41 protein-coding genes and 1 tRNA gene are annotated in these 54,763 nt (G+C 64.4%); 27 read left to right on the forward strand and 15 right to left on the reverse strand.

Annotated elements, in window-relative coordinates; all coding sequences use genetic code 11:
• Positions 1–1,508: SUMF1/EgtB/PvdO family nonheme iron enzyme (locus tag A39O_RS36910; protein WP_020506609.1), on the reverse strand; the 1,508-nt coding region annotated here is incomplete at its 3' end.
• A 203-nt stretch (positions 1,509–1,711) separates the two neighbouring features.
• On the reverse strand, positions 1,712–2,416 hold the full coding sequence (locus tag A39O_RS34440) for a DUF3782 domain-containing protein (protein WP_245561948.1): 705 nt from the start codon (positions 2,414–2,416) through the stop codon (positions 1,712–1,714).
• A 165-nt stretch (positions 2,417–2,581) separates the two neighbouring features.
• Between A39O_RS34440 and A39O_RS0120845 the strand changes: the two genes are divergently transcribed.
• The 8 genes from A39O_RS0120845 (at position 2,582) to A39O_RS0120880 (ending at position 17,055) form a co-directional block, all read left to right on the forward strand.
• Complete coding sequence (locus A39O_RS0120845) at positions 2,582–8,224, forward strand: RHS repeat-associated core domain-containing protein (protein ID WP_020506610.1); 5,643 nt, start codon at positions 2,582–2,584, stop codon at positions 8,222–8,224.
• Positions 8,225–8,331: 107 nt separating this feature from the next.
• Complete coding sequence (gene parC, locus A39O_RS0120850) at positions 8,332–10,581, forward strand: DNA topoisomerase IV subunit A (RefSeq protein ID WP_026199594.1); 2,250 nt, start codon at positions 8,332–8,334, stop codon at positions 10,579–10,581.
• Positions 10,582–10,679: 98 nt separating this feature from the next.
• Positions 10,680–11,588 (forward strand): trypsin-like serine peptidase, encoded by a 909-nt coding sequence (locus A39O_RS34445; protein WP_020506612.1) that lies wholly within the window; start codon positions 10,680–10,682, stop codon positions 11,586–11,588.
• 1 nt (position 11,589) lies between these two features.
• Positions 11,590–11,862 (forward strand): carboxypeptidase-like regulatory domain-containing protein, encoded by a 273-nt coding sequence (locus tag A39O_RS41085; protein ID WP_020506613.1) that lies wholly within the window; start codon positions 11,590–11,592, stop codon positions 11,860–11,862.
• A gap of 3 nt (positions 11,863–11,865) precedes the next feature.
• Positions 11,866–12,060, forward strand: a complete 195-nt coding sequence (locus tag A39O_RS0120865) for a hypothetical protein (RefSeq protein ID WP_020506614.1) — start codon at positions 11,866–11,868, stop codon at positions 12,058–12,060.
• 22 nt (positions 12,061–12,082) lie between these two features.
• Complete coding sequence (locus A39O_RS34450) at positions 12,083–13,150, forward strand: trypsin-like peptidase domain-containing protein (RefSeq protein ID WP_083924817.1); 1,068 nt, start codon at positions 12,083–12,085, stop codon at positions 13,148–13,150.
• Positions 13,151–13,168: 18 nt separating this feature from the next.
• On the forward strand, positions 13,169–14,224 hold the full coding sequence (locus A39O_RS0120875; protein WP_020506616.1) for a hypothetical protein: 1,056 nt from the start codon (positions 13,169–13,171) through the stop codon (positions 14,222–14,224).
• The gene (locus A39O_RS0120880; protein WP_020506617.1) at positions 14,221–17,055 is read left to right on the forward strand and encodes an AAA family ATPase; all 2,835 of its coding nucleotides are present in this window, start codon (positions 14,221–14,223) and stop codon (positions 17,053–17,055) included. The genes A39O_RS0120875 and A39O_RS0120880 overlap by 4 nt, the downstream gene beginning before the upstream one ends.
• Before the next feature lie 199 nt (positions 17,056–17,254).
• Here A39O_RS0120880 and A39O_RS0120885 read toward each other — a convergent pair whose 3' ends face one another.
• Both A39O_RS0120885 and A39O_RS36915 read right to left on the reverse strand, forming a co-directional pair.
• The gene (locus A39O_RS0120885) at positions 17,255–19,885 is read right to left on the reverse strand and encodes a DNA phosphorothioation-associated putative methyltransferase (RefSeq protein ID WP_020506618.1); all 2,631 of its coding nucleotides are present in this window, start codon (positions 19,883–19,885) and stop codon (positions 17,255–17,257) included.
• Positions 19,882–20,484, reverse strand: coding sequence for a nuclease-related domain-containing protein (locus A39O_RS36915; RefSeq protein WP_051088862.1), 603 nt, complete (start codon positions 20,482–20,484; stop codon positions 19,882–19,884). Before A39O_RS36915 ends, A39O_RS0120885 begins: the two co-directional genes overlap by 4 nt.
• A gap of 41 nt (positions 20,485–20,525) precedes the next feature.
• Between A39O_RS36915 and A39O_RS0120895 the strand changes: the two genes are divergently transcribed.
• From A39O_RS0120895 to A39O_RS0120930, 8 genes are all read left to right on the forward strand, one after another.
• Positions 20,526–23,954: a protein NO VEIN domain-containing protein gene (locus A39O_RS0120895; protein WP_020506619.1), complete on the forward strand. Its 3,429-nt coding sequence runs from the start codon at positions 20,526–20,528 to the stop codon at positions 23,952–23,954.
• A 15-nt stretch (positions 23,955–23,969) separates the two neighbouring features.
• Entirely contained in the window at positions 23,970–24,158 is a 189-nt protein-coding gene (locus A39O_RS0120900) for a DUF2283 domain-containing protein (protein WP_020506620.1), read from the forward strand.
• A gap of 137 nt (positions 24,159–24,295) precedes the next feature.
• Entirely contained in the window at positions 24,296–25,378 is a 1,083-nt protein-coding gene (locus tag A39O_RS0120905) for an AAA family ATPase (RefSeq protein WP_020506621.1), read from the forward strand.
• Positions 25,375–28,395 (forward strand): DUF1156 domain-containing protein, encoded by a 3,021-nt coding sequence (locus tag A39O_RS0120910; protein ID WP_020506622.1) that lies wholly within the window; start codon positions 25,375–25,377, stop codon positions 28,393–28,395. Before A39O_RS0120905 ends, A39O_RS0120910 begins: the two co-directional genes overlap by 4 nt.
• A gap of 9 nt (positions 28,396–28,404) precedes the next feature.
• A complete protein-coding gene (locus A39O_RS34460; protein WP_020506623.1) occupies positions 28,405–28,734 on the forward strand; it encodes a UPF0175 family protein in 330 nt (109 codons plus the stop codon).
• A gap of 239 nt (positions 28,735–28,973) precedes the next feature.
• On the forward strand, positions 28,974–29,201 hold the full coding sequence (locus tag A39O_RS0120920; protein WP_020506624.1) for a DUF433 domain-containing protein: 228 nt from the start codon (positions 28,974–28,976) through the stop codon (positions 29,199–29,201).
• Between the two features lie 20 nt (positions 29,202–29,221).
• A complete protein-coding gene (locus tag A39O_RS0120925; RefSeq protein ID WP_407635659.1) occupies positions 29,222–29,422 on the forward strand; it encodes a DUF433 domain-containing protein in 201 nt (66 codons plus the stop codon).
• A complete protein-coding gene (locus tag A39O_RS0120930; RefSeq protein WP_020506626.1) occupies positions 29,422–32,352 on the forward strand; it encodes an ATP-binding protein in 2,931 nt (976 codons plus the stop codon). The genes A39O_RS0120925 and A39O_RS0120930 overlap by 1 nt, the downstream gene beginning before the upstream one ends.
• A 19-nt stretch (positions 32,353–32,371) precedes the next feature.
• On the opposite strand, the gene A39O_RS0120935 is transcribed toward A39O_RS0120930, so the two are convergent.
• The gene (locus tag A39O_RS0120935; protein WP_020506627.1) at positions 32,372–33,352 is read right to left on the reverse strand and encodes an MBL fold metallo-hydrolase; all 981 of its coding nucleotides are present in this window, start codon (positions 33,350–33,352) and stop codon (positions 32,372–32,374) included.
• Between the two features lie 330 nt (positions 33,353–33,682).
• Entirely contained in the window at positions 33,683–33,859 is a 177-nt protein-coding gene (locus A39O_RS38960) for a CsbD family protein (RefSeq protein ID WP_083924818.1), read from the reverse strand.
• Positions 33,860–34,168: 309 nt separating this feature from the next.
• Here A39O_RS38960 and A39O_RS0120945 point away from each other — a divergent pair, with 309 nt between their 5' ends.
• Both A39O_RS0120945 and A39O_RS0120950 read left to right on the forward strand, forming a co-directional pair.
• Positions 34,169–35,263: a hypothetical protein gene (locus tag A39O_RS0120945; protein WP_020506629.1), complete on the forward strand. Its 1,095-nt coding sequence runs from the start codon at positions 34,169–34,171 to the stop codon at positions 35,261–35,263.
• Positions 35,241–37,271 carry an Hsp70 family protein gene (locus tag A39O_RS0120950; protein WP_245561949.1) on the forward strand — a complete coding sequence of 677 codons (2,031 nt, stop codon included), beginning with the start codon at positions 35,241–35,243 and terminating at the stop codon, positions 37,269–37,271. The genes A39O_RS0120945 and A39O_RS0120950 overlap by 23 nt, the downstream gene beginning before the upstream one ends.
• A 189-nt stretch (positions 37,272–37,460) precedes the next feature.
• On the opposite strand, the gene soxB is transcribed toward A39O_RS0120950, so the two are convergent.
• The gene (gene soxB / locus A39O_RS0120955) at positions 37,461–39,242 is read right to left on the reverse strand and encodes a thiosulfohydrolase SoxB (protein ID WP_026199596.1); all 1,782 of its coding nucleotides are present in this window, start codon (positions 39,240–39,242) and stop codon (positions 37,461–37,463) included.
• Between the two features lie 276 nt (positions 39,243–39,518).
• On the opposite strand from soxB, the gene soxX reads away from it, so the two are divergent.
• From soxX to waaA, 5 genes are all read left to right on the forward strand, one after another.
• On the forward strand, positions 39,519–39,902 hold the full coding sequence (gene soxX / locus A39O_RS0120960; protein WP_020506632.1) for a sulfur oxidation c-type cytochrome SoxX: 384 nt from the start codon (positions 39,519–39,521) through the stop codon (positions 39,900–39,902).
• A 26-nt stretch (positions 39,903–39,928) separates the two neighbouring features.
• Positions 39,929–40,771: a sulfur oxidation c-type cytochrome SoxA gene (gene soxA, locus A39O_RS0120965; protein WP_020506633.1), complete on the forward strand. Its 843-nt coding sequence runs from the start codon at positions 39,929–39,931 to the stop codon at positions 40,769–40,771.
• Positions 40,772–41,005: 234 nt separating this feature from the next.
• Positions 41,006–41,629 carry a hypothetical protein gene (locus A39O_RS36920; protein ID WP_020506635.1) on the forward strand — a complete coding sequence of 208 codons (624 nt, stop codon included), beginning with the start codon at positions 41,006–41,008 and terminating at the stop codon, positions 41,627–41,629.
• Positions 41,630–41,723: 94 nt separating this feature from the next.
• Entirely contained in the window at positions 41,724–42,392 is a 669-nt protein-coding gene (locus A39O_RS0120980) for a rhodanese-like domain-containing protein (RefSeq protein WP_020506636.1), read from the forward strand.
• Positions 42,393–42,679: 287 nt separating this feature from the next.
• Positions 42,680–43,993, forward strand: coding sequence for a lipid IV(A) 3-deoxy-D-manno-octulosonic acid transferase (gene waaA, locus A39O_RS34475; RefSeq protein ID WP_020506637.1), 1,314 nt, complete (start codon positions 42,680–42,682; stop codon positions 43,991–43,993).
• Positions 43,994–44,062: 69 nt separating this feature from the next.
• On the opposite strand, the gene A39O_RS0120990 is transcribed toward waaA, so the two are convergent.
• Together A39O_RS0120990 and A39O_RS0120995 are read right to left on the reverse strand one after the other, a co-directional pair.
• On the reverse strand, positions 44,063–44,647 hold the full coding sequence (locus A39O_RS0120990; protein WP_020506638.1) for an isochorismatase family protein: 585 nt from the start codon (positions 44,645–44,647) through the stop codon (positions 44,063–44,065).
• Between the two features lie 15 nt (positions 44,648–44,662).
• Positions 44,663–45,328, reverse strand: coding sequence for a protein-L-isoaspartate O-methyltransferase family protein (locus tag A39O_RS0120995; RefSeq protein WP_026199597.1), 666 nt, complete (start codon positions 45,326–45,328; stop codon positions 44,663–44,665).
• Between the two features lie 163 nt (positions 45,329–45,491).
• On the opposite strand from A39O_RS0120995, the gene A39O_RS0121000 reads away from it, so the two are divergent.
• Complete coding sequence (locus A39O_RS0121000; RefSeq protein WP_020506640.1) at positions 45,492–45,887, forward strand: hypothetical protein; 396 nt, start codon at positions 45,492–45,494, stop codon at positions 45,885–45,887.
• Positions 45,888–46,100: 213 nt separating this feature from the next.
• On the forward strand, positions 46,101–46,829 hold the full coding sequence (gene aqpZ / locus A39O_RS0121005) for an aquaporin Z (protein WP_020506641.1): 729 nt from the start codon (positions 46,101–46,103) through the stop codon (positions 46,827–46,829).
• 320 nt (positions 46,830–47,149) lie between these two features.
• On the opposite strand, the gene proB is transcribed toward aqpZ, so the two are convergent.
• The 4 genes from proB to rplU all read right to left on the reverse strand — a co-directional run bounded on the left by proB (position 47,150) and on the right by rplU (position 50,142).
• Positions 47,150–48,274 carry a glutamate 5-kinase gene (proB, locus tag A39O_RS0121010; protein WP_020506642.1) on the reverse strand — a complete coding sequence of 375 codons (1,125 nt, stop codon included), beginning with the start codon at positions 48,272–48,274 and terminating at the stop codon, positions 47,150–47,152.
• Positions 48,275–48,325: 51 nt separating this feature from the next.
• Entirely contained in the window at positions 48,326–49,408 is a 1,083-nt protein-coding gene (cgtA, locus tag A39O_RS0121015; protein WP_020506643.1) for an Obg family GTPase CgtA, read from the reverse strand.
• Positions 49,409–49,550: 142 nt separating this feature from the next.
• Positions 49,551–49,814 (reverse strand): 50S ribosomal protein L27, encoded by a 264-nt coding sequence (gene rpmA / locus A39O_RS0121020; protein ID WP_020506644.1) that lies wholly within the window; start codon positions 49,812–49,814, stop codon positions 49,551–49,553.
• 13 nt (positions 49,815–49,827) lie between these two features.
• Entirely contained in the window at positions 49,828–50,142 is a 315-nt protein-coding gene (gene rplU, locus A39O_RS0121025) for a 50S ribosomal protein L21 (protein WP_020506645.1), read from the reverse strand.
• 224 nt (positions 50,143–50,366) lie between these two features.
• Here rplU and A39O_RS0121030 point away from each other — a divergent pair, with 224 nt between their 5' ends.
• The gene (locus tag A39O_RS0121030) at positions 50,367–51,335 is read left to right on the forward strand and encodes a polyprenyl synthetase family protein (RefSeq protein ID WP_020506646.1); all 969 of its coding nucleotides are present in this window, start codon (positions 50,367–50,369) and stop codon (positions 51,333–51,335) included.
• Positions 51,336–51,412: 77 nt separating this feature from the next.
• A tRNA-Pro gene (locus A39O_RS0121035) sits at positions 51,413–51,489 on the forward strand.
• A 75-nt stretch (positions 51,490–51,564) separates the two neighbouring features.
• On the opposite strand, the gene A39O_RS0121040 is transcribed toward A39O_RS0121035, so the two are convergent.
• Both A39O_RS0121040 and A39O_RS0121045 read right to left on the reverse strand, forming a co-directional pair.
• Entirely contained in the window at positions 51,565–52,656 is a 1,092-nt protein-coding gene (locus tag A39O_RS0121040; RefSeq protein WP_157640308.1) for a tyrosine-type recombinase/integrase, read from the reverse strand.
• A 425-nt stretch (positions 52,657–53,081) separates the two neighbouring features.
• The gene (locus A39O_RS0121045; RefSeq protein WP_026199598.1) at positions 53,082–54,116 is read right to left on the reverse strand and encodes a DUF7146 domain-containing protein; all 1,035 of its coding nucleotides are present in this window, start codon (positions 54,114–54,116) and stop codon (positions 53,082–53,084) included.
• Positions 54,117–54,763 lie beyond the last annotated feature (647 nt).

Below are 54,763 nucleotides of genomic sequence, written 5' to 3' on the forward strand. Positions count from 1 at the left end.
TCCCATTCGGCTTCCGTCGGCAAGCGATAGTGTTCGCCGGTCTCCTTCGACAGCCAGGCCGCATAGGCCACCGCGTCCTCCCAACTGACGTTGATCACCGGCCGCTCGCCCCGTCCCCAGCCGTTGTCGCCCGGCGGCTGTCGCCCGGTCGCCGTGCAGAAGGCGTCGAACTGCGCAAAGGTCACCGCGTACTTGCCGATCGAAAAGGCTCGGACGCGGACCTGGTGTCGTGGCCCTTCGTCCGCGAAGCGCTCCGGCTCGTCTGCCGGCGAGCCCATCCAGAACATGCCAGTGGGCAGGGCAATCATTTCGATCGGGATCAGCGTCAGCCGAAACACCGCGTCGGCCCACTGACTGGTGCGCAAGCGCAGCCGCTGCACTTCGGCTGTGTAGCCCGCGGCCCGCACCGCGACCTCCCGCTCACCGACCGCGATTTCACGCTTAAGGGGCGCGTCGGGCCGGGTCTGACCGATGACCTGACCATCGACCAGCACGTCGGCGGCGACGTTGGTCGTAACCCGCAGATTGGCGAAAAATTGCACCGGCGGCGGGGGCGCTTGCACGTCCGCCGTCGCTCCGGCGTGGGCCAAGCGCCGCTGCTCCGCTTCACGCACTTTGTCCGAACTGGTGAACAGGGGCACGCTGGCCAGCAGCCGCAGCCCAGTGCGGGCACCCGGGTCGCTGGTGAAGGGCGGCAGTGTCCAGCGCCAGGCGGCTCCGAGGTCGGTTGCGGGGCTGGCGGCGTGCCCGCCGACCGCCAGGGCGGCGGGGCGGCCCGGCCCGAGCACCCACTCGGCGGCGTTGCCGTAGAGGTCGTGTAGCCCGAGGGGGCTGGCGGTGCGCCCGCCAATGGGTTGGAAGGTCCCGCGGGCGTTGGCGGCAAACCAGGCATGGGCCGCCAGCCCGTCCGGCATGGGATAGCGCGGGGCGGCAAAGGACTCCGCCGGGACACTCAAGCCGCCGCGGGCGGCGTATTCCCATTCGGCCTCGGTCGGCAGACGCAGGTAGGCGGGGATGCCATCGACCCGCGGCAGACAGGGCCGGGGGCTGCCGTCACAGTCCGGAAGGTTGTCGGCGGCGGCGTTCAGCCACAGGGAGTAGCGGTCGGCCAGTTCCAGCGCCGCCCACCAGTCGCCGGTCTGCGGGGTTTGCCGCGCCGTCTGGGGCCGCGGGCAGGCACCCCCCGCGGCCCCGGCGGTCAGGGCCTGGGCCTGCCACTGGCTGACCTCGTATTTGCCGAGCAGCAGGTAGGGGGTGCCGTCTGCCCGGGTGAAGGGACCGGTGACCGGATAGCCGGCGTCCGGTTGGGGGGTGACCACTGCACGGAACGCCATGGCCGCGCCGCAGGGCAGCGGCAGGATGACATCGTCCGGCTGGGGCCGCGGGTTGTAGGTGGCCGCCGGCCAGGTCGGCGGCGGCGTCTCCGCGGCCGGGGCGAGCCCGGTGAACAGGAGGCTGATCAGTAGGATTGCCCAGGGCCAGCGGGGGATGGAAAGCCGTTGCATCATGTGGTTAGTTTACCACGCTGGGGTCACCCGTTGCGCCGCGGCAGGCAACCGTCGGCCATTCCAAGGGTGAGCAGCATCGCGCCGCCTCTGGTGGATGCGGCGCGCGCGACTGATCTACCGGGTCCCTGACACCGAGTGGCGCGCCTTATCCACCCTACAGCGGAGCCGGTTTCGTCGGGTGGATCAGCGCAGCGCATCCGCAGTCAGCCGCTTGGGATCGGCTGCGACGCGCCGGGGTCAATAGGCCCGCGGCTCAAACCCGGCGGGGACTTCCAGGGTGAAGACCTGATCGTGAATGCGCGCGACAAGAAACCCTCCCGCAGGACCCGCTCGCGCAAGGTGGGAGTCAGGTCCGCCGCGGCCAGGATGCCGTAGAGCCGTTTCTCCCGATGCGCGGGGAAAAAGTCCCGGAACCGATGCAGCAGGTTGTGCAACTGGGTGATCGCCTCTTCGCGCAGGTGGCTCTTGACCTCGACCAGATAGGCGGCGTTGACGGCGCCGTTGGCGTAGGCCAGAACATCGATCTCCAAGTGTTGTCCGTCTTTGACAGCGCGCACGCTGGGACTGATGACCTCCATGCCGAAGCGCTTGCGCAGCAGCCGTTCCATGGAGGGTAAGGCCAGCCCCTCGGTGAAGCTGCCGAATTTCTCGCCCAGGCCGCCGATCTGTTTGCCTAGTTCCCTGATCTGGCGATCGGTCTCGCGCCGCTCGCGGGCAAGCTCCTGAAATTGTAGGTCGGTTTCCTGAAACCGGCGGCCGGTTTCCTGGAACTGGCGATCGGTTTCCTGAAACCGGCGGTCAGTCTCCTGAAACATCCGCTCGGTCTCTCGATGCATCCGCTCGGTCTCTCGTTGCGCTGCAGTCAGTTCGCGCAACAAGGCCCAGACGTCGTCGGGGGTCGTAGCCATGGGTTGCTCCCTCCGGTCGTGGCGATGGCGAGAGTATAGCGCCAACGCCGGGTTTCGCTCGCGCTCTACCCAGCCGACGAAACCGGCTGCCCCGAGATCGCAATGCACCTCGCGCAAAGAGATTGTACTATCACAAAACCCAAGTTCTTGTAAGGAGAACGCAAGATGTTGCCGGCGCTCCGCTGTCGATTCACCTTGGTCATCGCGTTGGTTTGGGCGGCTCAGCCGCTATGGGCGCTGCCCCCGGCCGCCCCCGGCGGCGGAGACTTGAATTGGCAGGTTGGGTACGACGCGCAAGGGCGGACCGCCGCCCTCACCGACCCGGCCGGACGGGTGACCCGGTTCACCTATGAACCGGATGGGCAGCAACAGGTGCGCCGCCTGGTGATGACCGGTCCGGACGGCACGATCGTGACCCGCGACCTGGATGAACGCGGCCGGCTGGTGGAGATGCGTGACGGCGCCGGGAGCCTGGTCTACGGCTACGATGACCTGGGGCGGTTGAACCGGGTGGAGCGGGAGGGCGCACCCGCGCTCCACTACACCCACGATACGGCTGACCGGATTAAGACGCTGCGTATCGGCGACGCCTTCCACATCGGCTACACCTATGACTTCCGCGGCCGCCTGGAGTCCATCGACACCCCCGCCGGCCCCATTCGCTACGCCTATCTCGCCGCCGAGGGTCAGGTGGTCCGGAATCTGCCGAACGGTCTGACGACGGTGTGGCGCTATGCCCCAGATGGGACCCTGGAAACGCTCTCCCATCTCCTGCGAACCGATCCCCAGGGGACGCGGGGCACGGTTCTCTGCGAGTACACCTATAGCTACTGGCCGGACGGGCTGATTGCGGCGGTGGTCGAGCGCACCAGGACCGGCGACATCCGGCGCAGCTACCAATACGATCAGCTTGGCCGACTGGAGCGCGCCCAGGGCCTGCCGCGCCCGCAATATGTCTATGGTTACGACACGGTGGGCAATCGCACCCAGACCCTGTCGACCGTGCAGGCCCGGCGCCGGTTCGGCTATGACTGGGCCGGGCGTCTCACCGCGACCGCGGGGGCGGCAACGGCCCATGATGCGGCGGGCAACCTGACCGCCCTGACCCTCGGCGGCAAGACCTGGACCTACGGCTTCGACAGCGCCAATCGGCTGGTGAGTGTCAGCGGTTCCAAGGCGCGCTACCGCTATGACGGGGACGGCAACCTGATCGAGCGCACGGTCGACGGGCAGCGCCTGACCTTTGTTCCGGACCCCTTGTCGGATGCGTGGCGGCCCTTGGTGACGACGGATGCGGCGGGCGAGCGCACCTTCACCCTTTGGGACGGGGGCACGCCGTTGCTGGTGATGCGCCAGGGGCAACCGGAGTATCTGCTCCATGACCACTTGGGCTCGGTGCGGCTGATCGCCGATCGCCGGGGCCAGGTGATCCGGCGGATCGAGTACGAGCCCTTCGGCGTGATGGAAGACGCCGCGGCGGCCAAGGACTTCGCGCCGCGGTTTGCCGGATTGTTCTGGGACCCGGCCGGCGAGGTCTATCTGACGCGGGCACGGGCTTACGCGCCGGCACTGGGGCGCTTTCTGCAGGTCGATCCGCGGCACCGGGTGCCTACCGGGGCGCAGGAGGACTTGGGTCTGTACGCGTACTGTGGGAGTGATCCGCAGAATTTCGTCGATGCGACCGGCGCCACGCGGACAGCGGCGGAGCAGCGTACCGAGATGCGCGACCGGGCATCGGAGATGACCCGCAAGCAGCGGGAGATGCAGGCGGCAATGCGCTTCCAACAGATGGACATGCGCGAGCGGCAGCGCGCGATGCTCGACCGGATACGAGAGCAGTCACGGGGCGTTGCAATGCGACAGTGGCAGGGAGCGGTGACGTTCAGAGATGACTTGCGCTACGTTCAACCACGCGTCACCCTGGTGATGGCGGCGAATCTGTTCGAGCTGGGCAGCATTCCGTTCGGGGGCGCCCTCCTCTCTTTTATTGGAGGCGCTGTCGGGGCGGGCGCCGACAGGCTAATAGAAGACATCTCTACGCGAACTGGCGATGGCCTGCTGAGAAATGAACTGCAAAAAAAGCGATCGATCATTACGGACGCCTCCAATCGCATCACTCTGGCATTGCTGAGTCATGATATAGGGAAGCTGCTTTGGAATATGCGAAGTGAACAGTATTTGATCGGGCGGGCGGGAGACCGGATCGAGACAAAATTTGATGTTGAGGGGAGTCCGTACACACTCAAACTCCAACGCGATCGGTACCGGGTGCCATGGGATGAGACGGCAGCGATCTTTGGTAGTTGGTCGCGCGATGAAATAAGCAGTCGCGTTGGAGAAAACGCTTTCTCCGCTGGCACAGGGCTTCTTAACGCGACCGGTCGCTTTTTTAGACGCGCCGCTGGTCAGGGTTTGAACTTCGTCGGAGAATCATCCAACTGGATCGGCGAAAACCGAAGCGGCGGGGCGCTCGCCAAAGATTGGCAGAAGGATGCACTCGGCCGATTACCCTTAGGCGAGACGACAGTCGGTGTGACAGGCAAGGCCGGCGTCAACGATCGAAATCTCCGGTGGGACGAAGCCGCCAAGTGGCACGACGTTCAGGATTACGTGAACTGGCACGCCCCTGGCAAAGGCATTGAGGTCAAGGTTCCCTGGGGTAATGGGGAATTCAGGTATTTCGTGTCCAGGGGCCGCGATTCGTCCGCGCATGACCGCGAAGTCGGGCGGCTGGCGCTGGACAAGCGATTGCCGTTTCCAATGACCGAACAGCCAAGCACCGCTCATCCGGTGGATTTGGCCGAGATCAAGGCGCGGTTCCCGGTCGTCGGCACGCCATCGATCCAAGAACCAACAAAGGTTGGCGGGGTTTATCTCGGTGGAAGCGGACAAGCCCTCGACGGTATCGGCCTGCTCGACGGCATCACCCTCGATGCCAACAATAACCTGATTTTGCTGAACCAGGGTGGTCAGCAACTGAGCCTGCCGCCGCTGCGGCTGGACGATGTGGTGACGATTTTCCGCTCGGTCTATCTCCATGGGGAGGCGCCGTCGGTGAGTATCGACCCCAATCCGGATGACCCGAAGGGATCGGCCATGATCATCCGCCATGGTCAGGCCACCGCGCAGACCTATGTGGGTTGGGTGCTGTTTCAGGCGGACCGCCTGATGAAGGGCTATACCCTGGGTGCCGACAACGACACGGGCAAGACGCTCAAGTCCGGCGTACCCGGTTTCGGCAAGGTTCTGGATACGCTCTACTTCGGCGGCGGGATGCCCGGCAAGGGCCAGCAGGAGGGACATTGGGAGCGCTTCTGGATCGTCCCCGCACAGACCAACCGCCTCGGCGGCGAGCGGCAGACGCTGACTCTGTTCGACGTGCCGCTCAAGGTCAAGACCCAGTCCATGAAATGGGAGAACGGCAAGCTGGTGGATGACACCAGCGGCCGGTCGTCGCCCGGCGCGACCGCCTTCACGGATTGGTTCAGCACGCATTACGACGCGATTGCCGCCGAGCGGCTGCTCCTGCCGCCCCCCGAGTCCGGACTGACCAAGCCGGTGCCGGTGTTCGCCGAACTGCGGCGGATTGCGCTGATCACCGCCATCGCGGAACAGCTCCGCGACCAAGGGGTGCCCTTGCCGTTCTGGATGCGCGACTACCAGGTGACCCCGGTGCCCGTCGACCACCTGACTCCCGGACTGGAGTTGACGCGGTCGCGGGGGCGCGTCATGGCGCGGGTGTTTGGCGGGGTGAGTCTCGCGCCCGAGGACAGGTCGGTGCGTGACTTCCGGCCGGGCAGTGATCTGTCCGGATTGAGCGCGCCGCAACAGCGGGCCGCCCGCGCGGGTCTGGCGCGGGCAGCGCGGTTGGAGACCGCCGTTCGCGTCGCGCTCGGATCGGTGGAACCGCTCCAGATCAGTCGGTTGAAAGAAGCCGACGGGAGCGCCCAGGCGGTTGCCCTGCCCGGCGCCCAGACTCTGGCGTTGGCACCGGGCCGGCTGGATGAGGTGGATCTGGCGGTTCCGCTTGGCGGCGGTCTTGCGGTTGAGCTGGTCCGCGGCTATCACTCGTTCTTCAACCCGGACGGCCCTTGGGGTAAGGGTTGGGCGTTCGATTTGCCGCGCCTGCAAGCGCTGCAGGTGCCGGTCGAGCGCAAGGGGAACTCGGTGTCCTTCCAGACCGCCTACGAGACGGTGACACCCCTCAACAGCCAATATGCCCGTTTCTCCCGGATCGAGCCGGTGGCGGCGCTCGAGGGCGTCCAACTGATGGTGCCGGATCGGCCCGTCACCGGGGAGCCGTCGCCGTTTTATGGGTTGACCAAGGCGCACCCCGCGTTCTACTCCGGGCCGACCCATGAACTGATCCGCAAGGACGGCGCGACCTGGCATTTTGATCTGACCGGAAACCTGGTGGCAATCCAGTCCGGTGGGGTGCGGGTGGACTACGAACGGGATGGAGACGGCCGGCTGTCACGGATCGTGGGCCACCGCGGTCAACGACCGCTGGCCACCATCGAACTGACCTATAACCCATCAGGCCAGATTGAAACGGCAACCGGCAGCGCCGCCGGGCAACCGGATCAGGTCGCCCTTGTGACCTACCGGTATGACGCGAATGGTCGACTGTCCCAGGTGGAGTCGCCGGCCGGTAGGCGCGGTTACCGCTATCAAGGGGCCTGGGTGACGGCGGTGACCTTCGCGTCCACTCCCGGCGCGCGGGACGTCGCGGACGACCCGGTGATTCACCACTTCGACTACGATGCGCGCGGCCGACTGCTGCGCGAAATCGCGGCAGACGGGACGGCGACTGACTATCGGGTCACCAGCGACGCGCACGGCAGTCGCCTCGCGGTGACCCCGGCAGGCCAGGCCGACGGCGCCGAGACCGTCCGCTATGATGACGCCTTGCGCCCGATCGCGGCCAGCTATGCGGATGGAATGGGCGCTGCCTGGCACTATCCGGACGCGGGCGGGACGGTCCTGGAAGTGGCGGGAACGGACGGCAGTGCTTTGGCCAAGGTCACGGAGTCCGCCGATCAGCGGCAGCGCACCCTGGCGTTGGCGGGCGGTGTGGAGATCACCAGTGAGCATGATGAAGCAGGGCGTTTGACCGCGCTCGCGGAGAACGGTCAGACCTTGATAGAGCAGTCGTGGACTGTCGACGGGCGGTTGCGGACCGCTGCCACCGACTTCCAGACCGAACACTACGAGTACGATGCGGATGGACTGGTCTCACGTGTGGTCCGTACCCCTCCCGGAGCGCCGGAAAACGCGAACGACTGGGAGGCCACCCGGTTCGACCCCTTCGGCAGACCGCTGGAGATCGCCGACCCGGATGGGCCGCGCCTGGCCCTGAACTACGACGACTCGGGTGAACTGAAGGAGGTCGTGACCCGGCAACGCGGACAGTCCTTTGGTGTTGTGATTGGGCGCGACGCGGCTGGCCGGGTCGAGCGCATCACGTCTCCCGCTGGCAGTCAGACCTACAGTTACGACGCGGATGGCGTGCTCGCGGCCGTGACCGAGGAGAAAACGGGTGCGACCGCCAGTGCCGAATGGAACGCCGGACTGTTGCGCCAGGTGACGCGGTTCGATGGGGGCAAGCTGTCCCTCAGCTATTTTGAGGATGCCGAGCGCGCCGGATTACTGCAATCCGTCACCACACCCAACGGCCTCACCCTGACCTATGACTACGATCCGGAAGACCGGTTGGTCGAGGTGAATGTCGGCAAGCGGTCGCGGCTGCGGTTTGACTACGATGATAGCGGCAGAATCAGCGGTTGGGGCTACCATCCTGCACCTTGAGGGCCGAACGAGACCGTCAGATTTTGAACTGCGCCCCCGCCCCTCTGGTCCTGATCCTGCGCTTGCCGCATCATGCGCGGTTATCTTCCGCGGACTGGATTGGATCGATGACGGACATACGTCTCTACAACGCCGAGGGCCTGGAACACCAGCCGCTCGCGACCTTCACCGAGAAGGCGTACCTGGACTATTCCATGTACGTGATCCTCGATCGCGCTCTGCCCTACGTGGCCGACGGGCTCAAACCGGTGCAGCGGCGCATCCTCTACGCCATGTCGGAGCTGGGGCTCTCGGCGGCGGCCAAATTCAAGAAATCGGCGCGCACCGTGGGCGACGTGCTGGGCAAGTTCCATCCGCACGGGGATACCGCCTGCTACGAGGCCATGGTGCTGATGGCGCAGCCGTTCAGCTACCGCTACCCCTTGATCGACGGTCAGGGCAACTGGGGGTCACCCGACAACCCGAAGTCGTTCGCCGCCATGCGCTACACCGAGTCGCGCCTGACACCCTACGCGGAGCTGCTGCTCGGCGAACTGGATCAGGGCACGGTCGACTGGCAGCCCAACTTCGACGGGACCCTGGAGGAACCCAAGCTGTTGCCGGCGCGCCTGCCCAACCTGCTGCTCAACGGCACCACCGGCATCGCGGTCGGCATGGCGACGGACATTCCCTCGCACAATTTGCGCGAGGTGGCGCGTGCCTGTATTCACTTGCTGGACCACCCGCAGGCCACGGTCGAGGACCTGTTCGTCCACTGTCCGGGACCGGATTTCGCGACCGCGGGCGAGATCATCACGCCCCCCGATGAGCTGCTGAAGATCTATCAGACCGGCAACGGCAGCCTGCGCCAGCGCGCCGTCTATGAGGTTGAGCAGGGCGAGATCATCATCACCGCCCTGCCCTATCAGGTCTCGGGTGAGCGGCTGATGGAACAGATCGCCGCGCAGTTCAACGCCAAGAAGCTGCCGATGATCGAGGACTTCCGCGACGAGTCGGATCACGAATTCCCGACCCGTCTGGTGATCGTCCCGCGCTCCAACCGGGTCGACCTGGACCGACTGATGTCGCATCTCTTCGCCACCACCGACCTGGAGCGCAGTTACCGCGTCAACCTCAACATGATCGCCGGCGACGGCCGCCCGCGGGTCATGAACCTCAAGGAGATTCTTGCCGAGTGGCTGACCTTCCGCACCGCCACGGTGCGGCGGCGCCTCGAACACCGACTGGGCAAGGTGCTGGATCGCCTGCACCTGTTGGACGGCCTGCTGATCGCCTATCTCAACATCGATGAGGTGATCCGCATCATCCGCACCGAGGATGAGCCCAAACCAGTGCTGATCGCGCGCTTTGCCCTCAGCGACGCCCAGGCCGAGTACGTGCTCAACACCCGGTTACGGCAACTGGCGCGGCTGGAGGAGATGAAAATCCGCGGCGAGCAGGCCGAGCTGGCCGCGGAGCGCGACCGGCTTCAGGCGCTCCTGGGCGACGCGGCGCTGCTCACCCGACTGATCCGCGACGAGATCACCGCCGATGCCGAGAAATACGGCGATGCCCGCCGCTCGCCCCTGGTCGCCCGCACCGCGGCGAGCGCACTCGACGAGACCGAAGTGACCCCGAGCGAGCCGGTGACCGTCGTCCTGTCCGAGAAGGGCTGGGTGCGCGCCGCCAAGGGGCACGAGGTCGACCCCGTCGGGTTGAGTTACCGCTCCGGTGACCAGTTTCTCGCGGCGGCCCGCCTGCGCAGCAACCAGACCGCCGTCTTCCTAGACTCCACCGGCCGCAGCTACTCGCTGTCGGCCCATACGCTGCCGTCGGCGCGAGGTCAGGGCGAACCACTCACCGGACGGTTGGACCCGCCCAAGGGAGCCAGCTTCGTCGCTGTGCTGGGCGAGTCCGCCGCGACCCAACTGCTGCTCGCCAGCGATGCCGGTTACGGATTCATCGTGCGTATGGAAGAACTCTACGCCAAGGGCAAGGCCGGCAAGGCGGTGCTGACCCTGCCCGCGGGCGCCCTGGTGCTGCCGCCGCTGCCGCTGCCCGACCTGGCGGGCGTGCGTCTGGCCGCCGTCAGCCAGAGCGGTCACCTGCTGGTCTTCCCGGTGTCTGATCTGCCCGAGATGCCGCGCGGCAAAGGCAACAAAATCATCAGTCTCCCCACCGCCAAGGGCGCCGAGACGCAGGATCGGGTGGCCGCGCTCGCGGTAGTCCGCGCCGGCGGCAGCCTGGTCATCCTCTCCGGCAAGCGCACTTTCACCCTCAAGCCGGCCGATCTGGATGTGTATCAGGGCGAACGCGGCCGCCGCGGCAAGCCGCTGCCGCGGGGGTTCCAGCGGGTGGAGGGGCTGCAGACGGAGTAGCGCAGCTAGAAATCTGCTACGCTATCAGAGGTTCCAAGTATTGTTCCTCGGCCCCACATGGGTTTACATCCGCGTGACGACAGTCCACAGGAGGACTTATGGCGCTGAAGTCTGTCGACAGCCCCGAACCACGGGGGCCGTTTGAAAGCAACAAGGAGGCAGCGGCGCTGGAGCCGCGCGAGGTGATCGGCGGCACCCCGGGGGCGGCCGACGCGACTCCGGCTCGGGCCTCGACGCGCTTCCTGGTGCGCGGCACTCGCGACGCGCCCTTGCGCAACCCTTCGTCGGTCTTGGAGAGCATCCTGACCGACGTCGATCGCAGGAAGCAGATCATCGAGACTGAACTCACGCCGTGGCGAATGATCTGCGCGCTCGAAATCACCAGCCAGAGCGGCTTTACCTACCTCGGCACCGGTTGGTTCGCAGCGCCGCGCACGGTCATCACTGCGGGCCACTGCGTGTTCGATCCTGTCGAACTCGGCGGCTGGGCGAAGTCGATCAAAGTCATTCCCGGCCGCGACGACGACGAGGAACCCTTCGGGTCGGCGACATCGTCGAGGTTCTCAACCACCGACATGTGGCTCGCCTCGCAGGATCCTGACTTCGACTACGCGGCGATCCGCCTCGATACAGACCTCGGATCCGAGGTCGGTACCTTCGGTATCGCCGTGCTGCCCGACGCCGAGATCACCAATCGCCTAGTGAACGTCAGTGGCTACCCCGTCAGTCCGGGAAACGGCCGACAGCAGTATTTCCACGCGAACCGAGTGAAGGCGGTTACCGAGCGCCGCGTGTTCTACGATGTCGACACGATCGGCGGTCAAAGCGGTTCCCCGGTGTGGGCGTACCTCGACGATCACTCGGACGTGCCGACCGTGGTGGCGATCCATGCCTACGGCATCGGCGGCGCGCCGGCCAACCTCCAGGTCGTCGCCAACTCGGGGCCGCGCATCCTGCCCGACGTCCTGGACGTGCTCAAGGGTTGGATCGCGACAGGTAATCCGTAACTTGAGCCGGGCGCTGCGTTGCGGCCGCGTCCTGGACGCCGCGGGCAACGGTGTGACCGGGGCACGTGTGTCAGTCGTTTGGGGCACAGCGCCGACGCCCGAGATCGGTCGGCGCACCGGTGACGACGGGGCGTTTCAGGTTGGGCTGCCGCCGGGGCTGTTCCGCCTGCAGGCGGTCACCGATTCGGGCTCCACCGGCGAAGTGGAAGTCGAAGGCGGCGAGGGACGCGACATCCTGATTCGGATCGAAGCGTCGCCTGGGCGCGGCGGGTGACAGATGAACATGTGGCACTTACGCGGTGTCCTCCCGGTCGCACTGGCGACCGGGACGGCGTGGATGTTCAACGACCCGGACTTCGGGACGACGCTGGACTTGGCGTCGAGCTTCGGCATGACGACGTTCGGTGGCGGTTTCCAGAATCTGACACCGACCTCGGTTGCCACCCAGATGAACGTAAAGGTTCCCAAGTAACCGGACCAAGAGGAGCACTTGCATGCCGACCTGGACACCCAGCGGTCCCTGGAAAATGCGGTTCAGGAAAGCGCTGGACGACGCATTCGATGAGGCGACCTTCACGCTGCTTCTCGCCGACTATTTCGACGTGCAGTTCGCGAAGGTCTCAGCACCTGGCTTTGGCAAGGAGTTCCAGAACCGCCTGCAAGAGGTGATCGATAAAGCGCGCATGGAGGACTGGCTGCTGGACCTCGTCGTGGCGGCCCACGAACGGCGCGCCAAGAACTCTGCGCTCGCCTCCATCGCCCAAGACCTCGGACTCACCATCGCGGGTCCCAGGCTGATCAACACGACGGGCAAGTCGCTTGAAGACATCGTCCGGGACAATGCGAAATTCATTAACCCCGCGGTCTTCACCGAGCGCCTGCCGCAGCTCGAGGGGCAGGTGTGCTGGATCGACATCCCGGGCGGCGGCGGTACCGGATTTCTCGTCGGTGCGGACCTGGTCCTGACCAACAATCACGTCGTTCAGCGCATTCTCAAAGGCGAGGCGCGGGCGCAAGACGTCAGGTGCCGATTCGACTACCGTCAGGCGCTCGACGGGTCGGTGCCGACGAGGACGCCGGCGACGGTCAGCCTGGCGACCGACTGGCTGGTGGACTCAAAGCCGCCGAGCATTTTCGACTGGGACCTGGACCTCGGCGAAGCGGATGAAGAGGAAAGCGACTACGCGCTCATCCGCCTGGAGGAGGCGATCGGCGACCTGCCGATCGGCGGAGACACGGTCGATGTGCAGGCGCAGCCCCGCGGTTTTGTCGACACGGTCGGCGATGTCCCCGCACTGACCACCGGCAACCAGGTGTTTTTGCTGCAGCACCCCAGAGGCGAGCCGCTCCAGCTCACCGTCGGCACCATCGTCGCGTTCAATCACGCGGGCACCCGCGTGCGCTACGACGCGAACAGCAAGGACGGCTCGTCGGGCTCGCCGGTGTTCGACGCGGATCTCAAGCTCGTAGCACTGCACCACGCGCGCGACCCGGCGGAGCCGCCGCAATGGAATCAGGCGATCCCGTTCGCCGTGGTCAAGAAGGTCTGGAAATTTCCCTAGCGCGAGGCTGCTGGAATCATGAACCTCACCAACCCGCAGATCGACGAGCTCGCGGACGAGCTGGACCAGCACTCCGACGATGGTCGGCTCCAACTGATGGCTACTGACCTAGGGGTCAACTGGGCGAACCTGACCAACGGCATCACGCCGTTCCGGGAGCGGGCCGCCACGCTGATCCGATACCTGAACGGACAACTGCCGCCGCGTGACGCGGAGCTGCTGGAGATGGTGCGCACGCGCGGCAATGCCCGCCTGCAGGCCGTCGCGGCGCGGCTGATGGCGCCCACCTACTACTCACCGACCGGTGACGCGCACGATGCGACCGTCCTCGGCCGCACGGCCTTCATCGCGCGCCCCGACCTGCGCGCGCGGATCCACGAGTTCACGACCGGCGCGAACAATTACACGACACGCATGCTGGTCGTGCGGGGCGGCACGCCCGGTGGCAAGTCGTACACATGGGAGTATCTCAAGCACCTCGCGTTCGCGACTGTCGGTGCGCAACCGTTCCGCCACCGCCTCAAGGGTAAGGGAGAGGCGTACCTGCCTCGCCACCTGTTCGAGGACGTGTTCCGTCTGCTCGACCTCGACGCGTCGGCGTTGCCGCCGCTGACCGACGACCCGCAGCTCGCCAGGCTCGACGCGCTGTTGGCCACATTCAAGGGGAAGATCGTCGGGCTTGGACGACGCTCTTGGCTCGTGATCGACGACCTCAACGAGCCGACGGTAACGCCCGCGGTGCGCGAGGCGGCCTTCGCCATGGCGCAGGCCGCAGAGGAACTCAAGCCACAGCGGCTGTGGATCGCTCTGCTCGGCTACAACGACTTGATCGCGGATCCCGACCTCCGCCATATTTTGCAGGACGACGCCGAGTATCCGACCGCGTGGTTCGTGGCGCAGCACCTGCAAGCGCTGTCGAGCGCTGGCCCGAACCCACTCGCGGGGAATCGCGCCACGGAAATCGCCGACCTGCTGTTCCAGAAATACCAGACACTCGACAAGGCCGCTATGATCGAACTGACGGCCCGGGTCGAACAGATGGGCGAGAAGCTGCGTAACGGGCAGCAGCCATGACCCACGCGCAAGCCCCCCAGGCGAAACTCACGCTCGATGACCTTGAGCGTTTCCTTGCAGAGCCCCCCATGGAAGATGCGCTGGTACCCTACTGCGACGCGGCGGCGGTGCTCGCGGCCTTCGATCCGCTTGCGCTCCAGCCCGTCGGCGGCGACGCCAGGATGCCTGCGAACTTGCTGGAGTGGCTGCGACCGCTCTGCGAAGTGGCGACGGGCTCGGTCGAGACAAGCCGTTGGGCACTGTCGTTCTCCGAGCGGCGCAAGGCGCTACGTCGTTTGGGGACGCGCGAGCGGATGAAGGCGGCGCTCGCAGCCAATCGCAGGGACGACGACAGCGCGCTGCAGCGCGCGTTCGAGCGCGTGCTCCAACCGGAGCCCATCGCGCTCGAAACGCTCTCGCGCGATGAACTCGCCTCGCTGCATACAGTGCACGGCTGGCTCGTGGATATCCTCGACGGACTGCCGGACCCGGCGGCGATCGACAAGATGCTCAACCGGAAGGACCTGCTCGCGCCGATGCACCGCCTGACGGCCACGGGCGTCGTCGGGCGCGAACAGGAGCTTGCCCGCCTTGATCGCTTCGTGGCTGGACCACCGCCGGTCGCGCCGCTTTTCGTGCACGGTCCTGGCGGCGTCGGAAAGTCAACCTTGCTGGCCCGGTTCATCCTGGACCAGGTCGAGAAGAAGGATCTGCCGGTCGCTTACCTCGACATCGACCGCCCAACGATCCGGCCCGAGTACCCAGGAACGCTGTTGCTCGATGCGCTGAGTCAATTGCAGCCGCAGCTCGATGCGCCCATGTCGGACGTCGAGAGCGTGGCCAAGGAACTTGAGTACGCACAGCTGCGCCACGACTCGGTGCGCCACTTCGAGTCGTTTTCGGGGGACGAGTGGACCACAGAGATCTTCCCACGCAAGCTCACCCAGTGGGCAAAGGGACGCACCGTCCTGATCGTGGTCGACACCTTCGAAGAGGTGCAGTTCCTTGGGCGCGATGTCACCGAGACGTTCCTTGGGTTATCTTTTGAGCTGCAAAGGCTGGCGCGGGTCGCGCGGGTCGTGCTCTCAGGGCGCGCACTGCCTATCGAGTATGTCGCCCGAGCGTTTCCGCAGGTGTTGCAGCAGGCGCGCGGATCGCTGGACGATCCAATGCCCCTCGAGCTCATCCCCGAGCCGCAGCGCCCCGTCACCCTGGACGTTCTCGACCCAGTATCTGCCCGCCAGCTACTGCGCACCTGCGTCATGGCTGAAGGAATCCCCGCGCTTTCCGAACGGGACCTCGACGATATCATCCGCGTCGTAAGTCGCAACCCGATGTGCCTGAAGCTGGCCGCACGCCTGCTACGCGACGAGGGTGTCGCGGCGCTCAGCAAGGACCGCACGGCGCTGCTGACGAAGCTGCGTGCCGAGAAGATCCAGGCCCTGCTGTACGGGCGCATTCTGCTTCACCTGCACGGGGACGACGTGCGGAAGGTCGCGTATCCAGGGCTGGTGGTGCGCAGGGTGGACCCAGGTGTCGTGGAGAACGTCCTCGCCGAGCCCTGCGGCTTGATGTTCAAGGATGGGCGCACGCCGTTCAGGATCGTGAGCGACCTTGCCCGAGAGGCCGCGCTCGTCGAGGTCGATCCCGCCGATGGCAGCCTGCGTCATCGTCCCGACGTGCGCCGCACCATGCTGGAGGATCTCACCGATTACGTCGATGCGTCGGTGGTCGAGAAGATCAACAGAAGCGCCGTCGCGTACTACGAGACCCAGGACGGGCCGATTGCCCGCGCCGAGGAAATTTACCACCGGCTCCGCCTGCGGCAACCGCCCGCGACCATAGCCCCGCGCTGGACCGACGCGGCTGGCCCACGGCTCAAGGGCGCGCTCGACGAGCTTGCAGCCGAGCAGAGGCTGTGGCTGGCGGAGCGCCTGGGGGTGACGCTCGACAAAAGCGTGCGGCAGTCCGCGGACCAGGCGGCATGGGAGGCGCAGGTCGCGCGGTCGGCCGATCGCTACCTGCAGGGTCAAGCGCCCGAGAAAGCGCTGAAGGTGCTGCACGAGCGGTCCGCTCGTCTGCCGAGGAGCGCGCTTTTCGGCATCGAAGCGGAGGCTTACCGGTTCCTGGGGCAGGCCGACAACGCCCTTGCCGTGGCGCGGCGCGGTGTCGAGTCCGCCACCGCCGCGGGCGCGATCGACATGGCGCTCGAGTTGCTGCTCCGCATGGTGGTGATCGACGAGGGACGCGGGAACCTCCAAGGTGCCGAGCAGACGCTGAAGGAAGCCATGGCAGTGGCGGACCACAGCGGCAATCGCCTGCTGCGGTTCCGCGTGGCAGTTACCAGGCTCCGGCTTCATCGCCAACTGCACCCGGATTCGCGTGCCGATCGTGCGACGCTTCGCCGCGAGGCACTCGCGATGCTCGACGACGAGCTGCTCCGCAAGCTGCGCGATCAACCCGTACTGCTGCGTGAGGCGGCCGCGGAGCTCGCCAAGGACGAGCCGCGCCTCGCCGCCGCGGCGATCGAGACGCTGGGCATCGAGGTCGCGTCCGACTCGCAGGCCGAGTCGTTCGGGCGCGCTCTGGCCGACGCGGCCGGCAACATGAAGGCGCCGCGCGGAAAGAGGCTCGACGGCGTGCTGCAAGAGGTCGTGGAGTCGAACTTCGATGCAGCCGTGGTTCGAAAATTGGCGACAGAGGTTCTCACAGGCCGCGACACACGCCAACTCGGCACCGAGTTGCTAAACACGGAGGCGGGCCATGTGGCGCTACGCGGGTTCCGCGATTACTTCCGTGCCGGCGTCGCCGACTCGCTGTCGAGCACTGCATCGAAGCTGCTCTCGAAGTGATCGGGGGCAAGCGGACGCCCATAGGCTGACGGTATGTCCTCACTCGACTCCGGCGGCGTTGCGGAGAGGGTCGTTTGCGCAATCGGCTTACCGCAAGAGATTTTCTGACTTCGGCGTTGACTCCGAGCACCTCAGCCCCGATGAAGTTCGTCTGAGGTGTTTACCTTGGGCTAACGAACTTACTCAACCGATGGGACGGTCAACCCGCCCCGGTGAGTTCCCCCGCCTTCACCACCCGCGGTACCAACCGCCCATTCGCGGTCGGCACCATCCGCACTACCTGGCGATTGTGATCCGGTCCGAAGCTGACATGGATCGGCTGGTCGGCACCGTAGAAATAGAGGCGGTCGAAGGGGGTGTTTTGGGCCAGCCAGCGGGCGACCTCGGCCATGTCCTCGTACTCCACGAGGAAATCCACCGCGGCGCCCTGACGGGAACAGATGGGTTTTCCCAGGCGGTTGTGCTCTTGGGCGGCGTGCTGATCGAGGCGGGGATCGATGCGGCCGGTGATCTCGCGGGCCAGTTCCGGCGAGCAGAAACCATAGGTCAAGCGGATCATGCCGAACCACTCGATGACCGGGTCGAGCACCTGCTCGGCCAACTCCTGCAAGGCGTCGAAGCTCTCCATCCGGCGCGGGAGATTGGGCAGCCCGGTGCGGCTCTGGGTCTCGCCGCATTCGATCAATTGGCGGAAGGTCAGGAAGCGCCCGCACGGCGCATCCAGGTCCGGCCCGGTGTCCGGTCGGCGCAGGTCGAAACCATCGATCACCCAACGGCGGCGGGACAGGATCTCATCGAACCGCGCGGCATTCGGACCGTATCCCGACAGGTCGCACAGCGCCAGCGCATCCAGTGTCTCCTCGAAGGCTGCCTGCTCCGGATAGCGCGGGAACTCCTCGTTGATATAACGCGACTTGTGATAGAGATAGGGCGCCGGGTAACCGGTGTTGTCGCCATAGAGATAGGAATCGATGTCCTGCTCGCGCAAGCGGATCTTCACCCGCTCGATCAGGCGCGGCAGCGGGGACTCGACAAAGGCGTCATAGCGCAGCAGGCTCAGCTTTCCCGAGCCGATGTGGATCTTGACCAGATCCGCGTCGCGGTAGTCGCCGTAGAGTACGGCGGCGCAGCCGACATAGACCCGCAGCAGCGGCGCCAATTGTTCGACCAGACTGGCATGGAGTTGCAGCGACTCGCCCGGTTCCAGCCAACCCAGGCCGCGCGCGGCGGCTTCCTGACAGGCGTCGGCAATGGCCTGGGTGTCACGGATCATGAACAGCAGTCCGAGCGCCGCCTGCTGCGCGGCGCCATAGTCGCCGAACAGGATCTTGATGTCGCGCTGCAATCCGGGTTCCAGATGCTTGTAGGGACGGCGCCGCTCGAACTGGTTGAGCGCCAGATAGACCAGCAGGTCGGCGCGCCGCGCCGCCTCGGCGCGCGCGAGGATGTCCGGGTCCTGTTGACCGGAGAGGAAGCGCAGCGCCTTGGCGAGCGTACCGAATGCCTCCATGAGCGCGGGCAGATCGGCCCCGACCTCGTCCGGCTCCGGCTGGCGCCCGAGTTCCAGCCATCGGCCCCACAACCGCTCCAACAGCTCCCGATGCGCCGCGTAGCGTTCGGCCGACCGGTCACGGGCCGGTTCGGGCAGGCGCTCGGCGTTGCGCTCCGGCCGGGGTGGGCGAATGCGTGCCGGGATCAATGCCGGCGGACCGCGTCGACTGCGATAGCGTTCCATCAGGAAGCGCTGCTCGGCATCCTTGTCCCGAAACACGAAGAGCACCCCCGGGGCCACCGGGATCGGCTCCTCGTCCAGCGCCTGGGCCAGATAGGCGCGAATCTCCGTCTGGGTGTAATAGCGCTGGAAGGTCCCGCGGCGGGTCAGGACCCCGTCGGCGAAGCCGGTCCCGCGGGGAGCGTTCTGATTGGCCAGCATCACCGCGACCACCAGCAGGGTTTCAGTCAGCAACCAGGCGCGGGTCAAGGCCTCCAGACGCTCCTCGCGATCCTCGATCACATTGATCACGAACCCGAGATTGACCAGCGGCGCCGGGCGCAGCGGTTGTTCCGGGGCGTAAAAAGGGTCCCACCCCGCCGCCTGCAGGCCGTGGGCCGTCAGGGCGCGCACGTCGTCGCCGCGCCCGCAGCCGTAATCGAAGAGGGCCAGACGTCCATCCAGAAAGCCGTGGCGGGCGAGCGCCTGAATCGGTGCCGACAGGCCATAGCGCACCAGTGCGGTCAGTTGGCGGGCTGCCTGCCAACCCCCGCCCTGACCGTCGGGCACCGGGGTCTCATTGACTGGCAGGGCGGCGGCCGGACCCTCGACCGTCGGATCGCCTTCCCCCTCATCATTGCCCACCGGCAGCAGGGCCAGGCCATCGATGCGATAGCCCCGTTCCCGCACCAGTTCCAACCACTGGCGCCGATAGCCGATGCGCGTCGGCTGGTCGAAGAGCCCGATCGACTCACAGGCCAGCGTCAGCGCCGCGCACTCTTCCCGCCGCGGGTGATCGGCCGGCAACAAGAGTTCTTTGCGATGCAGGATCGGCGGATTCTGCGAATCCGCATAGGTCCGGTAACCGACGGTGCCGGCGTCCAGATCCACCAGCCAACTGGTCGCCAGGGCGGGAAAGGCCTCATCGAAAAACGTCGGATAGTTGAGCAGCGCGATCTGTCCCCCGGCCAGATCGCAACGCACGACATTGAAATCCTCCGCCCGGCGGACCCCGGCGCGGCACTCCGCCTCCGCGACCCAGGCGGCCAATTCGGCGCCCGCCGTCTCCAGGCAACTGATGTGCAGATAGGTACGCTGAGCCACTGTTTTGCCGGTCATGGGGTTGTACTCGTAGGCTTGGGCGTCGGCTTGCCGCAGGCCCGGTCGCGCCGGCCGCGGTTCTCCGCGCTATTGTCGACCAGGACTGCCGCGATGGCGCTGTTGCAGACACCATCCGGCTTCCCTTTCGGAAAACGGGCGCTATCGGTGAACACCACCCACCCGAGGACCGGAACACCCGGCACCAGTGCCTTCACTGCCTGGGTATGAAGATAGTTCTGTCGCACCGGATTCTGAAAACGGAAACTCTGACGCCCGAGCCGCTGAGTCCACTGCGCCTCCCGCTCCTGCCCGAAGATCGACCCACGGTAGTTCTTGGTTTCGACGACAACCAGGCCGGCACCCGTCAGAACCACATGATCGACCTGGGTCAAGCCGCCGCGGCCGTCCGGGAAGATGACATCATGCAAACACTCGGTTCCAATGCGCTCCAGCACTGCCCCGACCCGCCGCTCGCCTAAGATCCCGCGCAGCTTCGGCAGCAGCAAAAACCTGAGGGCCACTAGGAGCAGCACGAGCGGGATCATCCATAGCGCCCAATCGGTGACGAGCGTCGTGATGGGCGCGAGGGCGGCGATAAGCGGATCGGGACTGGGCACACGCGTTCCCTTCGGTCTGATGTGAGCGGTATAATACACGAATGGAACTCACAGAACTCAAGCCCGGCGTCATCATCCGCGGCCCCGTCATCCCCGAGCCGATCCAGGTCGTCGCGGTGATCCCCATGGGGGTTTCGACCCAGATTCTGGGCAAGGGCCTGGAGACCGGGCAGTTCCACGACCCGATTCTCAGCCGGGAACAGATCGCGCTCCTGACGGCACCTCCCGAGAAGGCCCCGTTCGACGGCGATGCCAAGCGCTTCCGTCTCGGCATGGAGGCCATGCGCCTGGGGCTCGCCTACGAGTACGACCCCTATTTCAGTCTCTCCATCGCCAGAGTCGATCCGCTCCCGCACCAGTTGGAAGCGGTCTACGACTATTTTCTTCGGGTGCCGCGGATCCGTTTTCTGCTGGCCGACGATCCGGGCGCCGGCAAGACCATCATGGCCGGGCTGCTGATCAAGGAATTGAAGATCCGGGACTTGATCCGCCGCATTCTGATCGTCGCCCCGGCCAACCTGACCTTTCAGTGGCAACGCGAACTGCGCGACAAATTCCGTGAGTCCTTTGAGGTTATCCGCGGCGACACCCTGCGGGCCAACTACGGGATGAACCCCTGGCAGGAGCGTGACCAGGTCGTGACTTCGGTCTCCTGGGTCTCGCGCATCGAAGACGCCCGTGAGAGTCTGTTGCGCAGCGACTGGGACCTCATCATTGTGGACGAAGCCCACAAGATGAGCGCGTACAGCGCGGACAAGAAGACCCTGGCCTATCAGCTCGGGGAGCGTCTCTCCGAGATGACCGATCACTTCCTACTCATGACCGCAACGCCCCACAAAGGCGATCCGGATAACTTCAGGCTCTTCCTGGAATTGCTCGACAAGGACGTGTATGGCGACATCACCAGCCTTGAAGAGGCGATGCGGGAACATGAGGCGCCCTTCTATCTGCGGCGGGTCAAGGAGGCGCTCGTCTCCTTCCCCGACCCGGAAACGGGTGAAGTCCACCAACTCTTCACCCGCCGCAAGGTCCAGACCGCACCGTTCAAGCTCAACCCCGAGGAGATGGATTTCTACGACGAGCTGACGCGCTATGTCGAAGATCAGTCCATCAAGGCGTCGGAGGACGACAGTGCCCGCGGCCGGGCACTCGGCTTCACCATGGCCATGCTCCAGCGCCGCTTCGCCTCCAGCGTCTATGCGGTCCGCCGCAGCCTGGAGCGTATGAGGGCGACCCGCGAGCGCATCCTGGCCGATCCGGACGCCTACCGTCAGGAGCAAATCCTCAAACGCATTCCAGACGACTTCGAAGACCTGCCCGACGACGAGCAGCAGGACCTCATGCTGCGCCTGGAGGAGATCGTACCGAGCGTTGACCCCGCCTCGCTGCGCGACGAGATCGCCCGTTTGACCCGACTCATCACCGACGCGGGCGTGCTCGAAGCACGCGCCATCGAGACCAAGCTCACCAAGCTCCAGGCCGTCATTACCGAACACTGGGTCTTCAGCGACCCCAAGATGAAGCTACTCATCTTCACCGAGCACAAGGAAACGCTCGATTACCTCGTGGGTAAGCTCGTCGCCTGGGGGCTCACCGTCACGCAAATCCACGGCGGCATGAAGATCGGCGACCGGGACACCCCCGGCACCCGCATCCATGCGGAGCGGGCCTTTCGCGAATCGGCCCAGGTCATGGTGGCAACCGAGGCGGCAGGCGAAGGGATCAATCTCCAGTTCTGCTGGTTCATGATCAACTACGACATCCCCTGGAACCCGGTGCGGCTGGAGCAACGCATGGGCCGTATCCATCGCTACGGCCAGGATAAGGACTGTCTCATCATCAACTTCGTGGCGATCAACACGCGGGAAGGCCGCGTCATGGACAAGCTCTTCGAGCGTATACAGAAGATCGAACAGGACCTGGACCCCAAGCAGACCGGTTCAGTCTTCAACGTCCTGGGCGATGTGTTCCCGGTCAACTTCCTGGAGCGCATGGTGCGCGAGATGTATGCCCGTAATCAGACCGAGTACGCCATCAAGGAGCGCATCGTCAAGGAAGTGGACACCGAACGGTTCCGCTCCATCACCCATTCCACCCTGGAGGGTCTCGCCAAGCGCGAACTCAATCTCTCGGCCATCATCGGTCGGTCCGCGGCGGCCAAGGAGCGACGCCTGGTGCCCGAGGTGATCGAGGACTTTTTTCTCCAGGCGAGCCCGATCGCGAGTCTGAGCACGAAGGCGGTGAGCACAAAGGGTGCGCGACCCGAAGCTCACATCTACCAAATCGGCAAAGTCCCGCGCGGTCTCTGGAGCGTCGGAGAACGGCTGGAACCCCGCTTCGGCCGGTTGGGTCGGGACTATGGTCAAATCGTCTTCGACAAGCGCTTCCTGGAACGCGACGCGACCTTGGAATGGGTCACTCCCGGACATCCGCTGTTCGAGGCGGTGCGCGAGGACGTGGCCGGAAAAACCGGCGAAGACTTACAGCGAGGCGCGGTCTTCTATGACATCCACCGTGCCGCACCAGCCCGGCTGGATTGCTTCTCGGGCGCCGTGAAAGACGGTCGCGGAAACGTCGTGCACCGCCGTATTTTTGTGGTCGAATCAGAGGCGGACGGCAGCCTCAACATCCGGCAGCCAACCCTGTTTCTCGACTTGGTTGCAGGGGACGGGGGACACGCCATCCCAGATGAGGCGACCTTTCCGGGCGATGCCCAGATCAAGCAGGTCCTGATCGAGCAGGCCCTCGATCCGCTGCTCCATGAGGTCGCCAATGAGCGCCTCAAAGAGACAGACACCGTCCGCCGACATCTGGAAATCAGCCTCAACGCCCTGATCAACCGGGAAAGCCTGAAGTACGCCGACCTGCATCTGCGTGTCGAGGCGGGCGAGGTCAATCTCAGGCCGGCGCTCAAGCGCAGTGAGGAACGACTCGATGAACTGAACCACCGACGTGAATCCCGCCTGGCTGATCTGGACAAAGAACGGCACTGCACCATTGCCGATATCCAGCATCATGGACGGGCCTGGGTGTTGCCGCATCCGCAGCGCCAATCCCCTGGCATCGCCCCCATGGTGCGGGATGAAGAAATCGAGCGGATCGCGGTCGCAGCGGTCATCGCCCACGAGCATGCCCGCGGTTGGGTGGTGGAGAGCGTGGAGCAGGACAACCGCGGCTTTGACCTGATCTCCCGCCGGCCGCATCCGGAAGACCCCGCCACGGCCGTCGAGGTCCGCTTTATCGAGGTGAAGGGACGCGCCGCGGTCGGGGAAATCGCCCTGACGAGCAACGAATACAAGACTGCGGAGCGCCTGAAGCGGGATTACTGGCTTTACGCCGTCTTCAACTGTGCGACGGCGCCCAAGGTCCATCTGGTGCAGGACCCGGCGCGCTTGGGTTGGGAACCGGTGGTTCAGATCGAGCACTACCATGTCGGCGCGGAGCAAATCATCGCGGGTGAGTGTCTGTGACGAGGTGAAGTCGCTATGAATCTCGAATTCGACTCGGTGGCGGATGCCGCCTATTTTGAGATTTCCCCGGTGGAGGTGATAACGAGCAAGGAAATCGAACCGGGGATCATCGGCGACTACGACGCCGACGGGCATCTGGTCGGAATCGAGATCCTGTCCGTGAGTAAACGCGCCCGACCGCAGTCCTTGGATAAAGCGGCCTAGACTCCGAGCGGGACGGGGTTTGCAACCCCGTCCCGAGCGTTGTATACCCTCTTATGGGCTGTTGCCTTTATGCGGCAGCGTCGAAACCTTCCGGACAGGGCGAATGCCCCGTCCGGCGTTAGAATAGGCAAGCGACCATGACTGACCGCGAACGTCTCGACCGGCTCCAGGTGGCGGGTTTCAAGTCAATCGAGCAACTCGACGTCCGGCTGAAAGACCTGAACATCCTGATCGGTGCCAACGGCGCCGGCAAATCGAACTTCATCGGGGTCTTCAGGTTCGTCCACGAAATCCTGCGCAAGAACCTGCAATTTTACGTTTCCCAACAACTCGGCGCCGATAAGCTGGTGTTCTTCGGCCGGAAACGCACGGATGCGATTCATATCGATGTTGAATTTACGCGGCATGACTATTCGATAGTCTTGGCCCCGGATGCCGCTGGTGGCCTCTTATTGCAGAGCGAGACCCTTCGCTACTCCAAGGACAAGAGTGATCTTCTGCAAGTCACCAGAAGCGACACACTGGGAGCCATCGGCGCACGGGAGTCCGGCCTACCCGATCGACCCAATGCGGTAACGCCTGCTGGTCAAGTCGCCGCCTATCTGAGCGACTGGAAGGTTTACCATTTTCACGACACCAGCGAGTCCGCCAAGGTCAAACAGCCGGGACGCATCGGCGAGACTGACCTCCTGTTTCCCCAAGCCGATAATCTGGCGGCCTTCCTGCGCTCGATTCGCGAGACACTCGCCTACCGGCTGATCGTCCAGACCATCCAGCGAGTCGCGCCCTTTTTTCATGATTTCGTCCTTGAACCCGAGAAAGACAACCTGAGCCTGATCCGACTGCGTTGGCGGCACCGGGGGGCGGACGACACCTTTGATGCCAGTGACTTCTCCGACGGCACCCTGCGTTTCATCTGCCTCGCGACGCTGCTGCTGCAACCCCGGCTCCCGACCATCGTCCTCTTGGACGAGCCCGAACTGGGCCTGCACCCCTACGCCCTGCAGATCCTGGCGGGGATGATGCGTACCGCGGCAAGCAAGACCCAGATCATCGCCTCCACCCAATCGGTGACGCTCGCCAATCAGTTCTCCTGGGAAGACCTCATCGTCGTCGACCGGGTGGCGGACGTCTCCCGCTTTCGCCGACTTGAGGCTAAAGAAATGGAGCAATGGCTCGACGACTATGCGGTCTTGAACAACTTGCGAGATGATTCTTGAACCATCGTTACCCCAAACGCCTGATCGAAGTCGATCTGCCGATCAAGCGAATCTCCGCCCATGCGCGGCGTGAGAAGTCGATCCGGCACGGGCATATCTCGACACTGCATATCTGGTGGGCGCGGCGTCCGCTGGCCGCCTGCCGGGCGGTGATCTGCGCATCGCTGTGGCCGGACCCGGCGGATGACCTGTGTCCGGAGGCATTCACTCAGGTGGCGCGGGTACGGATGCTCGACTGGGCGCGGGAGCACCTGCGGCTGGCGAGTCCCGAGAGTGCGGCGCGGATGGTTGCCACCCAGAAGGACCCCGACCGGCTCGCGGACCCGCTGGTGTTGCGCCGGGCGCTGCTCGACTTCATCGCGGACTTCGCCAACTGGGACAACTCCACCGTCCCCGCCTATCTCGAAACCAGCCGGGCACTGACCCAAGCGGCGCATGAGGCGTTGGGTGGGGTGCCGGGTACCCGCCCGCTGGTGGTCGACCCCTTTGCTGGCGGAGGCTCCATCCCGCTGGAAGCACTGCGCGTGGGGGCGGACACCTTTGCCAGTGACCTCAATCCGGTGGCCGTGCTGCTCAACAAGGTCGTCCTCGAATACATCCCGAAGTATGGGCAGCGGCTTGCGGATGAGGTTCGCAAATGGGGTGAGTGGATCAAGCGGGAGGCCGAGAAGGAGTTAGCCGAATTCTATCCGAAGGACCCGGACGGGGCGACGCCAATTGCCTACCTTTGGGCACGCACGATTCAATGCGAGGGTCCGGGCTGCGGGGCAGAGGTGCCGTTGATTCGTTCATTGTGGCTAGCCAATAAGTCCACTCGCTCGATCGCCTTGCAATTGGTACCAAGGCCCAAGGCCAAGCGGGTGGACTTTCGGATCATCCGCAAAGAGTGTGACGGCTGGGTTGACCAGGACCAACCGAGGGCGAGAATTGAAGACCCAAAATTCGACGGCACGGTCAAACGCGGTTCCGCTACCTGCCCGTGTTGCGGATATACGACGCCGATCGCGCGCATCCGCGACCAGCTCAGGATCAGGCACGGCGGGGCCAACGACGCAATTTTGACTTCTGTCGTAACAACTTCACCCGATGAGCAAGGACGACGTTACCGGCTTCCCGAAGGCAGAGACCTCAGCGCCGTGCGATCCGCTAAGGAGCGTAACATGCACGAGGCCTCGGTTACCGACGGCGGCATCTCTCCACGTCCTGTCGAGCGGGTTAACAAAGACCACCACGATGTTAATCGGCTTCCGATGTATGGGATGGAGACCTGGGCTGATGCGTTTACGAGTCGGCAACTGGTTGCCCTATGCAGGTTTCAAGAGATCCTGAAGAGGGGACTTACGGAAAGAAATTATTCTAATGAAACTGCCCTACTGCTTGCGTTGGCTCTTGACCGCTTGGCGGATTACGGTAGCTCTGTTTGCCGGTGGGTTCCCCGTGGGGAATACATGGGAAACTCGTTTGGTAGGCAGGCTCTTCAGATGGTCTGGGACTTTGCAGAGGTAAACCCGTTCTCCGGCTCGACAGGCGATTTGACGGGAGCGCTCGACTGGATTGCGAAGGTGGTCGAGAGAGAAGCGTCAGCGCTCAACAACACAGGTGTTGTTGCGCAGGGCAATGCAACGTCTCACCCATATCCTAACGATTCGGCCAGCGCTTTCATTACCGACCCGCCCTACTTCGACGCCATTGACTATGGGGTCATTTCTGACTTCTTCTACGTTTGGCTTCGCCGCTCGGCAAGCACTCTTTTCCCTAGCTTATTCACCGCACCTGAGACGCCGAAAGACGAGCAAGTTGTGGTCAACGCGAACACAACCAAAGGAACTGGCACACGCGACGAGCAATTTTTCAGAGCCGCAATGATGTCCGCGATGGGCGAGGGACGAAGGGTAACCGCGCCAGGTGGCATAGGAGTCGTCGTGTTCGCCCACAAAAGTACGGCCGGCTGGGAATCCCAGCTATCAGGAATGCTGGAGGCAGGATGGATCGTCACCGCATCTTGGCCAATAGACACGGAGATGGGTGAACGACTCGTTGCTCGCGGTTCTGCGTCGCTTGCCTCGTCCATTCACCTCGTCTGCCGCCCGCGCGAGCACCCCGACGGCTCAGTCCGCGGCGATGACATCGGCGCCTGGCGCGACGTGCTGGCCGAACTACCGGTGCGTATCCACGATTGGATGCCCCGCCTGGCCGAGGAGGGCGTCGTGGGTGCGGACGCCATCTTCGCCTGTCTTGGCCCGGCTCTGGAGATCTTCTCGCGCTATGCCCGTGTAGAGAAGGCCAACGGCGAGACCGTAACGCTCAAAGAATACCTGGAACAGGTCTGGGCAGCAGTCGCCAAGGAGGCCCTGTCGCTGGTCTTCGCCGGGGCCGACACCGCGCGTTTCGAGCCCGATGCACGACTCACCGCCATGTGGCTGTGGACCCTGAGCGCGGGCGCGAACGCCGACGCGCCGACTGGTCAGAACGATCTGTTCAGCGACGCGGCGGACGACGAGGAACCCGTAGCCAAGGGCAAGCTGAAAGGTGGATTCGCCCTGGAGTACGACGCCGCCCGCAAGATCGCCCAGGGCCTCGGCGCCCACCTGGAAGAACTGCCGCACCTGGTCGAGATCAAAGGCGATCAGGCCCGACTGCTTCCAGTCTCCGAGCGCACCAAACACCTCTTCGGTAAAGACGAGGCGCAGAACCCGACGCGCGGACGCGGCCATAAAAAGCCCGTGCAAGGCGACCTGTTCGCGGATCTCAAGGAAATCGAGGAGGAGGTTGGTTGGGGCGCCACTGGCGCATCCAAGGCCGGCGAGACGGCCCTTGACCGCATCCACCAGGGCATGATCCTGTTCGCCGCCGGTCGCAGCGAAGCACTCAAGCGCTTCCTCGTCGACGACGGCGCCGGCCGCGATCAGCGCTTCTGGGGACTTGCCCAGGCACTTTCAGCCCTCTACCCTGCCCAAACCGAAGAGAAGCGCTGGGTTGATGGGGTCCTGGCGCGCAAGAAATCGCTCGGCTTTTGAGGAACCAAGATGGCGACCAGGATCACCGAACTGGCTGAAGACCTGCTGTCTGCGCTCCGTCTGGCCCCAAACGAGTTCGACCAGGAGCAGCGTATTGAGGCGGCCACACAGTTGTATGCTCAACAGCGCGTCTCCCAGGGAAAAGGGGCGGAAATCGCTGGTCTGTCGCGCGCGGAGTTTATCGACGCATTGGCACGCCGTCGGATTCCGGTGTGTCAGGAGACCTTTGACGAGTTGATGGAGGCGATCCGACGCGAGGACTTAGCGGCATCGATCATCCTGATTTCGGGAATTGCTCACACAAAGACACAAAGAACACAAAGAAAAAAGAATCATTGAAGGCGTTGGGCCGATCACCGCGCGAGTGACCTGCTCGGCCTGCATATCGCATTGATAATCTTTGTGATCTTTGTGTCTCTGTGTGAGAACTGCTCATTTTCTAATCATCGTTCGCACCGCCGGAAGACAGGAGGTCGAGGCTTTAGCCGGCCGGTATCGCTTCTTGCGCGGCGCTGTTCCGGCTAAAGCCTCGACCCCCAGTCGACTGAGCCACGATTCATAAGTGCAGGAATAGTTTCATGAATAACGACGAACTGTTACAGCGCATCACGGTCAACCCGGCGATCTTCGGCGGCAAGCCGATCATTCGTGGTCGTCGGCTGGGGGTGGAGCACGTCTTGGGATTGCTCGCGGCCGGCGACGACATTGACACCCTTCTGGAGGGCTACGCCTGGCTGGAGCGGGAGGACATACTCGCGTGTCTCGCCTACGCCCACAGGATGGTCGAGCACGGGGAAGTAATATGACCCATTTGGAGCGAATGACGATGGACCCTCAAGTCTGTGGTGGCCAGCCGTGCCTGCGCGGAATGCGAATCCGGGTCAAGGATGTACTCGACATGCTCGCAGCCGGCGCTTCGCGTGAAGAGATCCTGGAAGACTATCCCTATCTCGAAGACGATGATATCAGCGCCGCATTGTTCTATGCAGCGCAGCAGGCTGATCACCTCACCTTGCGGGTGGCCTGATGGCCATCAAGCCCTGGTACAAGGTTGCAACGCCGCGCGAGGACCTGCGCGAAGGCCGGCCGCTCGATGCCGCTGAATTCGCGGTCCACCTGGATCATGTGCGGGACGGCCGCGCCGCCGTCGACTACCAGGACCCGGAGCGGTTCTTCGACCGCACCTATCTCACCAAGAGTCTGATCCTGCTGGCCTCTCAGGTGATCCGACGCCTCGCGGGCGAGGTCACCGAAACCTCGGCCGTATTCAACATGGCGACCCAGTTCGGCGGGGGTAAGACCCATGCCGAAACCCTGGTTTACCACCTGGCCAAGCACGGCCCGCAGGCATCCGGATGGACGGGGGTCCAGACGCTGCTCCGGGCCGCGGGGGTCAGTGCGGTACCGGCGGCGGCCACCGCCGTGTTCGTCGGTACCGAATTCGATTCCATCCGGGGACGCGGCGGGGATGACGGCACCCCGAAACGTTTGACGCCCTGGGGCGAGATCGCCTTCCAACTGGGCGGAGCGACGGCCTTCGAGAAGGTGGCGCGCCACGATCAGGAGGGCACCGCCCCGGCGGGCGACGTCATCCGCGATTTCCTGCCCAAGGAGAAGCCCGCACTCATCCTCATGGATGAGTTGATGAACTATGTGAGCCGCAGCCGCAAGAGCGGCCTGTCGGCGCAGCTCTATGACTTTCTGCACAACCTGTCCGAGACGGCGCGGGGTCAGCGCAATTGCGTCCTGGTGGTGTCGATCCCGGCCTCCGAGATGGAGATGACGGCGGAGGACCAGTCGGATTACGACCGTCTCAAGAAGATGCTGGACCGCCTGGGTAAGCCGGTGGTGATGTCGGCGGAGGCGGAGACCTCCGAGATCATCCGCCGCCGGCTCTTCGAGTGGGACCTGCGTGCCGTCGGCCAGGACGGGCGAGTGCTGCTCACCAAAGACGCACTGACCACCTGCAACGACTATGCGGACTGGCTGTTGGAGCATCGGCAGTCGATTCCCGCCGAGTTCCCCATCGACGATGGGCGCCGGCAGTTCGCCGCCACCTACCCTTTCCATCCGGTCGTGCTCTCGGTCTTCGAGCGCAAATGGCAAACGCTCCCCCGCTTTCAGCAGACCCGCGGGGTGTTGCGGCTGCTTGCGCAATGGGTGTCGAACGCCTATCAGGACGGCTTCAAGGGTGCCCATCGGGACGGTCTGATCGGTCTGGGCACGGCGCCGCTCGATGACCCGCTGTTCCGTCGGGCCATGTTCGAGCAACTGGGCGAGGATCGCCTGGAAGGCGCGATCACCACCGACATCATCGGCAAGCCGGATTCGTTCGCAATACGCCTGGACAGCGCCGCGGTGGACACGATCAAAAAGGCACGGCTGCACCGCAAGGTCGCCACCAGCATCTTTTTCGAGTCGAGCGGCGGACAGCAGCACAAGGAGGCGAGTCTGGCGGAGATTCGTCTGGCGGTCGCCGAGCCTGGCCTGGAGATCGGCAACGTCGAGACGGTGCTGGAGGAACTCCAAACCAACTGCTATTTCCTCACCAGCCAGAACAACCGGTACCGGTTCAGCCTGACGCCGAACCTCAATAAGCTCCTGTCCGACCGCCGGGCCAACATCAAGCCGCCCCGCATTGAGGAGCGGGTAAGGGCCGAAGTTCAGAAGGTCTTCGCCAGTCAGGCGGGCGTCGAACGGGTCTATTTTCCTGAGCGCAGCAACCAGGTTCCGGACCGACCCGTGATCGCCATTGTGATCCTGGCGCCGGATCAGGGGTTGGGCGACGCGCAGACCCTACCCTTCATTGAACAGGTCACGCGGGACTACGGGAACTCCGGCCGCACTTATAAGAGCGCCCTGATTTGGTCCATCCCCGATGCGGCCGCCAGCCTCTTAGAGGAGACGCGTAAGCTCCTGGCCTGGCAGGACATCGACGAGGAGGAATCCGACCGTCTGGACGACGCCCAAAGGCATCAACTGGCTCAAAGCCTGAAGAAGTCCGAGCGGGATCTGCGGGAGGCCGTCTGGCGTACCTACAAGACGATCGGCCTTTTGGGGCGCGACAATCAGATCCGCACGATCGACCTTGGTCTGGTGCATTCCAGCGCGGCGGACAGTCTGGCCGGGCTTATTCTCGGCCGCTTGCGTCAGGACGACGAGGCCGTGGACAGCGTGAATGCGAATTTCCTCGTCCGCAATTGGCCGCCAGCCCTTACCGAATGGAGCACCAAAGCAGTCCGCGACGCCTTCTTCGCCTCGCCCCGGTTCCCGCGCCTGCTCGTCATCGACAAGCTTAAAGACACCATCGCCCGCGGGGTGACCAGCGGTGTGATCGCCTATGCGGGCAAGACCCCGGATGGGCGCTACGACCCCTTCTTTTTCGAACAGGACCTTGACTCGGCAGAGATCGAGTTCAGTGACGATCTATTCATCGTGACTGCCGAGGAGGCGAAAAAGCGCATCGAACCGCCAACGCTCAAGTACCTGGAGGTGCACCCCGATCACGCGAGCGTCGAGCCGGGCAAGAGCCTGGCCTTCACCTTCAAAGGGCTGGATCAGCACGGCCAAGAGTATCCGCTCGGGGCCTTGAACTGGTCGGCGACCGGCGGTGAGATGAGCGAGGCCGGCGTGTTCCGCGCGGGCGACGCCGAGGGCGATTACACCGTCTCCGCGGTCTCCGGCATCACCAAGGCGACCGTCCGTATCGGGGTCAAGCGCCAAGCGATCGACCCGGTCGACCCGCGGAAGCCGCACCCTGAGAACCCAGGGATCAAGTGGTCGGGACAGGTCCCGCCGCAGAAGTGGATGAACTTTTACACTAAGGTCCTGGCAAAATTCGTCAACTCGGGTGCCTTGACCGTGCGGGTGAACGTGGATGTCAGTCCGCCGGGAGGGCTGTCGCCACAGCAGATCGAAGAATTCAAGGCGGCGTTGCGAGAGCTTGGGCTCGACTAAACCGCGCCCAGTGCGGTCATTACTCGGCATCCGCGGTGAGATTCAATACGTCGCCATTGCCAAGAAACAGATCCGTCTTGGACCCGTTGCTCGCACTGCCGCGGAGCACCGGTAAACCGGCCTCGACCATCTTGCGCGCGGCAATCACCCCGGTGCAGTGATTACAAGCCAGATGGTCGATGTGGTAAGTCGCGAGTTGCGCGATGATCCGGTCGCGTTCCTCGTCCCAGTCGTCGAACGGGGCGATGTGCAGTCCGCCGTAGACCGCATGGATGCGCTCGGCGCCGACGAAGGCCCGTCGGGCATAGTCGAGGAGATTGAGCACCCCGCCATGGCCGCAGCCGGTGACCATCGCCAAGCCCTTTTTCTGAATGTTGAAATACAGGACGTTCTCGCCCTGGACCTGCAACAATGTGTTCATGGGGAACTGCGCCAGGACACAGCCGGGGAATAATGCCAATGGCTGATTCGGCAGGACCCGGTGCAGTGGTCCGGTGTGACCCATGTGCTGGATCAGCGCCAATCCTTCGGAATGAAAGCCGTCCGGAATGTAGATCGGCAGCGACGGACAGTGTTTCAATGTGGCACCGATGCCCCAGAAGTGATCGAAATGCTCATGACTGATGATCAGGCAATCGATCGCATCCGCCTGCAGTAAGCGGTCCACCCCTTCCTCGGCAAAACGCCGGTCCATCCAGGCCGGGTTCCAGCCGGTATCAAACAGCAGTCGGTGTACCCGACCATCGAACCCTTCCGCCTCGATCAGCGCCGATGAACCGGCTGCATTCTCGGGGTGCAAGTCACCAAACGGCGGCCACGGCAGTTGATATTGGTTTTCACCCATGCCGCCGGCGGCTTTGATGTCGGCCAGCAGAGTTGCGTTCTCAAACCAGCCGGTTTCAGAGATACACAGCACTTTCAGTCGCTTGAGATCACCGATGGGCAGCGGCTGCGCTGGCGCCTGAACCTGGTCGGCAGCGGTCAGTGGACGATCGTGCATGGCGGCCTACCGTAGAGGGGTGGAAGCAACCTGATTAAACCACCGATCCGGAACATCAGCCACCCTGGAAGATGAATGTCCCCCGTGGGAGCGGCGTCCCGCCGCGATGGGTGCTGCGGTGACCTCGAATGGTAGGGCTTCACGCCCGGCCCCATCGCGGCGGGACGCCGCTCCCACGGGGTCGCTACGCGACTTTAACTGTAAACGAATCGGTACGACTGAAGTCGCACCTAAATCCGAGCCGATAGCGGGTGGTATCCGGTGTTCCGGAAGTCACCTGAGTCCGTGACCGGGCTGGAGCCAGCCCGGCTTCAGTTGACGGCAGGAGGATCAGGTGGCGTCCTTGATATCTTCCTTGAGATCACCCAGACCGGCCTGGACCTTGCCCGCGTTCTTCTGAACGTTGCCTTTTATCTCCAGTTCTTCATTACCGACGACCTTACCGGCAGCTTCCTTGACCGCGCCCTTTGCTTCTTCGTAACGGCCTTTGACTTGCTCTTTGTTCATGATGATCTCGTGATGATGCGTGTGATCATGACAGTCGCCATGACCTGAGCGTCGAATGCAGATTCCTCACGCTCTGCCGACAGACTACCGGTGTAACCACGCAAGCTCGGTGCGGCAACGCACATAGGTGGAGTCTTTCTGCTGGGGGCCCGCGCTATAACCAACCGTCTCGGTGCGGCAGCGAACGGACTTGGAATTGATGATGGAATTATGGTGATATACTTTTTCCGGTGTTCCGCGCGGATGCCGATCGCCGCAAGGCGTTCAACGGTGACGTCGGGGCCGAAGTCTTGTCGTTCAGGAGTCATCATGGCAGTCATTCTCGAAGAAGCGATGCGTGGGTGGATGGCGGATCACCAGGGGCTGCGCGAGCAGATTGCCGAGCGCGGCGTCGACCGGTTTTTCTCTGCGCTGGTCCCCGCGCAGCCGCCGACTCCGGCGCAGTTGGAACGGGCCCTTGCCGGCGCCCGCGATGAGGTGTTCGCGGCTTTGAGCGCGGACGCGGTGCTGGACGGTTTGCCCAACCCGCCGACCGGCGGGGGCGACCGCGAAGCCCTGCGCAGCAGTTGGCTCAGCCTCAATCTCGCCTGGGGTCTTCCGGCCCCGCCCCTTGGCCGGGGCCTGTCGGTACCGCGACTGGCAGTCGCCGCCGCGGTGGGGAGCCTGCTGGGCATGATGCTGCTCGGTGGACTATTGAACCTCACGCTGGGGCTGCGTGGCGTGGGGATGCTCATCGGTGCCCCCGGCGGTGCGGCAGCGGCGATGTACGCGGTGGGCAAGCTGGCCGAGAGCAAAGCCCTGCGGTTCGCACTCAAGTCACTGATGGGCGTGGCCTGGACAGCGGACTTGCTGGGTGCCACCGCGCTCGGCTTCGGCGCTATCTGGGGTCGGCTGGCGGGCGTCGGTTTGTTGCGGCGTATTCTGGTGTACGCGGGTGTGGTGTCCTTGCTGGCATTCACCCGCGGCAGTACTCAATACGATGACCGCGCCTACCGTAAGACGGTCCGTGACCTGATCCGGCCGGCAGTCGATTGCTCGGCCCTGCTGCTCTGCAGTCTGTCGGCCGGGCGAGTCGAAACGCCCCCAACCGCCGCACTGGACGCGGGTTTGGCGCGGGCGATCCAGGAATTGCATCGGTGCGACGCGGCGGGTCTGCCGACCGCCGCCGAGTCGGTGCTGCTGGAGGCACGACGGATGGGGCTGGACGGGGTGTCGGTCCCGCCGCGCTTCGTACAGGCCAGCCAAGCGGTGCGCCCACGGCTGCGCTGGAGTCCGGAGTTGGCGCAGCATTACCGGCCGTTCGGCCTGATCGAGGAGGGCGACACCGTCATCGTCGAAGACGAGCCGGTGATCGTCAACGGCAACGTGCTGGAGAAGGGTCTTGTCCGGAAACAACGTTCGTAACGCTTTGCAGGTGGTGTCGGAGCAGCCCAAACCGGTGCTCGCGCTGGACTTCGGCACCTCCAATACCTACGTCACCAAGTGTCCGGGAGACAAGGAAGACCCGGTTGGCGTGGATTTCGGCGACGGCCGCGACGGCATCGCCACCGCCATTCTCTACCGGGACGGCAAGGACCCGCTGATCGGCGATGTGGCGCTGGAAGAGTTCGGCGACGCGGGCCCCGCGCGGGTCGGCTACAGCATCCACGCGCAGTTCAAACCGGACCTGGCGGCCAGCGCCGAGACCCGCCGCTATGCCCGTGATTTCCTGGTCGGCCTGCTGGAGGTCGCCCGGCGGCAGAACAAGGACATCGCGCCCTTGCAGCGGCAGGTGCTGTTCGGGGTGCCGAGCGAGTCATCCGAGGGGTATCGGGACGCGCTGCGCGCGATCTGCCGGGACGCGGGCTTCGGCGACGTCAAGACGGTGGACGAGCCCAAGGGTGCCATCTATTTTCATATCCAGCGCAAAGACATTACGCCAATCGAGGCACTCACCGGCGCACTGGTGGTCGATTTCGGCGGCGGGACCTGCGATTTCGCGCTCATGGCCGGCGGTGAGGTCATACACTCCTGGGGCGACATGCATCTGGGCGGTCGCCTGTTCGACGACCTGTTCTACCAGTGGTTCATCGAGCAGAACCCGGGCGCGGTCGCGGCGATGCGCCGCGAGGCGGCCGAGTTCTTCGTCCTGGCGGTACGCTGCCGGGAGGTGAAGGAGAAGTTTTCGCTGGCCATGGCGCTCGACCGGGCGCAGGTCTTTCGCAAGGCGGTGGGTGAGTACGGACGCCTCACCGGGGCCACCTGGGAGACCTTCCTGACGCGGGCGCAACACTATCGGCCGTCGGCGACCTTCGCCGACTATCTGCGGGCCATGAATCCGCAAGCGGGCGAGCACCTGTTGGCGTTCGACCAGGGGCTCGACCTGCTGGATTGGTTTCGCCAGACCCTGCGTCAAGGGCTGGCAGACGCGCGGGTGCGCGGCCAGGACCTGGCCTGTGTGATCCTCACCGGCGGCAGCAGCGCCTGGCCCTTCGTCGCCGCCATCGTCACCGAGGAACTGAAACATCTGCAGCGCGCGCCGCGCCTGATCCACAGTGACCGACCCTATGTCACGGTGTCCCAGGGCCTGGCCATTGTCCCGGCGCTCCAGCGACGCCTCCTGCTGACCCAGAGCGCCCTGCGCACCGAACTGCCGGGCTTTGTCGGCAACCGGATCGGCCCATTGATCGAGCGGCGCATGGACGCGGCGGCCGAGCAGATCGCCGAACGGTTGGCGGTCGGTCTGTTCGATGAGCGGATTGCGCCCATCCTGCACGGCTTTCGCAAGAGCGGCGGCTCGGTCGCCGCCCTGAAGGCCGGGATCGCGACCGCGGCCGCGGACTTTCAGTCGCAGATCGAGGCGATCGTAAAGACGCAGATTGCCAAGGCGCTGACCGGGGTCGCCGCCGACACCACCGAACTGATGCAGGCCTGGTATCGCGAGCACCGGTTGACCGTCAGGCAGCAGCTCGCCGGCACCGGCCCGGCGCTGGACATGGCAGAGGGCTTACGGATCGCCGATCCGGATGTCTATGGCGAGATCTCGGGGGTCGTGCTGGCGCTGTCCACGACCATCGTGGCCGTCGTGGCGGCCGTCATCAGCGGCGGAGCCGGCACGGCGCTGATCGCATCAGGCCCCATCGGGCTGCTGGTCGGCGCCATCATCGGCGTGGTCGCCGGCGCCCTGGCGCTGCATTACGGCGTGGAAGAGGCCAAGCGCCGGGCCGAGCTTTGGGAAGGCACCCCGATCTGGATCATCGCCCGGGCCCTGACGGATGACAAGATCGCCGGCCTGCGCCAGGACATCAAGGATCAGATCGCGGAAAAGGTGAAGGCCCATTCGGAGGGCGCCGGACAAGGCTTGGAGGATCAGGTCCGGCAGCGGGTAGAGCAGGAAATCGCCAGCTTGTCGGCGATCAGTCAAATTTGGTAGATGCAAGGCTGATGGTGGATGCGCTGTGCTTATCCACCCTACGAAACCGGCCCCGTTGTAGGGTGGATAAGGCGCGCCGCTCGGTGGCAGGGACCCGGCACGGCGCTCGCGCGCGCCGCATCCACCAAGGATCGCGCGATGCCGCCCAAATTTGGAATCCGCGTCGCCGGGATTGGCCTTCCGGCCGCCCTACAGAATCAATGGATAATCGGCGATGCCGGGGTTGCCCTTCACACCTTTCAGCTTGGGTGTATTGAGCCGACCGATCTTGACCGTCTTGATGTCCCGCAGGTAGGTGGCGACCGTGTCCCAGATCGGCTCGCCGGGTGATTGACTGCCGACGGTCGCCCAGCCGGCGACCACGTACTGCTTGTCGGCCTCGATCCTGGTGCCGTCGTTCAACTGCATCTCGGTGATGCGGTTGCCCATGGTCGCACCGGGTTCGCACACATAGTCCAGGCCGCCGACCCGCACCATGTCCCCGCCCTGCTGCACATAGGGATCGGGGTTGAAGAGGTTGTCGCAGACATCTTCGAGGATGGCCTTGATCTCGGTGCCGGACATCTCCCGGCGATAGGTCTCCGGATACGTGATACAGGTCTGATCCATGACGTTGTCCATCGTGATGGTCTGGCCCGGCAGCACCGTGGTGCCCCAGCGGAAGCCGGGGGAGAGGCTGATCTGCGCGTCCTTGACCTTGATCAGCGCATCGCAGATGACCTGATCGAAGGTCCCGTTGAAGTTGCCGCGGCGGAACAGGGTCTGCTCGGCGACCGCCAACTTTTCGGCGAGCTTGTCCTGATAGGGCGCACGCACGCCCGCGACGTATTTCACCATCTCCGGATCGGGCTTGATGAGGTTGGAGAAGACCGGAAGCAGGCGGTAGCGATAGTCGCGCAGCTTGCCGTCCTTCACGTCCAGGTCCATGACGCCAAGGAATTTGCCGTTGGAGCCGGCGTTGGTGACCAGCGTCTTGCCGCCCTTGTTTTCGACCAGAGTCGGCGCCGGGATGCCGTCGTGGGTATGGCCGCCGAAAATGCAGTCGATACCGCTGACCCGGGAGGCCATCTTCAGATCGACATCCATGCCGTTATGGGAGAGGACCACGACCAGATCCGGTTTCTCCGACGCGCGTACCTTATCGACGATCTCCTGCATCCGCCCGTCCTCGATCCCGAAGGTCCAGTCCGGGATGAAGCGCTGGGGGTTGGCGATAGGGGTGTAGGGGAACGCCTGACCGATGACGGCCACCCGCACCCCGCCGACCGGTTTGATGACATAGGGCTTGAAGGCCAGGCCCGAGTCTTCGTTGAAGCCGGGAAAGTCAGCGAACCGGTAGTCGAACAGCGCTTCCTCCCGGACCTGGACATTCTGCGCCACGAAGTCGCCCTTGAACGCCTCGATGTTGCGGATGACCTCGGTATCCTCGTAGGTGAACTCCCAATGGCCGGTCATCACGTCGACCCCGAGCAGATTGCAGGCGCCGACCATATCCTGCCCGCGCGTCCAATAGGCGGTGCCGGAGCCCTGCCAGGTGTCGCCGCCATCCAGTAACAGGCTGTTGCCGTCGCCGCGCTCGCTGCGCAGGCGGTCAACCAGGGTTTTCAACTGCGCAAAGCCGCCGACCGCCCCGAACTTCGCGGCGCCCTTGTCGAAATCGAGGAAGGTAAAGGCGTGGGCCTCGATCCCGCCCGGCTGCACCTTGAACTGTTTGAGAAACGCCTTGCCGACCAGATGCGGTGCCTTGCCCAGCGCGGCACCAAGCCCCAGGTTGACGTTCGGCTCACGGAACCAGATCGGATTGAGCTGGGCGTGGGTATCGGTGATGTGCAGCAGCGTGCAGTTGCCGAACTTGGGGACCTCATAGAGGTCGCCGGGCTGGCGCGCGGCGGCAAAGACCGAGCTGGGCAGCATCCCGGCCGCACCGGCCAAGCCCATGAGTCTCATGAATTCGCGACGGGAGATAGACATGGCGATAATCCTCCAGCGAGTACAGTTGGCGACGACCCAAGGGCAGTCGGGGCGCGATGGTCGACCGCGTAGGCCCGTCGGCGAGCGGCGGGTGCCATTACCGGTCGCAAGTGTTAGCATCAGCCGCACACGCGGGTGCGTGGGCGCGGTTCCGATCCGACAGGTTCCGATCCGACCAGGCGTGCGGTGCGGCGAAGAATCGCATGATCGGGGACCGGCAGCCAGTGCCGCCCCGTCACGCGCAACAACAAAGATCCAGATCAGGAGGTTCCAACCATGAAGTTCCCCTCGATATCCCGGCGGCGGGCACCGGCGCTCATCCTGGGTGCCCTGGCCATCACCGCCGTCGGTGTGGCGTCCGAGATGCCCAAGATCGACCTCACGAGCGGCGACCCGGCCGCCGGTAAGGCGATCGCCATGGATCGCTCCAAGGGCAATTGTATCGCCTGTCATCTGATCATCGGCGGCGAGAGTCCGGGCGCCATCGGCCCGGCGCTGATCGCCATGCAGACGCGCTACCCCACCAAGGAGGCGCTGGCCATCCAGATCTGGGACGCGACCGTCAAGACCCCGGAGGCCGCCATGCCGCCGTTCGGCCGGCACGCGATCCTCTCCCAGCAGGAACTGGCCGACGTCGTGGCCTATGTCTGGACCCTGTGAGCGCGCATTACCGGAGGCACTCCCGCATGAAGAAAACCCACCTGATGTTGACCGCCCTCGGTCTGGTGTGCGCCCTGGGCTCACCGCTGTCGGTCGCCGGCACCCCGCAAGAAGACCAGGCCGTCTTCCAGAATTATTTCAAGCAGCGCTTCCCGCACGTCCCCATCGACGATTTCAAGAACGGCGCCTATGCGCTCGACCCGGTGGGCCGCGAGAACTGGGAGGCCATCGAAGAGTTCCCGCCCTATGAGGCCGCCATCGATAACGGCAAGACCCTGTGGGCGACCCCCTTCGCCAACGGCAAGACCTACGCGGACTGCTTCCCGGACGGTCCGGGCATCGCCGGCAAATTCCCCCACTGGGACAAGGAGCGAGGCATGGTGGTCACCCTGCCGCTACTGGTGAATGAATGCCGGGTGGCCAATGGCGAGAAGCCCTATGGCTACTTTCTCGGACCGCTGGCGGAAATCAATGCCTATATGGCCTTCGAGTCCCGTGGTCAGATCATCAACGTCGAGATCCCGGCCGACGACCCGCGCGCCCTGGCGGCTTACGAGAAGGGCAAGGAGTTTTACTTCGCCCGCCGCGGCCAGTTCAATTTCTCCTGTGCCCACTGTCACATGGGGAATTCGGGCTCCACCCTGCGCACGGAGATCCTGAGCCCGGCCCTCGGTCACACTACCCACTTCCCGGTCTATCGCTCGAAGTGGGGCGAGATCGCCACCCTGCACCGGCGTTACAAGGGCTGCAACGAGCAAGTCCGGGCCAAGGCATTCGAAGGACAAAGTGAGGAGTACCGCAACCTGGAGTATTTCATGAGTTACATGGACAACGGTCTCGAACTCAACGGCCCCGGTGCCCGCAAGTAGCGTCCGCGACGGCTTCGGTCAGCGGGCCGCGGCAAACCGGCCGGTCGGACGGCCAACGCCGACCGACGGACTGCACGGTTGCGCGTCCGCAATGATGATCGACGCCGACCGCGCGGTGACGCTGCCGATTGATTGGCGCAAGACATAAAGACCCATGCTCGATGAATCCCCGCCTCCGGGTGACGCCGACGCAGCCGCGCGCATCCGTGAGGCCAGACGAGGAGTAACCAAGAGATGAAGATACGCAGTCTTTCCGCGGGCGCACTGGCCGCCGCCCTGTTGCTGGCCGTGCCGGCGACGAGCCTGTGGGCCGCCCATCGGGCCGACGCGCAGCAGGCCATCGCGCAAGCCTTGAGCGCCCGCGAGAAGGTGTTGGCCGCCGGCCTGGCCAGTGAGACCGCCGCACTGATCGAGGAGGCGCAAGACCTGATTCCGTCACGTCAGTACACCAAGGCGGTCGAGCTTGCCGAGCGGGCGCGCAAGCAGGACGAGTACGCCTTGTCCCAGGCCGCCGCCGCCAAACCAGCCGCGGCGGCGGCACCCGCGTCAACGACCGCCGCGCCGGCGGCGGCACCCGCCGCGCCTGCAGCCGCCGCCGTCACCAACAAGTTTAGTGCGGCCGAGGCCGAGACGGCGATTGCCGCGGCCGAGGCGGCCCGCAAGAAAGCCGACGCGGTCGGCGGGGAATGGCGCGACACCGCGAAAATGATCAAGGATGCCGGGGAACAGTTGAAATCCGGCCAATTCGACGCGGCGGTCAAGCTGGCGAACAAGGCCAAACAACAAGGCGAACTCGGCTATGCGCAGGCGATCAGCCAGAAAGGCGCCACCTTCCCCTCCTATGTGCACGCCAAGTAATGCGATGGCGAGCGCACCACCCGCCGGCCCGGCGGTCGCGCCGCTGATCGCGTGCACCCTCATTCGCTTATGCTCCCGATGGAGGCTTCCTGAGATGAATCGCTCTGCCGTCTTTGCCATCGCCCTTCTGTCCGCGTTCGCTGCTATTCAGCCCGCGGCGGCAGAGGGCAATAAGATCACTCCCAAGCTCGACTCGGTGCAGGTGATGCACAACGGACAGCCGGTCACGGTCCAGCGTGGACATGACCCCGCGGCCCACCTGCCGGCAATCTTTCAGAAGACCGATCGCGGCTGCCCGCCCTTCTGCGTCCAGCCAATGGTGGCGGTTCCCGGAGTCGAGACCGTCGGCGAACTGGAACTGCTCGCCTATCTCCAGCGCGTCGGTCAAGGCGACGAGAGTATCCTGGTGGTCGATTCGCGCACGCCGGATTGGGTGATGCGCGGTACCATTCCTGGTTCAGTCAATATTCCCTGGAACAAGATCAATATCGACACCAACGGCACCTTCGAGACCCCGGGCGAAGCCGAGAGCTTCAAGCACATCCTGGCCGACGAGTTCGGCGCCACCCTGGGCGAGGGGGGCAAATGGTCATTCGGCGACGCCAAGACGCTGGTGCTCTTCTGCAACGGCATCTGGTGCCCGCAATCCACCGCCAACCTGCAGACCCTGGTCAAATACGGCTATCCGGTCGAGAAGCTCAAGTGGTACCGCGGCGGGATGCAGGATTGGGTGAGTGTCGGATTGACCAGCGTCAAGCCGTGAGCACTGGGTTGCGCTTTGTGACACCGCGCTGCGGTGTCACGCACCGGCCTTGATCGTAATCCCGGCCAGCGGCGTGCGTAGTCAGGGCTTCCAGCCCTGACAGCGCCAGGCCAGGATGGCCTGACTACGCACCCGGCGAGCCCAGGTGGCCGAAATCTTGATCGAGGCCCACGCGCCGGTAGCCGGAATGTTAACCGCCAGGGCTGAGGTCCTGACTGCATCGCGTTCTCGAACCAGGGAGCGCCGATATCGATCAACGACCCGGCGTTTCTCAGGACTCCGCGCCCATGACCCTGCAACTCTACACCCTGATCCTGCGCCTGCTGCTGCCGGCGGCGTTGCTGCGGCTCTATTGGCGCAGCCTCAAGGCCCCGGCGTATCGGCACCGGATCAGCGAGCGCCTGGCGCTTGATCAGCCCGCGGCGCCGCCCGCGGCAGTCTGGGTCCATGCGGTCTCGGTGGGCGAGGTCCAGGCCGCGCAGCCGCTGATCAAGCACCTGCTGAGCCGGGACCCGCCCCTGGCGGTGCTGGTGACCACGACGACCCCGACCGGTGCGGCCAGGGTGCAGGACCTGTTCGGCGCGGCCGTGACCCACCGCTATACCCCCTACGATCTGCCGGAGGTGATCGCGCGGTTCCTGGACCGGGTCGAGCCGCGTCTGCTGATCGTCATGGAGACCGAGATCTGGCCCAACACCCTGGCGGCCTGCGCTGCCCGCGGGATTCCGACGGTGCTGGCCAATGCGCGGCTGTCCGCCCGTTCGGCACGCGGCTACGCCCGACTCGCGCGGCTGACGCGGGACACCCTGGAGCGGTTCACGCTGATCGCGGCGCAGACCGAGGCGGACGCGCGGCGTTTCCGCGACCTGGGTGCCGCGGCGCAACGGGTCGTCGTCACCGGCAGCATCAAGTTCGATCTACGTCCGGCGGCGAGCCTGCAAGATCAGTCCGAGGCGATGCGCCGGAGTTGGGGTGGGGGTGTCGCCGATCGCCCGGTCTGGGTCGCCGCGAGCACCCACGAGGGCGAGGAGGAACTCATGCTCGCGGCGCACAGGCAGATCCGTGCGCATGTCCCCGCGGTCCTGCTGGTACTGGTGCCGCGTCACCCCGAGCGATTCGAGCGGGTGGCCGGGCTGATCCAACGCGCCGGTTTCCCACTGACGCGGCGCAGCGCCCGCGTGCCCTGCCCGCCGGAGACGGCGGTCTTCCTGGGCGACAGCATGGGGGAACTCCCGATCTTCCTGGCCGCCGCCGATGCTGCCTTTATCGGCGGGAGCCTGGTCCCGACCGGAGGTCACAATCCACTGGAAGCCGCCGCGGTCGGGGTGCCGGTGGCCATCGGTCCGGCCGTCTTCAACTTTGCGGCGATCACTGAATTGCTGGTCACTGAAGGTGCCGCGGTGCAGGTGGCCAACGCGCCGGCCCTGGCCGCGATCATGATCGATTGGTTGACTGATGCGTCACTGCGCGCCGACATCGGCGAGCACGGCCGACGGGTGGTTGAGGCCAACCGCGGCGCCTTGCAGCGGTTGCTCGGGCTGATCGAGGGGCTGCTGTCGATGCCCGATGATACGTGCGTCGAACGCAATCACCGTCTGTAGGGGCGGGTTTCAAACCCGCCCCTACAGCGGGTTTCAAACCCGCCCCTACGCCAAGGCCCGGTCTGGATATCAGGTATTCCTGAACAGCGACCAGACCTCGCGGAAGTTGTCCTGCGTCGAGTCGCCGATCCACTCGAAGGCGACTGATTCGGCGCACAGCACCTGAATGCCGCTCGTGCGCATCCGATCCAGCACATTGGCCTTACACACCGACTTGCGGGAGATGATGGCATCCGCCGGGACGAAGACCTGATAGCCCCAGCGCTGCAGCCCGGAGACGGTCTGGGAGATGCAGATATGGGCCTCCATGCCGACCACGATCAACTGGCGCCGCTCCGGATGCGCCGAGATATTGCGCTCGAACCCGGTCGCGGTGCAGCAGGAGAAGGCCGTCTTCTCAGTTGGTTTGCTGTCCGGAGGCAGATTCGCACTGATCGACTCGATGATCGGACCCAGACCCTTCGAATTGTGCTGGGTGGCGATGACCGGAATGCCGAAGACCTTGGCCGCGGCGATCAGGCGATTGATGTTGGCGACGACCAGATCGAGCTCATCCATCGGCATGGCAGCGGCCAGCCGCTCCTGGGCGTCGATGATGAGCAGTTGCGAATAGTCCCGCTGACACAGGGGCATCTGGGCTTGATGAATACTCATGGGTTGTCCTCCGACTCAGAATACGAAGACCGGTACTTCGGGACAATTGGCGAGGCGCGGGGCACAGGTTTCAAACAGCCCCTTGCGCGCGAAATCTCCAGTCGGCAGGCGGGTCATGAGCCAGGCTTCCATGGCCGGCGGATCGCCGAGGATGCAGAACAGTCGCCCTCCGGCGGCGAGTTGATCCTCCAGCACCCGCAGGATCGCCGTCCGGGGAACGGAGCCGGTGACCGCAATGGCGGCGAAGGGGCCGCCCGCGGTGGGTTCGGCCAGGGCGTCCGCTTCCCGAATCGCGATCCGCTCCAGACCCAGTGATGCCAGCCGTGCGCGCGCCGCGGCGGCGAGCACGGGGTCGATCTCCAGGCTGATGACATCGGCACCGAGCAGGCTCAAACAGGCGGTCAGGTAACCGCTGCCGGTCCCGACCTCCAACACCCGCGCGCCGGGCTGCACATCCAGCGCCTGCAGCAAACGCCCCACGACCTTGGGGGCCAGCATGATCTGACCTTCACCGATCGGGACCTCGATGTCCGCATAGGCCAGCCCCTGGTAGGCATCCGGCACGAAGGATTCCCGCCTGAGCGCGGCCATGGCCTCCAGGACGCGATCGTCCAGCACCCCCCAGGGGCGAATCTGCTGCTGGATCATGTTAAAGCGGGCGATCTCGGTATGCGTGTCCACGCTTGGGCCTCCACTGGGCTTCAGGGCAACGACTGTGCAACGGCTAAGGCTACGAACTTCTGCCCGGCGGTGCAACCTTGGAAGGCATCGGTACGCCCACGGATATGCTATGTTCCGCTCCGCCGCACCCCCCGCCGAACCCATGTGACCCGGACCTTGTTCGATGCATCGCAATCCCCTGATCGCTGCCGTGCTCGTTGCCGCAACCGTCGGTATCACCCAGGCCGCGGAACAGCCCGGGCAATCACCGCCGTCACCCGCGACCCGTTCGGGGACCCTGAGCACGGGCCCAGCCGAGAGCGATCTCCGCGCCGCTTATACCAACAAGATCAACAGCATCAATGCCGGTACCGAGCAGTACCTCGGCGCCCGGGCGGCCGCGCAACTCGGCATCCGGCTGATCAAAGTCAACCTGGTCGAGTGCGACCCTTTCGAAGAGCGCTTGGATCTGTACCGGTGCACGATCGTGGTCGAGTCCGCGGTTGGTGATGCTGCCCCGGCACTCACGCGCCGGGAGGTCGTCTTGCTCAAGGAAAACGACACCTGGCGGGTCCCTTAGCCCGGCAAGCAAGGAAAATACACTATGGCGCCGTCTGCCAATCAGCCTGGATGTCGCTTACAATCCGCCCGGCTCAGGCGGCGCGCCTGAGAGAAAAAGACACCGCCGGGTCCATCGCGGCGATCCGCTTCATCCTTGGCGGTTTCGGCGATGGCAACCACCCGGTATCCTTAGCGTTCGATCGAAGACTTAGAATTTGGTGTGGAGTTAGCTATGCCTCTGATCTCCCGTTCCCTTGCCGAGATGATCGGCACCTTCTGGCTGGTACTCGGCGGTTGCGGCAGCGCGGCCCTGGCGGCCGTCTTTATGGCCGGCACCAACGATATCGGTATCGGCCTGCTCGGCGTCGCCTTCGCCTTCGGCCTGACAGTCGTCACGATGGCCTATGCGATCGGACATATCTCAGGGTGTCATCTCAATCCGGCCGTGACGGTCGGTCTGGTGGCCGGCGGCCGCTTCAGCGCGGCTGAAGCGCCTATGTATATCCTCTTCCAGACCATCGGCGCCATTGGGGCGGCCTTCCTGCTCCTGATGATTCTCAAGGGCCAACCCGACTTCGTCCTGGCGGCCAACAGCCTGGCGGTCAACGGCTTCGGCGAACTGTCGCCCGGCAAGTACCCCATGTTGACCGGCTTCATCATGGAAGTCGTCATGACCGCCATGTTCCTGTTCATCATTCTGGGCGCGACCGACAAGCGCGGCATCGGCTCCCACGCCGGCCTGGCGATCGGCCTGGCGCTGACCCTGATCCACCTGATCTCGATTCCGGTCACCAACACCTCGGTGAACCCGGCGCGCAGCACCGGCCCGGCCTTGGTGCTGTTCCTGAATGGGCAGGGGCTGGCCATCACGCAACTGTGGCTGTTCTGGGCCGCACCGCTGATCGGCGGCGCGATCGCCGGCGTGGTCTACCGCCTGTTCGAGACCAACGAAAGCAAGTAAGTTGCGTGCTTTCTCGTTCCCACGCTCCAGCGTGGGAATGCCGTCCGGCCGCTCCAGCGGCCGGTGGCGCCACACGACCAAGAAAACCGGAGGTCGAGGCTTTCGCCGGTCGATCTCGCGTTTGGGCGGCCCTCGTCCGGCTAATAAAGCCTCGACCTCCTGTTCGGGACGCCCGTATGTCGGCCGGAACAATGATCAAGACCGCATGCAGATTACAGGACTACACAATCGCTTATCCGAATCCGATTACGACAACGACAACGACAACGATTGTATTCGTTGTATAACTTACTTCTGACCCGTTACCAAGCCGCCGCCCCTCAGAGTACCACCAGATTGTCCCGATGGATCAGTTCGTCGGCATCCACATACCCCAGGATCGACTCAAAGCGGCTGGTCGGTTCGCCGCGAATGCGCAGTGACTCCTGCACGTCGTAATTCACCAGGCCCCGCGCCACTTCCCTGCCCTCCTCGTCCACGCAAGCCACCACTTCCCCGCGGTTGAAGGTGCCATGCACGGCCTTGACGCCGACCGCCAACAGGCTGGTGCCCTTCTCGCGCAGTGCCCGCACCGCGCCCGCATCCAGAATCAGTCGGCCGCGCACCTGGAGGTGACCGGCGAGCCATTGTTTCCGTGCCGCCTGAGGGCACTGCACCGGGACCAGCAGGGTGCCGACGGCCTCCCCGGCGCCGATGCGGGTCAGGACCCCTTCCCCGCGCCCGGGGGCGATGATGGTCCCCGCCCCGGAACGGGCCGCCAGGCGGGCCGCCCGCACCTTGGTCACCATCCCGCCGGTCCCCAACCCGGTCACACTGCCGCCCGCCACCACGTCGAGTTGCGGATCGTCCACGCGGGTTTCACTGATCAGGCGCGCCTCCGGATCGCCCCGCGGATCGCGGTCGAAGAGGCCATCCTGATCGGTGAGCAGGATCAGCACCTCGGCCTCGATGAGATTGGCAACCAGGGCGGCCAGGGTATCGTTGTCGCCGAAGCGCAGTTCGTCGGTGGCGACCGTGTCATTCTCATTGATGACCGGGATCACCTTCAGACTGAGCAGAGTCCGCAGGGTGCTGCGGGCATTGAGATAGCGTGCCCGGTCGGCCAGGTCGTCACGGGTGAGCAGGACCTGGGCGGTGTGCAGACCGAAGGTCTTGAAACAATCCTCATAGGCGCGCACCAGACCCATCTGGCCGATGGCCGCCGCCGCCTGGAGTTCATGCAATGCCTTGGGGCGTTCGCGCCATCCCATCCGCGCCATGCCCTCGGCCACGGCCCCGGATGACACCAGGACCACATCGTGCCCGGCCGCCCGGCGCGCGGCCATCTGCTCCACCCAGGGCATCAGCATGCCCCGCTCCAAGCCCTGCCCGTCGCGGGTCAGGAGTGCACTGCCGATCTTGACGACCCAACGGCGGGTCGTCGGAAGCGTGTTACGGGAGATCAAGACGACATCCTAATCCATCGTGGGGTTGAGCGTTGCGTAGCCGCCGGCCAGCTACTGTGAATCGAGCGGATGCCACTCGGCGTCCTCCGGGTCATCGGCGCGGGTGGCCTCACCGGACTCGAGCTTGATCTGCTCCAGCCGACGCATCAGATCCTCCATGAGCCGATCGGTCCCGGCACCGGTCAGGGCGGAGACCTCGTAAACCGGCGCCTGCCAGCCCAGCGTGTCCAGTATCCGGGTGCGGCGCGCCACCATGACATCTTCCGGCAGACGATCACACTTGTTCAAGACCAACCAACGTTCCTTGTCGACCAAGTCCCCGCCGAAAGCCGCCAGTTCCGTCTCGATCTTGCGCACCTCGCCTGCCAGGTCCTGATCTTCGTCGAAGGGGGCGATATCCACCAGATGCAACAGCAGCCGGGTCCGCGCCAAGTGTTTGAGAAACTGAATGCCGAGCCCGGCGCCATCGGCCGCGCCCTCGATCACCCCAGGGATGTCCGCGATGACAAAGCTGCGGCTGCGCCCCAGCCGCACCACCCCGAGGTTCGGATAGAGCGTCGTGAAGGGATAATCGGCCACCTTGGGACGGGCACTGGAGACCTGGCGGATCAGCGACGACTTACCGGCATTGGGAAAGCCGAGCAGGCCGACGTCGGCCAGCAGGATCAACTCCAGATGCAGGTCGCGCCGATCCCCAAGGGAGCCCGGCGAGAACTGTCGGGGCGCACGGTTGGTGCTGGACTTGTAACGGGCATTGCCGATGCCGTGGAAGCCGCCGCGGGCGATCAGCAGACGCTGGCCGTTTTCCAGCAACTCACCCAGGGACTCGTTGGTCTCCGGATCGAAGACTCGGGTTCCCACCGGCACGCGCACGATCAAATCCGCGCCGCTGCGCCCGCGCATGTCCTTGCCCATCCCGTTGTGGCCGCGTTCGGCCCGATGGATGCGCTGAAAACGGAAGTCCACCAGGGTGTTGAGATTGTTGTCCGCGACCAGATAGATACTGCCGCCGTCGCCCCCATCGCCACCGTCCGGACCACCCTTGGGGATATATTTTTCCCGGCGGAAGCTGACACAGCCACTCCCGCCGTCACCGGCTTCGACCCGGATGAATGCCTCGTCGACGAATTTCATGACCTGTCCGCGGCCTTAAGCCTAAAACGCGAAAAGCCCCGCCCGGAGGACGAGGCTCTCGCGTCGACGCCAGTGGAATCCCGATCACCGATGATGTGTCGGGGAGCCCGCCGGGCAGGCTCCCGAACATCACCGGAATGACTCAGGATGCGGCGGCCTCGACGGTGACGAATTTGCGATTCTTCGGGCCTTTGACCACGAAGCGCACCACGCCGTCCTTCAGGGCGAACAGCGTGTGATCCCGGCCCAGGCCGACATTGACGCCATTGTGGACACCCGTACCGCGCTGCCGCACGATGATGCTGCCGGCCGTGATTGTCTGGCCGCCGTAGATCTTGACTCCCAGTCGCTTGGACTCGGAATCGCGACCGTTACGCGAACTACCGCCTGCCTTTTTGTGTGCCATCGTTGCCTCCCGATCAGCCTGCGCTGATGCCGGTGATCTGAATCTCCGTGAACCACTGGCGGTGGCCCTGGCGCTTCAGGTGATGCTTGCGCCGCCGGAATTTGATGATGTGAACCTTGTCGCCGCGCCCGTGTGCCTTGACCGTCGCGGTCACTGTGCAGCCGTCGATATAGGGCGTGCCGACCTTGATCGTGTCGCCGTCCGCAACCAGCAGCACCTTGTCGAGCGCGACATCGGAACCCGGCTCGACCACGAGCTTTTCGACCTTGAGGGTGTCACCCTCGGAGACCCGGTATTGTTTGCCACCGGTCTGAATCACCGCGTACATGATCTTGAGTTTCCCCAGGCAAAGTCAAAAGCCGACGCTCCGCGCCGGGTGAAAGACCCACAACAATACCCGCGTACACTCGCCACGTCAACAGAAAACAGTTGCGCCGCCAAAACACAAGCAGCACAATCCGGCGTCCACCTTGACAGCCCCATGACACGCACCTAGCATCCGCGGGCATCATCCGACCCTTATTTTTCGTGATCTGAAGAACTCCCCAGCGCATGGACCTTTCCGCGATCCGCCTTCCCGTCGTTGAAGACTCCAAGAGCGTCGACGCACTCATCGTGCGGCGGCTGCGCTCGGACGTCGTGCTGATCAACCAGATCGGCCACTACATCGTCAACAGCGGCGGCAAGCGCCTGCGACCCTTGTCGGTGCTGCTCGCGGCCCGTACCTGCGGCTATTCGGGCGCGCACCACATCGACATGGCCGCGGTCATTGAGTTCATCCACACCGCCACCCTGCTGCACGACGATGTCGTCGACAGCTCGGAGTTGCGCCGCAACCAAGAGACCGCAAACGTGGTCTGGGGCAACGAAGCCAGTGTCCTGGTCGGCGACTTCCTGTATTCACGCGCCTTCGAGATGATGGTCGACGTGGGCAATATGCGCATCATGGAGATCCTGGCCCACGCCACCAATCGCATCGCCGAGGGCGAGGTCCTCCAACTCCTCAACACCAAGGACCCGGACACCGACGAGGCACGCTACATGGAAGTCATCGTGCGGAAAACCGCCACCCTCTTCGAGGCCGGCACCCGGCTGGGCGCGGTCCTCGCCGAAAGTCCGGATTACATCGAGACGGCGATGGCCGACTACGGCCGCCACCTGGGAATCGCCTTCCAGTTGATCGACGACGCGCTCGACTACGACACCGGCAACGCGGAACTCGGCAAGAATGTCGGCGACGACCTCGACGAAGGCAAGCCAACCCTGCCCGTCCTGCGCGCCATGCAGGTGGGCACCGCGGAGCAGCGCCAACTGCTGCGCGAGGCCATCGAGCGCGGCGGACGCGAACGCATCGACGACGTCATCCGGGCGATTGCGTCCACCGACGCAATCCAGTACACTACGCAGCTTGCATTGGATCACGCCCGTCTAGCTCGTGAGGCGCTTTCAGCCCTCCCACCCTCAGACGCAGCCGAAGCCCTTGCCGCCTTGGCCGATTTTGCGGTGAGCCGAACCCACTGATGCGTGGCGGTTTACTTTATCGGATGCAAGTAACGACGCCTGATCCCGCGCGTGTCGTTGCGATCGACCCTTTTTCACGGGGTGTAGCTCAGCTTGGTAGAGCGCTGTCTTCGGGAGGCAGAAGTCGCAGGTTCAAATCCTGTCACCCCGACCAAATTCCCGCTTTATATCAACCGGTTACGACCGGTTTTTTTCTACTCCTCCCGCCCGTGGCGGGTGTGCGTGACAACTAACGTGACAACCTGATCCCTTCGTGATCCAGCACCGAAATGGCATCCGCCAGGTCGCTGGGCCTCAACCGGGCATAGACCCGGTGGGTTATCGCCACATCGGCGTGGCGCAGAAGCTCCGACACTCGCTCAATCGGCACGCCTGCCTGGATGAGCCAACTTCCGCATGTCCTGCGTAGATCGTGAGGATGCACATCCTCCAAGCCCGCACTCTGGACGCACGAGGTGAACGCCTTCCGGATGTTGACGATGCGCTCCCCATCCTTGGCACAAAATACCCACGGCGACGCAGGACAATGCAAGGCCCGAAAACTGGCTCGCGACGACAACGCTTCGCGAGCTGCTTCGTTCAGCGGCACCTGACCCGATTTGCCGTTCTTCTGGTCGGTTGCGCCGAACTCTACGCGGCACCTCGGCAAGTCCACTCTGCCCCACTCCAGTCGGAGCATTTCCCCGGGCCGCATTCCCGTGTTGAGCGCGAGGACGATAAAATCCACCAGATGGGCCGTCCGATCCCCGCGGCGCTGAGCTTCACTCAGTAGGCACTGCGCCTCCTCTTGCGTCAGCCAGCGCTCACGGCCAGAAGGCTCCCGCTGACGCCGACTCTGCCACGGGTTCAATGTGTCCCATTCCAACTCTCGACGAGCCCAATTCAGGGCCGCCGACATCAGCCCGACCTCCTTGTTGATCGTCCCTGGTGCGATCCCGTCCGCGGTCCTGCTGGCAATGTAACCGCGCACCTCCGGCGCTCCGATGCTAGCCAACGTGCGCCCGCTGAAAATCGCGTACAGCGCCTTTGCACTCCAGCGGTCGCGCTCCGGCGCACGCTTCGTTGGGCTCACCTTGGTGAGGTAAGCCAACATCAGGTCATCGAACGAAGCGCCGTCACCAGTCGCCTGCGTTTCACCGGACGCCATCCAGTTCGCACGAATTGCGAGCGCTTTCAGTCCGTTCGGGTCATCCTCAACGGTAACGCCAGTACTGCGCCGAGATCGTCCGCCGCCTGCTGTCGGGACAGATGCCCACCAGTACGGCGAGTCCTGCCGCTTGAAGATCCCGCCTTGTTTCCGCCTTGTCGGTCGTATTGGCATGTGCTTTGCTCCAGCACCGCCACCCCGGGCGGATTATCTCCGAAAGCATTGTTTGCAACCAGCGCCCGCGCGCTGCTTGGGTCAATTAGGCGGCGACGGCCGATCCGCACCGGGGTCAGTTTGCCTTCCGCGAGTAAGCGCTTGACCAATCGAGGGCTTATGCCACCCAGTTGCCGCGCTGTTTCGTCTACACTCCAGAGCAGCGTCTCGGTCACCTGGGCCCTCCTACCGGGATCACTTTCACCCGTGTGAGGGGCCATCAGTCGCGCTCCTCGCTTTGCGTTTCCGGTGTCATGGACTCCAACATATAGCTTAAAGATATTTATGACAATACATAAAAAATATATTTTCCACCAGTAATAAAAAGCCCCCACGGCACGCCGTGGGGAGAAAAAGGTGGATAAACAGATAGGGTCCGTACTGATCTAGGCTGCCGCCCGGATCTTGAGGCTCCAGACGTCGGCCCAATCGAGTCCCTTCGCACCCCCCGGGATCGGTCCCGGTGGCAGATGCACCGCCACCTGGATGCCCATCGTCAGGAGCCGAGCTCGCAGTTTGTTGGCTGCAAACGCCCCTCGTCCGGAGCGGTCGAGGTCCGCCCAGATGACGACGAGGGTCACCCCAGGTGGGGGCTCGAAGGCTTCTACGAGTGCTGCTGAGACGCCGGCCCACACCGGCATATTGGTGCGCTGCCGGACCGCCAGAGCGGTCTCGATGCCTTCGGTGACACCCAACTCGGCGCCGGCCGGAAAGAGCCGGATCGCCCCACCGCTCAAAGTGCCCATTTCGGGCATCAGTTTCTTCGGGCTCGTCACCGGCGCCTTCGCGCCGTCCGTGGTCAGGTAGGTCCGATGCAGCGTCACCGGCTGCCCGGCGGCATCGGTAACCCGGCTGATGATGGCCGGGTAGGTCCCAACCCGCACCCGCTCCTCGTAGTACCCCAGTGCGGGATGGAACCGCACAACGGCGGGGTCCGGCATCGCGTCGATCCCGCGGCGCAGGAGATAGCGCCGCAGCGGCAGGGCCTCGCGCCCATAAGGGTCCAAGGTCTCCGACCAGATCCGCCGCAGGGCGGATTCCGCGCCCGCGTGATCCCGGTGTTGCGCCGAAACGGGTGCTCGCCGAGGTGTCGATTTCGCGGCGCTCCAGAACCCGCCGCCATCCAGCCGGAGATCCTGGGCCACCGCTTCCAGGGCCACGCGGAACCCCCAGTCGTTCGCCCACATCAGTAGGGCGAAGCCGTCGCGGCGGGGTCCGCAGGTATTGCAGATCCCTCCCCCGCCTTCGTTGGCATCGTTGAAGACGCGGAAGCCGTCCTGTCCGCCATGGACGGGACAAGGGACATGCCGACCCGGACGGACCAGGGCCGGCTCCAAGCTCGGCGCCAGCCGCCCCAAGATGCCAAACCATTGGCCGCGAGCGTGTTGGCGGACTACGGCCGCCTCGATGTGGTCATTCATCGCAATCTCCAAAGTCGGATGCGGCGACAGGCAATCCCGATCAGTGATCCCCCTGTCACCCCTGGGCTGGTTAGACCGAAGTTCCATCGAGAACCATTCTCATCTTGACCTTAAGTCTCTGATCTCTTAGAGCGTTGATCATTGGGGTCCGCTATCTTGACCATAAATGTACCCATGTAAATATCTCTTAGACACTTGTAAATCTGCGTATATGTTTTATGCTTGTATGCATGTACATTGACATCGTGCCGAACCGCAACTCCCCCCCGGCGATCTTGCTGCGCGAGTCGGTGCGCGAGGGCAAGCGGGTCATCAAGCGCACCCTGGCGAACCTCTCATCGCTGACCCTCGCGCAAGCGCAAGCCATTCGGGCCGTCCTCAAAGGCCAGCCACTCGCTGCAGTCGATGAGGTATTCGAGATCATTCGCTCGCGCGCCCATGGGGCGGTCCAAGCGATNGACGTGGCCATGGGGCGATTGCGCATCAGTGCCTTGTTGGGACGCGAGGCGTGTCGGGAGCGCGACCTGGTCTTGGCGATGATCGCCGCCCGGGTCCTTGATCCACAGAGTAAGCTAGCCACCACGCGGACGTGGGACCACAGCACGCTGGGGGAGCTGTACGGGGTCAGTGATGCCGATGAAGACGCG

The organism is Lamprocystis purpurea DSM 4197, assembly GCF_000379525.1.
Classification (GTDB): domain Bacteria; phylum Pseudomonadota; class Gammaproteobacteria; order Chromatiales; family Chromatiaceae; genus Thiodictyon; species Thiodictyon purpureum.

Coding starts and splice junctions, on each gene's coding strand:
- A39O_RS34440 (WP_245561948.1), bottom strand. CDS start 2,416: ATGGCTACGACCCCCGACGACGTCTGGGCCTTGTTGCGCGAACTGACT.
- A39O_RS0120845 (WP_020506610.1), top strand. CDS start 2,582: ATGTTGCCGGCGCTCCGCTGTCGATTCACCTTGGTCATCGCGTTGGTT.
- parC (WP_026199594.1), top strand. CDS start 8,332: ATGACGGACATACGTCTCTACAACGCCGAGGGCCTGGAACACCAGCCG.
- A39O_RS34445 (WP_020506612.1), top strand. CDS start 10,680: ATGGCGCTGAAGTCTGTCGACAGCCCCGAACCACGGGGGCCGTTTGAA.
- A39O_RS0120865 (WP_020506614.1), top strand. CDS start 11,866: ATGAACATGTGGCACTTACGCGGTGTCCTCCCGGTCGCACTGGCGACC.
- A39O_RS34450 (WP_083924817.1), top strand. CDS start 12,083: ATGCCGACCTGGACACCCAGCGGTCCCTGGAAAATGCGGTTCAGGAAA.
- A39O_RS0120875 (WP_020506616.1), top strand. CDS start 13,169: ATGAACCTCACCAACCCGCAGATCGACGAGCTCGCGGACGAGCTGGAC.
- A39O_RS0120880 (WP_020506617.1), top strand. CDS start 14,221: ATGACCCACGCGCAAGCCCCCCAGGCGAAACTCACGCTCGATGACCTT.
- A39O_RS0120885 (WP_020506618.1), bottom strand. CDS start 19,885: ATGACCGGCAAAACAGTGGCTCAGCGTACCTATCTGCACATCAGTTGC.
- A39O_RS0120895 (WP_020506619.1), top strand. CDS start 20,526: ATGGAACTCACAGAACTCAAGCCCGGCGTCATCATCCGCGGCCCCGTC.
- A39O_RS0120900 (WP_020506620.1), top strand. CDS start 23,970: ATGAATCTCGAATTCGACTCGGTGGCGGATGCCGCCTATTTTGAGATT.
- A39O_RS0120905 (WP_020506621.1), top strand. CDS start 24,296: ATGACTGACCGCGAACGTCTCGACCGGCTCCAGGTGGCGGGTTTCAAG.
- A39O_RS34460 (WP_020506623.1), top strand. CDS start 28,405: ATGGCGACCAGGATCACCGAACTGGCTGAAGACCTGCTGTCTGCGCTC.
- A39O_RS0120920 (WP_020506624.1), top strand. CDS start 28,974: ATGAATAACGACGAACTGTTACAGCGCATCACGGTCAACCCGGCGATC.
- A39O_RS0120925 (WP_407635659.1), top strand. CDS start 29,222: ATGGACCCTCAAGTCTGTGGTGGCCAGCCGTGCCTGCGCGGAATGCGA.
- A39O_RS0120930 (WP_020506626.1), top strand. CDS start 29,422: ATGGCCATCAAGCCCTGGTACAAGGTTGCAACGCCGCGCGAGGACCTG.
- A39O_RS0120935 (WP_020506627.1), bottom strand. CDS start 33,352: ATGCACGATCGTCCACTGACCGCTGCCGACCAGGTTCAGGCGCCAGCG.
- A39O_RS38960 (WP_083924818.1), bottom strand. CDS start 33,859: ATGAACAAAGAGCAAGTCAAAGGCCGTTACGAAGAAGCAAAGGGCGCG.
- A39O_RS0120945 (WP_020506629.1), top strand. CDS start 34,169: ATGGCAGTCATTCTCGAAGAAGCGATGCGTGGGTGGATGGCGGATCAC.
- soxB (WP_026199596.1), bottom strand. CDS start 39,242: ATGTCTATCTCCCGTCGCGAATTCATGAGACTCATGGGCTTGGCCGGT.
- soxX (WP_020506632.1), top strand. CDS start 39,519: ATGAAGTTCCCCTCGATATCCCGGCGGCGGGCACCGGCGCTCATCCTG.
- soxA (WP_020506633.1), top strand. CDS start 39,929: ATGAAGAAAACCCACCTGATGTTGACCGCCCTCGGTCTGGTGTGCGCC.
- A39O_RS36920 (WP_020506635.1), top strand. CDS start 41,006: ATGAAGATACGCAGTCTTTCCGCGGGCGCACTGGCCGCCGCCCTGTTG.
- A39O_RS0120980 (WP_020506636.1), top strand. CDS start 41,724: ATGAATCGCTCTGCCGTCTTTGCCATCGCCCTTCTGTCCGCGTTCGCT.
- waaA (WP_020506637.1), top strand. CDS start 42,680: ATGACCCTGCAACTCTACACCCTGATCCTGCGCCTGCTGCTGCCGGCG.
- A39O_RS0120990 (WP_020506638.1), bottom strand. CDS start 44,647: ATGAGTATTCATCAAGCCCAGATGCCCCTGTGTCAGCGGGACTATTCG.
- A39O_RS0121000 (WP_020506640.1), top strand. CDS start 45,492: ATGCATCGCAATCCCCTGATCGCTGCCGTGCTCGTTGCCGCAACCGTC.
- aqpZ (WP_020506641.1), top strand. CDS start 46,101: ATGCCTCTGATCTCCCGTTCCCTTGCCGAGATGATCGGCACCTTCTGG.
- cgtA (WP_020506643.1), bottom strand. CDS start 49,408: ATGAAATTCGTCGACGAGGCATTCATCCGGGTCGAAGCCGGTGACGGC.
- rpmA (WP_020506644.1), bottom strand. CDS start 49,814: ATGGCACACAAAAAGGCAGGCGGTAGTTCGCGTAACGGTCGCGATTCC.
- rplU (WP_020506645.1), bottom strand. CDS start 50,142: ATGTACGCGGTGATTCAGACCGGTGGCAAACAATACCGGGTCTCCGAG.
- A39O_RS0121030 (WP_020506646.1), top strand. CDS start 50,367: ATGGACCTTTCCGCGATCCGCCTTCCCGTCGTTGAAGACTCCAAGAGC.
- A39O_RS0121040 (WP_157640308.1), bottom strand. CDS start 52,656: ATGCCAATACGACCGACAAGGCGGAAACAAGGCGGGATCTTCAAGCGG.
- A39O_RS0121045 (WP_026199598.1), bottom strand. CDS start 54,116: ATGAATGACCACATCGAGGCGGCCGTAGTCCGCCAACACGCTCGCGGC.